Raw genomic sequence first — 56,528 nt, 5'->3', positions numbered from 1 at the left:
TGACGTTTACGTCAACGTAAGAGTTGCGGTCATTGTAGGCAGCGCCGCCAGATGGTGCTGTCACCGGTGCGCGACCCTTCGGCGGGCGCGGCGATGCCTCTCGCATGTCCAACACCACTTTCACCATCGGCGAACTGGCCAAGGAATTCGACCTCACGACGCGGGCCATCCGCTTCTACGAGGACATGGGCCTGCTCGCGCCCGAGCGCCAGGGCCGCAACCGCGTCTACACCGCGCGCGACCGGGCGCGGCTGCTGCTCACGCTGCGCGCCAAGCGCCTGGGCTTGAGCCTGACCGAGGCGCGCGACGTGCTCGACATGTACGACAGCCCGCGCGACACGGTGCCCCAACTGGAGGCCTTCCTGCGTGTGCTGGGCGCCCACCGCGAGCGGCTGGAGGCCCAGATGGCCGAGCTGCAGGCCAACCTCGCCGAAGTGCGCGCGCAGGAGACGGCCAGCCGTGCCGCGCTGACGCGTGCGCGCAAGGCCGCCACCAAGGCGACCGCGTAGGACGGCACGCCACCCGCTGACACAATGCCCGCCATGACCGACCCGATCCAAGAACTGTTCGCCCACAACCGCGCCTGGTCTGCCCAGATGGAGCGCGACCGCCCCGGCTTCTTCACCAGCCTGGTCAAGCAGCAGACGCCCAAGTTCATGTGGATCGGCTGCTCCGACAGCCGCGTGCCCGCGAACCAGATCACCGGCCTGGAGCCGGGCGAGGTGTTCGTTCACCGCAACGTGGCCAACGTGGTGGTGCACTCCGATCTCAACGCGCTGTCCACCATCCAGTTCGCGGTCGACCTGCTCAAGGTGGAGCACATCATGGTGGTGGGCCACTACGGTTGCGCCGGCGTCAAGGCGGCCATGAAGGGCACCCGCGTGGGCCTGGCCGACAACTGGATCCGCCACATCCAGGACGTGCGCGACCGCCACGCCGTCATGCTGGAAAGCCTGCCCGAGGCCGTGCGCGACGATGCGCTGTGCGAGCTCAACGTGGCCGAGCAGGTGGTCAACGTCGCGGTGAGCACCGTCATGGTCGACGCCTGGAGCCGCGGCCAGAAGGTCACCATCCACGGCTGGGCCTTCGGCGTGCACGACGGCCTGCTGCAGGACCTGGGCATCAGTGTCGACGGCGGCAAGCCGCTCGACGGCATCTACAAGGCCGCGGTGCAGCGCATCCGCGCCAAGTGGAGCGCCCCCGCCGCCGCCACGCCGCAGCCGCGCGCGCAGGTGGCCGTGCAGGGCCAGTGAGGCCGGGCGCAGGGGCAGGAAGGGCGCGGCCGCCATGTTTCCCCAGCGCCTGGATTCGCCGCTCGCCTACGGCATCGCCAAGGCGCTGATCGACGGCTTCAACCGCCACTACAGGCTGTTTCGCGCCGAGTCGGCGCGTGCCAAGCACCGCTTCGAGACCGCCGACTGGGCCGGCCAGCAGCGCGCGCAGCGCGAGCGCATCGAGTTCTATGCCCTGCGCGTGGCCGAGGCCGTGGCCCGGCTGGAGAAGGAGCTCCGCGCCGGCACGCAGCCCATGGACGTCTGGCAGCAGGTCAAGCTGCACTACATCGGCCTGCTGGTGGACCATCACCAGCCCGAGCTGGCCGAGAGCTTCTTCAACTCGGTCACCATCAAGATCCTCCACCGGGCCTACTTCCAGAACGACTTCATCTTCGTGCGGCCGGCCATCAGCACCGAGTACATCGAGCCGCAGGGCGCGCCCACCTACCGCGCCTACTACCCGCGCGACGGTTCGCTGGCCGGCAGCGTGATGCAGTTGGTGAACGGGTTCGGCCTGATCGTGCCCTTCGCCGACCTGGCCGGCGACGCGCAGCAGGTGGCTCAGGCCGTGCTGGGCGCGCTGGGGCCGGTGCGACTGCGGGCCAACTTCCAGCTGCAGGTGCTGTCGGGGCTGTTCTTCCGCAACAAGGGCGCCTACGTGGTGGGCCGCGTGCTCAACGGCTTCACCGAGTTGCCCTTCGCCCTGCCCATCCTGCACGACGCGAACGGGCGCCTGGTGATCGACGCCGCCCTGTTCGGCGAGGACGAGCTGCAGATGCTGTTCTCCTTCGCGCGGGCCTACTTCATGGTCGACATGGAAGTGCCCAGCGCCTGGGTGCGCTTCCTGCGCGCGCTCATGCCGCACAAGCCGCGCGCCGAGCTCTACAGCGCGCTGGGCCTGGCCAAGCAGGGCAAGACGCTGTTCTACCGCGACTTCCTCTCGCACCTCAACTACAGCAGCGATCGCTTCCGCATCGCGCCGGGCATCCCGGGCATGGTGATGCTGGTGTTCGACCTGCCGTCGTTTCCGTACGTCTTCAAGGTCATCAAGGACTTCTACCCGCCGCCCAAGGACACCACGCGCGAGCAGGTCAAGCGCAAGTACCAGCTCGTCAAGCAGCACGACCGCGTGGGCCGCATGGCCGACACGCTGGAGTACAGCGAGGTGGGTTTTCCGCTGGACCGCTTCGAGCCCGCGCTGGTCGAAGAGCTGCAACGCTTCGCGCCCAGCCAGGTCGAGATCGGCGACCGCGACGGCAATGGCGAGATGGAGCTGGTCATCAAGCACGTCTACATCGAGCGGCGCATGATCCCGCTGAACATCCTGCTGGCCGAATGCCTGGAGCAGATCGCGCAGCCCGAGTCGCCGGCCGCGGCCGAGCGGGCGCAGCAGCAGCTGACGCAGGCGGTGGTCGAGTACGGCCACGCCATCAAGGACATGGTGGCCGCCAACATCTTTCCGGGCGACATGCTGTGGAAGAACTTCGGCCTCACGCGCGGCGGCAAGGTGGTGTTCTACGACTACGACGAGATCGAATACCTCACCGACTGCCAGTTCCGCCGCGTGCCCCCGCCGCGCTGCGAGGAGGACGAGCTGAGCGGCGAGCCCTGGTACAGCGTGGGCCCGCGCGACGTCTTCCCCGAGACCTTCGAGCCCTTCCTGCTGGCCAACGACCATGTGCGCGCGGCCTTCATGGCGCACCATGCGGACCTGCTCGACGCCGCCTTCTGGCAACGCCACAAGGAGCGCATCCTGGCGGGCCAGATGCTGGACGTGTTTCCCTACGACGAGCGGCGGCGCTTCGTGCGCGCGGCCGCGGACCCGGACCCGGTGCTGGATGCACCGCCTTCGCTGCTTGCGACCCATGCGGCCACGTTGTCCTGATTCCGAGGTCGCGCCCGAGCGCACGCCCCCTCTCCCCAACCCGTCTCCCGCAAGGGGAGAGGGGATCGATCCTTCCGTTCCAACCTGCACAAGGAGACTCCCGCCATGTCCGACTCCATCGTCATCCTCGGCGCCGCCCGCACGCCCATGGGTGCCTTCCAGGGCGATTTCGCCTCGCTCGCCGCGCACGACCTGGGCGGCGTCGCCATCAAGGCGGCCGTCGAGCGCGCCGGCATCGCCCCCGATGCCGTGGGCGAAGTGCTGTTCGGCAACTGCCTGATGGCCGGCCAGGGCCAGGCGCCGGCCCGCCAGGCGGCCTACAAGGGCGGCCTGCCCGACAGCGCGGGCGCCGTGACGCTCAGCAAGATGTGCGGCTCGGCCATGAAGGCGGCCATGCTGGCGCATGACCTGCTCCTGGCCGGTACGCACGACGTGATGGTGGCCGGCGGCATGGAGAGCATGACCAACGCGCCCTACTTGATGCTCAAGGGCCGCGGCGGCTACCGCATGGGCCACGACCGCATCTTCGACCACATGATGCTCGACGGCCTGGAGGACGCCTACCAGCCCGGCCGCAGCATGGGCACCTTCGGCGAGGACTGCGCCGCCAAGTACCACTTCACCCGCGAGCAGCAGGACGCCTTCGCCATCGCCAGCGTGCAGCGCGCCCAGCATGCGAGCCGCGACGGCCTGTTCCAGGCCGAGATCGCCCCGGTCACCGTCAAGGGCCGCGGCGGCGAGACCGTGATCGCGCTGGACGAGGGGCCGGGCAAGGCCAAGCTGGACAAGATCCCCACGCTCAAGCCCGCCTTCAAGAAGGAGGGCGGCACCATCACCGCCGCCTCCAGCTCCTCCATCAACGACGGCGCCGCGGCGCTGGTGATGAGCACCGAAGCCCATGCGAAGAAGATCGGCGCCAAGCCCATCGCCCGCCTGGTGGCCCATGCCACGCATGCGCAGCAGCCCGAGTGGTTCTCCACCGCGCCGGTGGGCGCCGTGCAGAAGCTCTTCGCCAAGACTGGCTGGTCGGTGAAGGACGTCGACCTGTGGGAGGTCAACGAGGCCTTCGCCGTGGTGCCCATGGCGCTGATGCACGAGCTGGGCGTGTCGCACGACATCGTCAACGTGCACGGCGGCGCCTGCGCGCTGGGCCATCCCATCGGCGCCAGCGGTGCGCGCATCATGGTCACGCTCATCCATGCGCTGCAGCAGCGTGGCAAGAAGCGCGGCGTGGCGACGCTGTGCATCGGCGGCGGTGAAGGCACCGCAGTCGCCATTGAATTGATGTGACATGAAGAGCGGCCCAGTGCCGCCTTCGCCTTCTGCCTTTTCCTTTTGAACGACAACCTTGTGACTACCTCTTCCTTCAAGCTCCGTCCCCTGCTCGCCGGCCTGCTGGCTGCCTCTTTCCTCGCCGCCGCGCCGGCCCATGCCCGTGACGAGGCGCTGCTCCAGGCCGCCACGGCCGAGCAGCCGGCCGTGGTCCAGACGCTGGAGAAGCTGGTCAACATCGAGACCGGCACCGGCAATGCCGACGGCATGGCCGTGGCCGGCGCCTACCTGGAGGAGCGGCTCAAGGCCCTGGGCTTCACCGTGACGCGCAGCGCGGCGGCCGGCCCGGTGGTGGGCGACAACATCGTCGGCACGCTCAAGGGCAAGGGCGGCAAGCGCCTGCTGCTCATCTCGCACATGGACACCGTGTACCCCAAGGGCACGCTGGCCAAGTCGCCGTTCAAGATCGAGGGCGACAAGGCCTATGGCCCGGGCATCGCCGACGACAAGGGCGGCAACGCCGTCATCCTGCATGCGCTGCAGTTGCTCAAGGCGCGCGGCTTCCAGGACTTCGGCAGCATCACGGTGCTGTTCAACACCGACGAGGAGAAGGGCTCCTTTGGCTCGCGCGACGTGATCCAGCAAGAGGCGGCCAAGGCCGACTACGTGCTGTCCTTCGAGCCTTCGTCGGCCATCAAGGAAGGCTTCACGCTGGGCACTTCGGGCATCGCCTACGTGCAGGTCAACATCAAGGGCAAGGCCTCGCACGCGGGCGCGGCGCCCGAGCTGGGCGTCAACGCGCTGGTGGAGGCGTCCGACTTGGTGCTGCGCACCATGGACATCGACGACAAGGCCCGCGGCCTGCGCTTCAACTGGACCATCGCCAAGGCCGGCGCCGTGTCCAACATCATTCCCGACAGCGCCACGCTCAATGCCGACGTGCGCTACGCCCGCAACGAGGACTTCGAGGCGGCCATGAAGGAGCTGGAGGCCCGCGCCCAGAAGAAGAAGCTGCCCAATGCCGACGTGCAGGTGCTGGTCACCCGCGGCCGGCCGGCCTTCAACGCCGGGGAGGCGGGCAAGGTGCTGATCGACAAGGCCTTGGGCTACTACACCGAGGCGGGCGGCAACCTGGTGATCGAAGAACGCTCCGGCGGCGGCACCGACGCGGCCTATGCGGCGCTGGCCGGCAAGCCGGTGATCGAGAGCCTGGGCCTGCCGGGATTCAACTACCACAGCGACAAGGCCGAGTATGTGCAGATCGACGCGATCCCGCGGCGCCTGTACATGGCCAGTCGCCTCATCATGGATCTGGGTGCGGGCCGCTGAAGCGCACGCCATGATCCAGAACGCCGAACAACTTCGCGCCCTCTACGCCGCCCCCGGCGAGCGCGCGCTGCGCAAGCAGCTCGACCACCTCGACGTGCACGGCCGGCGCTTCGTCGCCTTGTCGCCCTTCTGCGTGGTGGCCAGCGGCGGCGTGCATGGCGCGCTGCTCGATGCCTCGCCGCGCGGCGGTGCGCCCGGCTTCGTCAAGGCCAGCGAGGACGGCCGCACGCTGCTGCTGCCCGATTCCGGCGGCAACAACCGGCTCGACACCTTCGAGAACCTGCTGGCCGATCCGCGCATCGCGCTGATCTTCCTGGTGCCCGGCGTGGACGAGACGCTGCGCGTCAACGGCCGCGCGCGGCTGCGCGACGAGCCCGAGTTCACCGGCCAGTTCGAGGGCGAGCGCCAACGGCCCAAACTGGTGGTCGAGGTGCAGGTGCACGAGGCCTACCTGCACTGCCCCAAGGCCTTCATGCGCTCGCAGCTGTGGGATGCATCGACCTGGGGGCCGCGTTCGGCACTGCCTACGCTCAACCAGATGATCCACGACCAGATGGGCAATGCGGCGCCGGCCGAGTCGCAGGACCAGATGCTGGCCCGCTACCGCACCCAGCTCGACGAGGAAGGGCGTCCCGGCGCCTGATCCGCCACGCGCCCGACGCCCGCACACGACAACGACAGGAGACACGACCCATGCTGCTCACCCCCGACCAGGAAGCCATCCGCGACGCCGTGCGCGAGTTCGCCCAGGCCGAGCTCTGGCCCCATGCCGCGCAGTGGGACCGCGACCACCATTTCCCCAAGGACGTTCACCAGGGCCTGGCCCAGCTGGGCGCCTACGGCATCTGCGTGCCCGAGGAGCATGGCGGCGCCGGCCTGGACTACCTCACGCTCGCGCTGGTGCTGGAGGAGATCGCCGCCGGCGACGGTGGCACCAGCACGGCCATCAGCGTCACCAACTGCCCGGTCAACGCCATCCTGATGCGCTACGGCAATGCGCAGCAGAAGAAGCAGTGGCTGGAGCCGCTGGCGCAGGGCCGCATGCTGGGCGCCTTCTGCCTGACCGAACCGCAGGCGGGCAGCGATGCCAGCAGCCTGCGCACGACGGCCAGGAAAGAGGCCGATGGCTGGGTGATCGACGGCACCAAGCAGTTCATCACCAGCGGCAGGAACGGCCAGGTGGCCATCGTCATCGCCATGACCGACAAGGCCGCCGGCAAGAAGGGCATGAGCGCCTTCCTCGTGCCCACCGATGCGCCGGGCTATACCGTGGCACGCCTGGAGGACAAGCTGGGCCAGCACAGCAGCGACACGGCGCTGATCCAGTTCGACGGCTGCCGCATCCCGGCCGAAAACCTCATCGGTGCCGAAGGCGAGGGCTACAAGATCGCCCTGGGCGCGCTGGAAGGCGGGCGCATCGGCATCGCCGCGCAGAGCGTGGGCATGGCGCGCAGCGCCTTCGACTTCGCACTGCAGTACGCCAAGGACCGCACGGCCTTCGGCGGCCCCATCTTCGACCAGCAGGCCGTGGGCTTCCGCCTGGCCGACTGCGCCACGCAACTGGAGGCCGCGCGCCAGCTCATCTGGCATGCGGCCAGCCTGCGCGATGCCGGACTGCCCTGCCTCAAGGAGGCCGCCATGGCCAAGCTCTTCGCCAGCGAGATGGCCGAGCGCGTGTGCAGCGCGGCCATCCAGACGCTGGGTGGCTACGGCTACGTGAAGGACTTTCCGCTGGAGCGCATCTACCGCGACGTGCGGGTGTGCCAGATCTACGAAGGCACCTCGGACATCCAGAAGCTGCTGATCCAGCGCGCCCTGGCCTGAGCCATCGCAGGCCGCTGCTATCCTGCCGCCGCATGACGGGCGACAGGCTTCAACGGCTGCGGCGATGGTGGGGCGATGCGCCCCATGCCGATGCGCGCGTGGACCTCACGCTGGCGCGGGCCTACATCCTCGACACCCGCGACACGCCCTTCGTCGCCGCGGCCACCGCGGCCGCCTTCTGGATCAGCTTCGCCGTGCTCACGCGGCAGGCGGGCGTGTTCGTCTGGGCCGCGATGGTCCACGGCATGCAGTGGCACATGTACCACCACCTGCACGGCGTGGACCCGGCCACCTTCCGCACCGCGGACGCCGCCCGCTGGCGCCGCCGGCTGGAGTGGCACATGCTGCTGCCGGGCCTGGTCTGGGCGGCGGCGCCCTGGCTGTTCTTTCCGCGCGGCGACCTGGCGCTCATCCTGCTGCAGTATTTCTTCATCAGTGGCGTGGCCAGCGTCTCCATCGCGGCGCTGGCGCAGTGGTGGCTGGCCACGCTGTGCTTCGGCGTGCCGCTGTACCTCAGCATCGCCGTGCGGCTGATGACGGCCGGCGAGGGCGGCCCGGCCGTGCTGATGGGCGTGCTGGCGCTGTCGCAGCTGCTGGCCACGCTGCACTACGCCCGCAAGCAGAACCTGCTGATCGTCGGCGCCATCGAGTCGGGCCTGGAGAACGCCCGCCTGGCCGAGGCGCTGCAGACCGAGCTGGACCGCGTGGCCCAGCTGGCGGCGCAGCGCGCGCGCATCTTCGCCGCGGCCAACCACGACCTGCGCCAGCCCATGCATGCGCTGGCCGTGTTCATCGACGCGCTCGAGGCCGGACGGCCTGCCACCGCCGCCAGCGTGCGCCACATGCAGGGCAGCATCGAGGCTCTGCGCGGCTCGGTCGATGCGCTGCTGGACATCGCCCAGCTGGACCGCGGTGCCGTGGCCGTGCAACGGGCGCCCGTGGACCTGGGCGAACTGTTCGACGCGCTCCACGGGCGCTTCGCGACGGCGGCGGCGGCCAAGGGGCTGCGGCTGCGCGCGCGCCCCACCGCGGCCCGCGTGGATGCGGATGCGCAGATGCTCTCGCGCCTGCTCGCCAACCTGGTGGACAACGCGCTCAAGTACACCGCCCAGGGCAGCGTGATGATGGCGGCGCGCGCCTGCGTGCGGCAGGGCGTGGCCGGCTGGCGCATCGAGGTGCGCGACAGCGGCATCGGCATCGCGCCGGAGCACCGCGAGCAGGTCTTCGAGGAGTTCTTCCAGGTCGACAACCCGGGCCGCGACCGTTCGCGCGGGCTGGGCCTGGGCCTGGCGCTGGTGGCCAGCATGGCTCGCACGCTGGGCAGCCGCATCGAGCTGCGCAGCGCGCCGGGGCAGGGCAGCACCTTCTCGCTCTGGCTGGCGGCTGCGGCGCCACAGCCCGTGGCGCGGCCTGCCGAGGCGCTGCCGCCCTGTGCCCCCGCCCGCATCCTGGTGCTGGACGACGAGGCTCCCGTGCGCGAGGGCATGCGTGCGCTGCTCGAAGGCTGGGGCCACGAGGTGGCCGTGGTGGCCTCGCCCGGCGAGGCGCTCGCGCTGCCTGGCCGCTTCGACCTGCTGCTGAGCGACCTGCGCCTGGGCGAAGGCCTGTCGGGCCTGGCGGCGGCGCGCACGCTCCATGGCCTGGGCAAGGTGCGCGAGGTGGCGGTGGTGACCGGCGAGACGGCGCAGGCCGACCGCGCGCAGGTCGAGGCGGCCGGCTTCCAGCTGCTGTACAAGCCCGTGCCCTCGGGCCCCCTGCGGGCCGCCATCGTGCGGGCCATGGGGCCCTGCCGCGAGGCAGGCATCGCCGTGGCCGGCCCTTCTGTTCCCGACATTTCCCACCATGTCCGCACCTCTGCCTGAGTCCGACCGCCCCTGCCCCTGTGGCCGCAAGGGCCGGGGCCGTCCGCTGGCCTTTGCCCACTGCTGCGGCCGCTTCCTGGTCGATCCGCAGACACCGGCCGAGGAGCGGGCCGCGCGCGTGCCCGACGCCGAGACGCTCATGCGCTCGCGCTACACCGCCTATGGCCTCGGCGACGAGGCCTGGCTGCTGGCCACCTGGCATCCGCGCACCCGGCCGGCATCGCTGCAACTGGCCGAGTCGACGCCGGTCCAATGGCTCGGGCTGGACGTGCGGGCGCACCTGCCGCTGGGCGCCGACCGGGCCGAGGTGGAGTTCGTCGCCCGCTCGCGCGACGGCACGGGCCGCGCCTCGCGCCTGCACGAGCGCAGCCGCTTCGTGCGCGAGGACGGCCGCTGGTACTACGTGGACGGCGATCTGCGCTGAACGGCCTTGGCCGGCTCGCCAGCCCCGTCGGCTTTCGGGGCGACTTTGCGCATCGTGATCGCCCGGAAGGGGCACACCACCGCGCAGTCGCTGCAGCCGGTGCAGCCCGGCGCGTCGTGCAGCACCGCCTGCTTCTTCCAGTCGCATGTTGCGAGGCTCAGCACATGCGGCGGACAGGCCGCCACGCACCAGCCGCAGCCGGTGCAGCGTGCAGCCTCCACCACCGGCTGCCAGCCTGGGCGATGACGGGCCGCGGACGCGGGCGAGGGCGGGAGAGTGGCGGGCATGGGCTTGCGGGGCCCAGTCTAAGTTCGCTCGCCGCGCGACAGCCGCCGCCTATACTGAAAAAATGAACGAACTCGTCCATTCGCGCGTGCGCCGCAATGCCGCCGCGAAGCCTGCTGCCAAGGCGGCCGCCAGCCGCACCAACGACCCGGAGCGCACCCGCGCCAACATCCTGGACGTGGCGGCCGAGGAGTTTGCCGAGAAGGGCCTGGCCGGTGCGCGAATCGACGAGATCGCCGCCCTCACGCAGACCAGCAAGCGGATGATCTATTACTACTTCGGCAGCAAGGAAGGCCTGTACCTCGCCGTGCTGGAGGAGTCATACCGCCAGGTGCGCGAGATCGAGGCCGATCTGCGCCTGGACGACCTCGAGCCCGAGGCCGCGCTGCGCCGCCTGGTCGCCTTCACCTTCGACCACCACCTGCAGCACGAGCGCTTCATCCGTCTGGTGATGAGCGAGAACATCCATCGCGGCCAGTACATCGCGGCCTCGCGCGACATCCAGGCGCTCAACGTGCCGGCCATCGCGGCCATCGAACGGCTGTATGCTCGCGGCCTGGCCAGCGGCATCTTCCGCCCGGGGCTGGACGCGGTGGACATCCACGCCTCCATCTCGGCGCTGAGCTTCTTCAACGTCTCCAACCGCCACACCTTTTCCACGCTGTTCAAGCTCGACACCGCCTCGGCCGCCTACGTGGCGCACCGGCGCGACAGCGTGATCGACATGGTGGTGCGCTTCATGCGGGCGCCCTGAGCGCCCAGCGGCCCGGCACCCTGGCGGCCTGCATCCTCCGGGTTTGCCCCGAAGCGCAAAACTAACCAGTTCGTACAAACTCCGGCCCACTTCAAGGAGCGTGTATGTGGGGGAAGTGCCTCGACCGGCTGTGCCGGTTCTTTTCGTTCGCCATGGTGGTCTGCCTGGCGCTGATGGTGGTCATGGTGTTCGGCAACGTCGTGCTGCGCTATGGCTTCAACGACGGCCTGCTGATCTCCGAGGAGCTGTCGCGCTGGCTCTTCGTGTGGATGACCTTCCTGGGCGCGCTGGTGGCGCTGCGCTCGCACCAGCACCTGGGCACGGACACGCTGGTGTCGCGCCTGCCCCGCGTGGGCAAGAAGCTGTGCCTGGGCGCTAGCCACCTGCTCATGCTGATGCTGTGCTTCTTCATGCTGCAGGGCTCGTGGGTGCAGATGCAGATCAACCGCGAGAGCACCAGCGCCGTGATGGAGGTCTCCATGGCCTGGTTCTACGGCGCGGGCGTGTTCTTCTCGGCCATCGCCATCGTCTTCATCGCCACCGAGTTCGTGGCGCTGCTGGCCGGCCGGCTGGCCGAGTCCGAGCTGATCGGCGTGACCGAATCCGAGGATGCGCCGCACGAGGCCGCCTCCCAACCCGTGCGCTGAAAGGACGGCCATGACCATCGCGATCTTCCTCGGCGCCCTGCTCGGCGCCATGGCCCTGGGCGTGCCCATCGCCTTCTCGCTGCTGGCCTGCGGCGCCGCGCTGATGTGGCACATGGACATGTTCGATCCGCAGATCCTGGCGCAGAACACGCTGGAGGGCGCCAACAGCTTCCCGCTGCTGGCTGTGCCCTTCTTCATGCTGGCCGGCGAGATCATGAACGCCGGCGGCCTGTCGCGCCGCATCGTCCACTTCGCGATGACGCTGGTGGGCCATGTGCGCGGCGGCCTGGGCTACGTGGGCATCATGGCGGCCATCATCATGGCCTCGCTGTCGGGCTCGGCCGTGGCCGATGCGGCGGCGCTCGCGGCGCTGCTGCTGCCCATGATGAGCCGCGCCGGCTACGACAAGGCGCGCTCGGCGGGCCTGCTGTCGGCGGCCTCGATCATCGCGCCCATCATCCCGCCCTCCATCGGCTTCGTGGTCTTCGGCGTGGCGGCCAACGTGTCGATCTCCAAGCTCTTCATGGCCGGCATCGCGCCGGGCGTCATGCTCGGCGCCGCGCTGTGGTTCACCTGGTGGTGGCTGGTGCGCAAGGAGAAGATCGAGCCCGCCCCGCGCGCCAGCCGCGCCGAGGTGCTCACGGCTCTCAAGGACGCCACCTTCGCGCTGGTGCTGCCGGTGATCGTGATCGTGGGCCTGAAGTTCGGCGTCTTCACGCCCACCGAGGCGGCCGTGGTGGCCGCGGTGTACGCGCTCTTCGTCTCGACCGTGGTCTACAAGGAGCTCAAGCTCTCGCAGCTCTACGGCCTGTTCGAGGCTGCGGCGCGCACCACCGCCGTCATCATGTTCCTGGTGGCCGCGGCCATGGTGTCGGCCTGGATGATCACCGTCGCCAACCTGCCGGCCGAACTGGTGGCCGTGCTGCAGCCGCTGCTGGACCGGCCCATCCTGCTGATGGTGGTCATCATGGTCATCACCATGCTGGTGGGCACGGCCATGGACATGACGCCCACCATCCTGATCCTCACGCCGGTGTTCATGCCCATCATCAAGGCCGCCGGCATCGACCCGGTGTACTTCGGCGTGCTGTTCATCATCAACAACGCCATCGGGCTGATCACGCCGCCGGTGGGCACGGTGCTCAGCACCGTGGCTGGCGTGGGCAAGGTCAGCATGGACGAGGTCACCAAGGGCGTGTGGCCCTTCATGGTGGCGCAGTTCGCCGTCATGTTCCTGATGGTGTTCTTCCCCGCGCTGGTCATCGTGCCGGCGCGCTGGTTCCACGGCTGAGCGCGCCGGCTTTTTCTTCCCCTCATTGCTACCCATCCAGGAGACCCCTCATGAAGCGACTGTTCCTCAAGACCGTGGTGGCCGCCGTGGCCCTCGCCGCCGCCGGCATGGCGCCCGCGCAGACGCGCACCATCAAGTTCGCCAACCAGAACGCCAAGGGCCATCCCATCGTGCTGGGCATGGAGAAGTTCGCCGAGCTGGTCGACAAGAAGTCCGCGGGCCGCCTCAAGGTGCAGGTCTTCCCGGGCGGCGTGCTGGGCAGCGACCAGGCCAACGTGTCGGCCCTGCAGGGCGGCACGCTGGAGATGGCCTCGATGAACTCGGGCATCTTCTCCAGCCTGGTGAAGGACTTCGCGATCTACGACTTCCCCTTCCTGTTCGGCAACGCGCGTGAGGCCGACGCGGTGGTGGACGGCCCCTTCGGCCAGAACCTGCACAAGAAGCTGGAAGACAAGGGCCTGATCGGCCTGGCCTATTACGAGCTGGGCTTTCGCCAGCTCACCAACAGCAAGCGGCCGATCCAGAAGGTGGAGGACATCGCCGGGCTCAAGCTGCGCGTGATCCCCAGCCCCATCAACGTGGACTGGGTGAAGGCCCTGGGCGCCAACCCCACGCCGCTGCCCTTCCCCGAGCTGTATGCCGCGCTGGAGCAGAAGGCGGTGGACGGCCAGGAGAACCCGGTGGCCACCATCAAGGGCGCCAAGCTCTACGAGGTGCAGAAGTACATGACGATCACCAACCACCAGTACAACCCGCAGTCGGTGGTGATCAGCAAGAAGTTCTGGGAGCAGCTGCCGCCGGCGGACCAGAAGATCCTGAAGGAAGCCGCGGTCGAGTCGGCCCAGTACGAGCGCACGCAGTCGCGCGCCATGCTGCAGAGCGGCCTGGAAGACCTCAAGAAGGGCGGCATGGAAGTCAACGAACTCTCTGCCGCCGAGGTGGCCAAGCTGCGCGAGAAGATGAAGCCCGTGATCGCCAAGAACTCGGCCAGCGTGGGCGAGGGCACGGTCGAGGCCATGATGGCCGAGCTGGCCAAGCTGCGAAAGTAACCGGCGTCCGTGGCCCCGTTCGCCATGAAGTCGGTTCACCCGATCGACCTGAGCCTGTCGAAGGGCCGTGCCTGGGCTTCGACAGGCTCAGCCCGAACGGTGGTGGGTTGACCGAGTGGCGCGGGGCCTGCGAGCCGCCTCTGTGTTTTGGCCGGCCGGCGGCGCCACGTGCGCGTTTTCTATGATCCCGCCATGGCCACCCTTTACGACCTCGCCCTCCACGCCATCCGCAAGCACTGGGCGGAAAACGACAACGCCTACCCGCAGAAGCTGCTGCTGACGCCGGCCCAGTACGACGAGCTGATCCAGGCGCGGCGCAACGGCCGCATCGCCATCAACATGGGCGACGACGGGCTGGACAAGGAACGCTTCATGGGCGTGCCGCTGGCGCAGAGCGAGTCCACCCTCGGCGTGCTCGTGACGGCCGACGGACAGGAGTGGCCGCTGGCCGGCGGTTGACGCCGGGTCTCGCATCACGCATCACGCGTCACGCGTCATGCGTCATGCGTCGCGCGTCGCGAGCGCGGCTCAGCGCACCAAGAGCCGTTCGGGCTGAGCCTGTCGAAGCCGGGGCGCACTTCCTTCTGCGCGCTGTTCGCCCTTCGACAGGCTCAGGGCGAACGGATTGGGCGGCTCGGGACGAGCGGATTGGGCGGCTCAGGGCGAACGGATTGAGCGACTCAGGACGAACGGGCTGCGCCATTCAGTGCGAACGGATTGCGCTGCCGGCCCGGCGCTGGTTCAGCCCGCCGCCGCCGTCGGCGCCTGCACCATCAGCCGCTCCAGCACCTCGATGGGGTGCCGGTGGGGCCGCGTGATGGCATAGAAGCGCTCCTGCAGCGCCTCCGAGCGGCCCACGATCACCAGCGTGCCGTTGCGCAGTTCGTCCTGCACCACCACCTCGGGCAGCACCGTCAGCCAGCCGCTGTCGCGTGCGATCAGGCGCAGCATGGCCATGTCGTCCACCTCGGCCCGCAGGCGCGGCGTCACGCCGGCCGAGGCGCACAGGCCGTCGAACTGCCCGCGCAACGCATGGCGCGGGCCGGGCAGGGCGATCTCCAGCCCGTCCAGGTCTTCCGGAATGCGCAGCGGCCGGCCCTGCCAGCGGCTGGCCGGGCCCACCAATGAAATCGACTGGCTGCCCAACAGCCGGCAGTGCAGCGGCCGGTCGGGGTCGGCGGGCACCGTCTCGGTGGCCAGCACCACGTCGAGCTGGTGCTGCACCAGGCGCTCGACCAGGCCTTCGAGCAGGCCTGACTCCAACGTCAGCACCACGGCCGGATCAGCCAGCAGCGGGCACAGCCAGTTCTCCTGGTAGTTGCGCGACAGCGTGGCCACGGCGCCCACGCGCAGCCGCGTCACGCCCGCGCTGCGGCCCTGGAGCCGGCCCAGCATCTCCTGGCCCAGGCCGAAGATGTTCTCGGCATAGGCCAGCACCAGCTGGCCGGTGTCGGTCAGCACCAGGCGCCGGCCCTCGCGGGTGAACAGCGCCTCGCCCAGCCGGTCCTCCAGCTGCCGGATCTGTGCCGACACGGCCGACTGCGAGGTGTGCAGCTCTTCGGCCGCGCGCGTCAGGTGGCCCAGCGTGGCCACGCGCCAGAAGTAGAACAGGTGGTGGAAGTTGAGCTGCTCCAGCTGCATCGTTCTAATTTTAAGATTGATTGATTCTTATCAATGTAATTTACAGAACGAAAGTCGCCAAGCATCATCGCGCCCAGTTTTTCTTCGGAGGGTTCGCGATGGACTTCGCACACATCCCGGGGCCGGCGCTGTCGTTGCTGCCGCCCCTGGCCATGGGGCTTGCCGCGGCGCTCGCCCTGTCGGGCCGGCTGGCCGTGGCGGCCAGCTGGCGCGGCTTCCAGGCGCTGTGCGGCCTGGCGCTCGTGGCCGCGGCGCTGGCACTGCTCGCGGGCCCGTTGCGGCTGCAGGGCCTGCCCGGTCTTCAGCCCACGGTGGTCGGGCTGGTGCTGGCGCTGCTGGTGCAGGGCCTGGGCACGGTGATCGCCGGCTTCTCCGCCCGTTACCTGGACGGCGAGGCCGGCCAGCGCCGCTATGCCGCCGCGCTGGGCGGTGTGCTGGCGGCGGTGCACCTGCTGCTGATGGCCGACCACTGGCTGGTGCTGATCGCCGCCTGGGCCGCCGTCGGCGTCGCCCTGCAGTCGCTGCTGTGCTTCTACCCGGACCGCCCCTTCGCGCTGCTGGCTGCGCACAAGAAGCGCATCGCCGACCGGGCCGCCGACGGGCTGCTGCTGCTGGCCGCGGGCCTGGCCTGGCGCGAGGTGGGCAGTGGGTCGCTGTCGGCCCTGTGGGCGCATGTGGCGCAGCAGGGCCTGTCCCTGTCCCTGCAGGTGGCTGCGGTGGCGCTGGTGCTGGCGGTGGTGCTGCGCACGGCGCTGCTGCCGGTGCACGGCTGGCTGATCCAGGTGATGGAGGCGCCCACGCCGGTGTCGGCCCTGCTGCATGCGGGCGTGGTCAACCTGGGCGGCTTCGTGCTGATCCGCTTCGCGCCGCTGCTGGACGCGGCGGCGCCGGCGCGCTGGCTGCTGCTGGGCTTCGGCCTGGCCACCGCGGTGCTGGCGGGCCTGGTCATGCTCACGCGCATCAGCATCAAGGTGCGGCTGGCCTGGTCCACCGTGGCGCAGATGGGCTTCATGCTGCTGGAATGCGCCGTGGGCCTGTACACGCTGGCGGCGCTGCACCTGATCGGCCACTCGCTCTACAAGGCGCATGCCTTCCTGTCGGCCTCGGGCGTGGTGCGCGACACGCGGCGGCAGGCGCTGCATGCGCCGGCCTTGCCGACTTCGCTCAGCCTGCTGCTGGCGCCGGTGCTGGCCATCGGCACGGTGCTCGTCGTGCTTGCCGCCGTGGGCGGCCCGGCCTGGCCGCTGTGGTGGAGCGCGCTGCTTGGCCTGGCCTGGGCACCGATGCTGTGGCTGCCGGCCGCGCCGGCGGCGGTCGGTGCCCGCGTGCGGGCCCTGCTCTGTGGCCTGCTGATGATCGGCGGCCTGACCCTGGCCGCGCGCCTGATGCATGCGCTGCCGCTGGGGCTGCAGGACGCGCCGCAGGCGCTGGCCGGCCCCGTGGCGCTGCTGGGCATGGCGCTGCTCTACCTGGGCCTGGCCACGCTGCAATGGCGGCCCCAGGCCCTGGCACGCGCGCGGCGCTGGAGCTATGCGGGCTTCTATGTCGACGAGGTCTACACCCGTCTCGCGCTGCGGCTGTGGCCCGCCCGCTGGACGCCCGAGGCGCGCCGCCATGCACAGGCCGGCCGGCTGTCGGCCCCTGTGGCCTGACTACGCCCGACCCCATTCCTGTACGGAGAACACCATGACGGATGTCCTGAACCCTACGCGCCCGGCCTCCGCCTCGGCGCCCATCGAGGCCGCGGCGTGGCCCCATCCCGACGGCCTGCAGGCCGACCGGATCGACGCCGCCTGCCGCCGCGCCTGCGAGGCCATCGCGCCCGCTTGGCCGCTGGACAGTGCCATCGCCGTCAACCCGCACTGGTCGCGCATCGGCATGCCGGTGCGCCGGGTGGCGGCGCGCATGGCCGTGCTGGCCGGCATCCAGGTCTTTCCGCCGCGCGAGCGGCAGGCGCAGGCCTGGGCCGAAGGCCGCATCACAGCCGCCGACCTGCAGCAGGCCCTGCAGCAGTTGCATGAAGCGGAACTCACGCCCGAGGCCTGCGTGGCCGCGCTGGCGCGGCCCCTGCCGGTGCAGCCGCTGCCACTGCTGATTGATGTGCTCGACAACGACCCGCAGCGGCACACGCGGCTGACCTGGCGGCAGGCCATCACCCACCAGGTCAGCCAGACCTGCGCCGCCTGGTTCGACCAGCACCAGGCCGACTGGCAGCCGGCGCGCAAGCAGGGCCTTTACGCCTTCTGGCGCGAGACGCTGCAGCACGACCACGGCATCGGCCTGCTCATGGGCCTGCCGCACATCGGCCGCAGCATCGACGCCCTGCCGCCCACGGCGCGCGAGGCCGAGCACTGGGTGATCGAGCGCCTGGGCCTGCCGCCGGCCGTGTGGGCCGACTACCTGGAGTCGGTGCTGCTCACGGTCAATGGCTGGGCCTCGTGGTGCGCCTACCTGGGCTGGCAGGCCCGGCTGGCGGGCCGCGAAGACCCGCACCTGCGCGAGCTGCTGGCCATCCGCCTGGCCTGGGGCGCCCTGCTGCTGGATTGCAAGGACGACCTCGCCGCGCGGCAGGCCTTCGCGACCGTGCAGCGCGAGTGGGGCCGTGCGCCGGAGGTGCTGGCGCAGGCCGAGCAGGCGCTGCGTGTGGACGAGGTCTGGCAGGTGGCCCTGGAGGCCGGTTACCAGCGTGGCCTCGCGGCGTCGCTGACCGGCCGTGCGTCGTCGCCTGCGGTGCCGACGCCCGAGGTACAGGCGGCCTTCTGCATCGACGTGCGCAGCGAGCCCCTGCGCCGCGCACTGGAGGCCGCCTGCCCCGGCATGCAGACCCTGGGCGTGGCCGGCTTCTTCGGCCTGCCGCTCGCGTACACGCCGCTGGGCACCGCCGCGCAGCGGCCGCAGCTGCCCGGGCTCCTGGCGCCCGCCGTCACGGTGGGCGATGTCCTGGTGCCGGCCGACGTCCGCGACGCTGCCGCAGCGCAACAGTTGCAGCGGCAGGCCGAACAGGCGCGCCAGCATCGCTTCGCGCTGGGCGACCAGTGGCATGCCGCCAGCCGCTGGCCGGGCGCGGCCTTCTCCTTCGTCGAGGCCGCGGGCCTGGGTTACCTGGGCCGGCTGGGCCGCTGGCTGCGCCCTGGCGTGCAGGACCGCGCGCGCGACGACCTCGACGGCCTGCCCGCGCGCTACCGGTCGGTGTGCCGGCCGCAGTTGCTCGGCCTGGATGACGAGGCGCGCGTGGCGCTGGCGGCGCGCGTGCTGCAGTCCATGGGCCTCGTGCGTGGGCTCGCACCCCTGGTGCTGCTCGTCGGCCATGGCAGCCAGTCGGCCAACAACGCGCATGCGGCTGCGCTGGACTGTGGTGCCTGCTGCGGCCAGACCGGCGAGGTCAACGCGCGCAGCCTGGCGCAGCTGCTCAACGATGCCGCGGTGCGCGCAGGCCTGACGACGCAAGGCATCGACGTGCCCACGTCCACGGTGTTCGTGGCCGCGCTGCACAACACCGCCACCGACGAGATCGAGGGCTTCGACCTCGACCGGCTTTCGCCCGATGCACGCGCCCACTGGAACCGGCTGCACGCGGTCTTCGAGGCCGCCGCCGACCAGGTGCGCCGCGAGCGCGCGCCGCACCTGGGCCTGGACCCGAAGGCGCCAGCGGATGTTCTGCATCGCCAGCTGCGCCGCCGCGCCAACGACGGAGCGCAGACGCGGCCGGAGTGGGGTCTTGCGGGCAATGCCGCCTTCGTGATCGCGCCACGCCATCGCAGCCAGGGCGTGGACCTGGGCGGGCGCGCCTTCCTGCACGACTACGACGCCACGCAGGACCCGCAAGGCGAGTGGCTGACCCAGCTGATGACCGCGCCCATGCTGGTCACGCACTGGATCAACTGGCAGTACCACGCGTCGACCTGCGACCCCGTGCGGCTGGGCAGTGGCAACAAGCTGCTGCACAACGTGGTGGGCGGCACGCTGGGCGTGTTCGAGGGCAATGGGGGCGACCTGCGCATCGGCCTGTCGCGTCAGTCGCTGCACGATGGCCAGCGCTGGGTACACGAGCCGCTGCGGCTCACGGTGGTCATCGATGCGCCGCAGGCCGCCATCGATGCAGTGATTGAGGACCATGCCGTGGTGCGCGACCTGCTGGCCAACGGCTGGCTGCACCTGTGGCGCTTCGAAGGCCCCACCCTGCAGCGCCTTGCCGAAGGCCGGTGGCAGAGGCTGGCCTGAAAACACGGACGCACAAAAGAAAAAGGGCCCGCCGTAAAGCGGGCCCCAAGACAGTCCGGGTGTGGAGGGGAAGCAAGAGTCGGAGAAGATCGGACTGCCGAGAACGAAGTATGTCGGGGTGCCCTGAGTGGCACCTGACGGTCCGCACGCAAAGGTAACGGACCGTTCCGCACCTTCCTTACTTGGGCAGCAGGACCTTGTCGACGACGTGGATCACGCCGTTGGACTGGTACACGTCAGCGATGGTCACATCGGCCGAGCCGCCCTTCTCGTCGGTGATCTTCACGGTGTTGCCGCTGCGCGTGGCCTTGAGGCTGCCGCCGGCCACGGTCTTCAGCATGGCCTGGCCCTTGCCGTCATCGATCATCTTCACGAGTGCCGCCGAGTCGACCTTGCCGGGCACGACGTGGTATGTCAGGATGGTCGTGAGCTGGCCCTTGTTCTCGGGCTTGAGCAGCGTGTCGACGGTGCCGGCGGGCAGGGCGGCAAAGGCCGCGTTGGTGGGCGCGAAGACGGTGAAGGGGCCCGGGCCCTTGAGCGTGTCGACCAGGCCGGCGGCCTTGACGGCGGCCACGAGCGTTGTGTGGTCCTTGGAGTTGACGGCGTTGTCGATGATGTCCTTGGTGGCGTACATGGGCGCGCCGCCCACCGTCACCTGCGCCGACGCGCCGATGGCGGCACCACCGAGCGCAAAGGCGGTCAGGGTGGCGGCGAGGATGCGGGTGGTCTTCTTCGAGAAAGTCATGCGAGGCTCCTTGGGAATGTTGTGCCGCCGGATATGCGGCAGGCTCTTCAGATACGGGCCTGTGCAGAGTCTGGATGGCATCGGCCCGCGGGGTGTCGGGGAATGCATCCGGCGTGCGTTCTTTTGCGTAGGAGGGCGGCTCCTTGGCGCAGGCTCGTGGGGGCTGAGCTGAGCTGAGCTGAGCTGAGCTGAGCTGAGCTGAGCTGAGCTGAGCTGAGCTGAGCTGAGCTGAGCTGAGCTGAGCTGAGCTGAGCTGAGGCGTTGGCTTGCGCTTGCGTCGGTGGGTGGGGCACGACGGCCGCGCCGCTAACCGGCGGAGGACGCCGGCATGCGTGCTCCCGGTGCACGCTCGCGCTGACCGGCTTGCCTCACCAGACGGGTGCTCGCTCTCCATCGACGCGCCTGCCGCACTGCACGGCGCCGCGAATGGCACCTCCGCACGCACACCGGCATCCTCCACCTCGACGTTGGGCGTGAACAGCCGGATCGGGTCGGGTGCCTTGGTACTTGCGCAGCGTCGCGCTGGACGGCCCGAGGACCAGGAACCTTGACTCCCCTCTCCCCTCGCGGGAGAGGGGCCGGGGGAGAGGGGGTGCCTCACCACGAGCTTGCCGGTCGTTGACGCCGTCGCCCCCTCTCCCCAACCCTCTCCCGCGAGGGGAGAGGGAGTCCATGCAGACGCGGCGTCACCACCTGCGGGTTCGCGCGCAGCGTCGAGGCAGAGGGTGCCGGTGTGCGTGCGGAGGTGCCATTCGCGGCGCCGTGCAGTGCGCAAGGCGCGTCGGTGGAGAGCGAGCACCCGTCTGGTGAGGCAAGCCGGTCAGCGCGAGCGTGCACCGGGAGCGCGCATGCCGGTGCCCTCTGCCGGTTAGTGGCGCAGCGGCCGCACGGCCAGCACTCGAAACTGCGCGGGCGGTCACTCGGAATTGCGCAGTCGTCGGGTGGTCGTACGGGCACCACTCGGAGTTGCACGGACATCGAGCGGCCGCACGAGCACCACCCAACGCCCCCTCAGGCTTCGCGCAGCAAAAACCCGCTCGAAGCAAACCCGCTCAAAGGCGTGCGACGAACCCGCTCACAGCGTCTTCTCGATCAGCGCGCCATGGAACAGCACCGGCCCCGTCGGCCCGCGGTCGCCCGGCACACCGCCCTTGGGCTCCAGGCTGATGGCCAGGGCCGGCGCCTGCTGCAGCATCTGCGGACTGGCCACGAGCCGCATGCCCGCCGGCGAGTCGATCACGCCCAGCGACTGCGGCGTGCGCCCCGGCGGCAAGGCCCACAGCTGCAGCGAGCGGTCGGGCGCCACGTTGAAGTCGCCCACCCGCTGCAACGTGAGCTGACGGTGCTTCGCATCGAAGGTGACCAGCATCGATGCGGCCGAACGGTCGTCGTTCAGCACCGCCACGTACTTCACCTGCTGCGCCTCGCGCGCCTGCTGCCAGAACTGCAGGCCGATCGCCCCGGCCAGCACCGTGGCCGCCAGGCCAGCGGCCGAGGCGCCGCGCCATATCGCCAGACTGCCCCACCAGCCCGTCGTCGTTCGCGCTGGCGACGTGGGTGCCGGCGGCGCCGCCTTCTGCTGGGCCAGGCGGGCCTCCTGCAGGTCGGCGTCCACCAGGTTGCGGATGCGTGTCCACACCGCGGCCGGAGGGTTCACCGCAGGCGCGAGTTCGACGAAGCCCGTCAGCCGCTCGCGCCAGAGCAGGGCACTGGCGCGCACGGCGGGCTGTTCGCGCGCGATGGCCTCGAAGCGCCGGCGGGCGCCGCCGCGCAGGGTGCCCAGGGCATGGGCGGCCGACAGCAGGGCCAGCAGGCGGGCATTGGCGGCGATGTTCATGCGAGTCTCCTCGGGCCGGTGGCGGCGGAAGGACGGGGCCGCGTCATGCCGCCTGCTCCATGCAGCCGCGCAGCTTGTCCAGCCCGCGCCGGATCCAGGTCTTGATGGTGCCCAGCGGCTGCGCCAGGCGCGTGGCCAGCTCGCTGTGGCTCAGGTCGCGCAGGTAGGCCAGCGACAGCGCCTCGCGCTGCGCGTTGGGCAGCTGCTGCAGGCACTGGTGCAGCAGCCAGGCCTGCTCGCTGGCATCGGCCAGCTCCTGCGGGCCGGGCTCGGACGCGGGCAGGGTGTCGGCCAGCGTCTCGCTGAACTCCTGCGTCACGTCGGCGCCCTGGCTGGTCTGGCGGCGCAGCAGGTCGAGGGCGCGGCTGCGCACGATCAGCGACATCCAGGCCATCGGCGGACTCAGCGTCGCGCGGTAGTCGGGCGCCGACCGCCAGATGGTGAGGAAGGCCTCCTGCAGCACGTCTTCGGCCCATTCGTGCTGCCGCACCACGCGCATCGCGAGGCCGAAGAGCCGGGACGAAGTGCGTTCGTACAGCGCCTGGAGGGCGGAGGCGTCGCGGCGGGCGACACGATCGAGCAGACCCAGCAGCTCGTCGTCGGGCGTCGTGGCGGAAGGCATCGGGACATTGTGCGGGAGCGGCGGCCATCTGGTGGGTACGCGCGTTCCCGGTCGCCGGATGCGCGCGGTCGGCGGCGATGAATTCACAAGTCCTTCAACTTTCGCCGGGTATGCATCCGGTCCATGACCGGGGCCGTAAGTCGAACGGGGCAGGCAGCAAGGACAGGTCGCGGAGGGCGACCGCCGACTGCCGCCCCGTCAACCTCAAACCCGTTGTTGCCCATCGAAAGGAGCATTCCATGCGCATGACCGCCCCCCTGGCCACCGTGGCCGCCGCTGTCCTGTTGTCCGCCTGTGCCACCGCGCCCATGCCGGCCCCGTACTCGCAGGCCGGCCTGCCCGCCCCCGTCCAGGTGCCCGCCGGCCAGCGCGTCGCGCTCGAGACCGTGGGCGCCGGCACCATCACCTACGAATGCCGCGCCAAGGCCGACATGGCGGGCCAGTACGAGTGGTTCTTCGTCGGCCCCGATGCGCGCCTGATGGACCGCAGCGGCAAGGCCATCGGCCGCTACTACGGCCCGCCGGCCACCTGGGAGAGCATGGACGGCTCCAAGGTCACGGCCACCCAGGTCGCGGTCGCACCGGGCGGTACCGGCAACATCCCGCTGCAGCTGGTCAAGGCCAACCCGGCCATGGGCATGGGCGCCATGCAGGGCGTGAGCTACATCCAGCGCGTGGCCACCAAGGGCGGCGTCGCCCCCATGCTGCCCTGCGGCCAGGCCAGCCTGGGCCAGAAGCAGGTCGTCAACTACCAGGCGGACTACATCTTCTACAGGCCGGCGATGTAAGGCGGCAGGGTCTTGCTCCCTCTCCCCGCGCGGGAGAGGACCGGGGGAGAGGGGGTCGCCGCACTCCAAAGGTGCAACGGGTGCCGGCGGCGGCCGCCCCTCTTCCCAACCCCTTTTCCGCGAGGGGAGAGGGGCCAAGACGGGGCGTGGGTGGGACCAAGCCCGTCGCTCGCGAAGGACGTGGGCATCCGTCCGACAAGGCACCGCGGCTTTGCCGTCCGGGCGCCGCCAGGCCGGCGGGGTACAACATACGTTGCCCATCAAGCCCGCCGGCCCCATGTCCCAACTCCCTGCTCCGTCGTCCCGATTCGGTCCCCTGGATGTGCATCTGCTGCGCGAGGGAAGCCATGCCCGCCTGTATGAACGGCTGGGTGCGCATCCCGACGACGATGGCACCTTCCACTTCGCCGTCTGGGCCCCCAATGCCAGCCGCGTCGCGGTGATCGGCGACTGGAACGGCTGGAACGACGAGGCCGACGCCCTGCAGCCCCGGCCCGATGGCAGCGGCGTGTGGGAGGGCGAGGGCATCCCGGCGCAGCCCGGGCAGGCCTACAAGTACCGCATCTGGGGCCCGGATGGCCGCTACGTGGGCGAGAAGGCCGACCCCTTCGCCTTCAGCGCCGAACTGCCGCCCGCCACTGGGTCGCGCATCTGGGCCGGCACGCACGAATGGGGCGACTCGGCATGGATGGCCAGCCGCGCCGCGCGCAACGCCCTCGATGCCCCCATGAGCACCTACGAGCTGCACATGGGCTCCTGGCGCCGCCGCGACGGGCAATTCATGGGTTACCGCGAACTGGCCCACGCCCTGGCCGAATACATCGGCTGGATGGGCTTCACGCATGTGGAGCTGATGCCGGTCACGGAGCATCCCTTCTATGGCTCCTGGGGCTACCAGACCACGGGCTACTTCGCGCCGACGTCGCGCTACGGCTCGCCGGAAGACTTCATGTACTTCGTCGACCACTTGCACCAGCAGGGCATCGGCGTCATCCTGGACTGGGTGCCCTCGCACTTTCCCACCGACGCGCACGGCCTGGCCGAGTTCGACGGCACGCACCTGTACGAGCATGCGGATGCGCGGCAGGGCTTCCATCCCGAATGGAACTCGGCCATCTTCAACTACGGCCGCAACGAGGTGCGGGCCTTCCTGATCTCGTCGGCGCTGTTCTGGCTCGACCGCTTCCACATCGACGGCATCCGCGTCGATGCCGTGGCCTCGATGCTCTACCTGGACTACGCGCGCCAGCCCGGCGAGTGGGTGCCCAACGTGCACGGCGGCCGCGAGAACCTGGAGGCCGTCTCCTTCCTGCAGGACCTCAACCGCGCCGTCTACCGCGAGCATCCCGACACCTTCACGGTGGCCGAGGAATCGACCGCCTGGCCGCGCGTGTCCCGCCCCATCGAGATGGGCGGCCTGGGCTTCGGCATGAAGTGGAACATGGGCTGGATGCACGACACGCTCGACTATGTGCATGACGATCCGGTCTACCGCCGCTACCACCACCACCGGCTGACCTTCTCGCTGGTCTATGCCTTCACTGAGAACTTCGTGCTGCCGCTCTCGCACGACGAAGTGGTCTACGGCAAGGGCTCGCTGATCGGCAAGATGCCCGGCGACGAATGGCAGCAGTTCGCCAACCTGCGCGCGCTGTTCGGCTACATGTGGGCCCATCCGGGCAAGAAGCTGCTCTTCATGGGCGGCGAGTTCGGCCAGCGCCGCGAATGGACGCACGAAGGCGAGCTGGAATGGTGGGTCAGCGACCAGTGGGGCCACCGCGGCCTGCAGCAGTTCGTGCGCCAGCTCAACCGGCTGCTGCGCGAGGAGCCGGCGCTGCACCAGATCGACTTCGACGCGGCCGGCTTCCAGTGGCTGGAGGCCGACGATGCCGAGCGCAGCCTCTACATCTTCCTGCGCAAGCCCAAGGACGGCGGCGCACCCGTGCTGGTGGTGTGCAACATGACGCCGGTGCCGCGCCCGGGCCTGCGTGTGGGCGTTCCCGTGGCCGGCACCTGGACCGAGCTGCTCAACAGCGACGCACAGGAATTCGACGGCAGCGGCTGGGGCAACCTGGGCGGCGTCGACACCGTGCCGGTGCCGGCGCATCGCCAGGCGCAGTCGCTGGTGTTGGCGGTGCCGCCGCTGTCCACGCTCTACCTGCGCGCACCGCTTTCGCCCGACACCGAATCCGAGAAAGGTCTCCTCCGATGAGCGCTCCGGCCTCCCTGCTCAGTGCCCAGCCGCTGGTGCGCCCCATCGGCCTGGCCGATGGCCGGCAGCGTGCCGTCATCGATGCCGTGCTGCCCTGCGTGGACAACGGCCGCTTCGCCGCCAAGTGCGTGGCCGGCGAGCCCTTCGCGGTCGAGGCCCACTGCTTCGCCGAGGGCCACGACATGCTGCGCGTCATGCTGCACTGGCAGCGCGAGGGCGAGGCCACCTGGACCGAGGTGGAGATGGCGCTGAAGTGGAACGACGAATGGCATGCCCAGTTCGTGCCGCCGGTGCCCGGGCGCTACCGCTACACCGTCGAGGCCTGGGTGGACGCCTTCGAATCCTGGCACCACGAGCTGGAGCGTCGCGTGGATGCGGCCGACATCCGGATCGCCGCCCGTGTGGGCGCGGCCGAGATCCTGGCCGCCGCCGGCCGGGCGCGCGACGCCGGCCAGGCGCAGGACGCGACCCGCCTGCAGGGCTGGGCCATCGCGCTGGAGGCCCGCGCCGCCGATGCCGGCGAGGACGCCGCCCTGCTCAAGGCCCAGGCGCTGGACGAGGGCCTGTCGGCCATCGTGCGCCGCTATCCCGACCGGCGGCATGCCACGGCGCTCAAGCCCGGCTTTCCGCTGGTGGTCGACCGGCCACTGGCGCGCTACTCGACCTGGTACGAACTCTTTCCGCGCTCCGCCTCGCCCGAGCCGGGCCGGCACGGCACCTTCGCCGATGTGCAGGCCCTGCTGCCGGGCATCGCGAAGATGGGCTTCGACGTGCTGTACTTCCCGCCCATCCATCCGGTGGGCCGGATGCAGCGCAAGGGCCGCAACAACGCGCTGGTGACGGAAGAGGGCGACGTCGGCAGCCCCTGGGCCATCGGCGCGGAGGAGGGCGGGCACGACGCGATCCTGCCCGCGCTGGGCACGCACGAGGACTTCCGCGCGCTGGTCAAGGCCGCGCGTGGGCATGGCCTGGAGATCGCGCTGGACATCGCCTTCCAGTGCGCGCCCGACCATCCCTGGGTCAAGGAACATCCGGCCTGGTTCAAGTGGCGGCCCGACGGCACCGTGCAGTACGCCGAGAACCCGCCCAAGAAGTACCAGGACATCTATCCCTTCAACTTCGAGAGCGAGGACTGGGAAGGCATGTGGCTCGCCCTCAAGGGCGTGCTCGACCACTGGATCGCCCAAGGCGTGACCGTGTTCCGTGTCGACAACCCCCACACCAAGGCCTTCCCTTTCTGGGAATGGGCCATCGGCGAGGTCAAGCGCAGCCATCCGCAGGTCATCTTCCTGGCCGAGGCCTTCACCCGGCCCAAGGTGATGCACCGGCTGGCCAAGCTGGGGTTCTCGCAGTCGTACACCTACTTCACCTGGCGCAACACCAAGGAAGAGCTGGTGGCGTACTTCACCGAGCTGTCCAGCCGGCCCGGGCTGGACTACTTCCGCCCCAACGTGTGGCCCAACACGCCCGACATCCTGCATGCGCAGCTGCAGACGGGCTCCGACGCCATGTTCCGCCTGCGGCTGGTGCTGGCCGCCATGCTCAGCGCCAGCTACGGCATCTATGGCCCGGCCTATGAGCTCAAGGAGCACCTGCCGCGGCACGAGGGCAGCGAGGAATACCTCGACTCCGAGAAATACCAGCTGCGCCACTGGGACCGCGGCCGCGCCGACAGCCTGGCGCCCTACATCGCGCACCTCAACGCCATCCGCCGCGCCCATCCGGCACTGCAACGCAACGAGGGCCTCGTCTTCCTGCCCATCGACAACGACCAGCTCATCGCCTGGGTCAAGCAGTCGCCCGACGGGCAGGACGTGATCGTCACCGTGGTCAACCTCGACCCGCACCATGCCCAGTGGGGCTGGCTGCAGTTCGACCCAGCGGCGATGGGCTTCAGCGTGGAACCCGGCCAGTCCTTCCAGATGCACGACCTGCTCGGCGGCGAGCGCTTCATGTGCCAGGGGGCGCGCCACTTCATCCGGCTCGACCCGGCCGTCAGCGTGGCCCATGTCATGCATCTGCTGCGCAAGACGCGCAGCGAGCGCGACTTCGACTACTACCAATAACAGCAACAAGTCACTTCTGAGGAGGCGCGCCGCATGACGCAGACCGCACCCCGCCTGGCCCTGGAGAACGTCGAGATCGACAGCTCCGAGGATCCCACCTGGTACCGCGACGCGGTCATCTACCAGCTCAACGTCAAGGCCTTCAACGACACCAACGGGGACGGCATCGGCGACTTCAAGGGCGTGACCGAACGCCTGGACTATGTGAAGGAGCTCGGCGTCAACACCATCTGGCTGATGCCCTTCTACCCCTCGCCGCTGCGCGACGACGGCTACGACATCAGCGAGTACTGCGCGGTCAACCCGCAGTTCGGCACGCTGGAGGACTTCAAGGAGATGCTGGACGCGGCCCATGCCCGTGGCCTACGCGTGATCACCGAACTGGTGATCAACCACACCTCCAGCGACCATCCCTGGTTCCAGCGGGCGCGCCAGGCCCCGGCCGGCTCGCCCGAGCGCAACTTCTATGTCTGGAGCGACACCGACCAGATCTACCAGGGCACGCGGATCATCTTCACCGACACGGAGACCAGCAACTGGGCCTGGGATCCGGTGGCCAAGCAGTACTACTGGCACCGCTTCTTCAGCCACCAGCCCGACCTCAACTTCGACAACCCCGACGTGCTGGAGGCGGTGTTCGGCATCATGCGCTTCTGGCTGGACATGGGCGTGGACGGCTTCCGCCTGGACGCCATTCCGTACCTGATCGAGCGCGACGGCACCAGCAACGAGAATCTGCCCGAGACGCACGACGTCATCAAGAAGCTGCGCGCCGCCATCGACGCCAACTACACCAACCGCTTCCTGCTGGCCGAGGCCAACATGTGGCCCGAGGACGTGCGCGAGTACTTCGGCACCGGTGACGAGTGCCACATGTGCTATCACTTCCCGCTGATGCCGCGCATGTACATGGCCATCGCGCAGGAAGACCGCGACCCCATCGTCGAGATCCTGCAGCAGACGCCGGACATCCCTGAGGGCTGCCAGTGGGCGATCTTTTTGCGCAACCACGACGAGTTGACGCTGGAGATGGTCACCAACCGCGAACGCGACTACATGTACAGCACGTACGCGGCGGACAAGCAGGCGCGCATCAACCTCGGCATCCGCCGCCGGCTGGCGCCGCTGATGGGCAACGACAAGGACCGCATCAAGCTCATGAACGGCATGCTGCTGTCCATGCCCGGCTCGCCCATCATCTACTACGGCGACGAGATCGGCATGGGCGACAACGTGTTCGTCGGCGACCGCAACGGCGTGCGCACGCCGATGCAGTGGAGCAATGAGCGCAATGCCGGTTTCTCGCGCGCCGACCCGCAGCGGCTGTACCTGCAGCCCATCATGGACCCGATCTACGGCTACGAGGCCGTCAACGTCGAGTCGCAGCTGCGCGACCAGAGCTCGCTGCTGCACTGGACGCGCCGCATGCTGGCCGTGCGCAAGACCAGCCGCGCCTTCGGCCGCGGCCGCAAGACCTTCCTCAAGCCCGGTAACCGCAAGGTGCTGGCCTACCTGAGCGAGTACGAGGGCGAGGTCATCCTCACCGTCTTCAACCTCTCGCGCGCCGCCCAGCCGGTGGAGTTGGACCTGGGCGCCTTCAAGGGCCGCGTGCCGGTGGAGATGCTGGGCCGCACCACCTTCCCGCCCATCGGCGAGCTGCCGTACATGCTGACGATGCCATCGTACGGCTTCTTCTGGTTCCGCCTGGCCACCGACGTGGACGTGCCCAGCTGGCACCAGGAAGGCCTGCAGCTGCGCGACCGGCCGGTGCTGGTGCTCTTCGACGGCTGGTCCAGCCTGTTCCGCGAGCGCGTCATGCCCTGGCGCATCGGCATGGCCGACCGGCTGCGCGAGCAGTTCGAGGTCGACGTCATGCCGCGCCACCTGGAGGTGCAGCGCTGGTATGCCGCCAAGGGCGAGCCGATCCAGCGCGTGGGCATCGCCGACCATGCGGCCTGGGACCGCGGCGAGCGCGCCTATGTGCTGCCGCTGCTGGACGTGCAGGCGGGCAGCGGCAGCGGCCGCTACTTCATGCCGCTGGGCATCGCCTGGGAAGACCTGGACGAAGAGACCATCAAGCAGTACGCGCCCGCCGTGGTCGCCAAGGTGCGCCAGCAGGCCCAGGTGGGCGTGATGGGCGACGCCATGTTCGACCCCGCCTTCGCCCATGCGGTGGCGGTGGCCATGGCGCAGGGGCTGGTGCTGCCGGCCACCGGCGGCGAGATCCGCTTCACCGGCAGCCGCGACCTGGCCGGCGTGGACGCCGCGGCCATCGAGGCCCTGGCCGTGAGCCGGCCCAGCGTGGCCAGCAGCAACACCGCCCTCACCTTCGGCGACCAGCTCTTTTTCAAGTGCTACCGCCGCGTGCAGCCCGGCATCAACCCCGAGCTGGAGATCGGCCGCTTCCTCACGGAGACGGTGCGCTTTGCCAACTGCGTGCCGGTGGCCGGTGCCATCGAATACCACGGCAACGACGGCACCGTCATGACCCTGGGCCTGCTGCAGGCCTTCGTGCCCAACCAGGGCGATGCCTGGGAGTACACGCTGGCCTACCTGGAGCGTGCCCTGGCCGAGCACCAGGCCGCCCCCGAGGCGGCGCAGGTGGACCACGGCGCCTTCCTCACGCTGATGCGCCTGCTGGGCCAGCGCACGGCCGAGATGCACCTGGCCTTCGCGTCGGCGCCGGCGGACGACCCGGCCTTCGCGCCCGAGCCGCTCACGTCGGAAGACCGCGAGGCCCTGCGCCTGCGCGCCCACGACGATGCGCGCGCCACGATGAGCCTGCTGGCCGAGCGCCTGCCCACGCTGGGCGAGGGCGCGCAGGGTGACGCCCGGCAGCTCATCGAGCGACAGGCGCAGCTGCTGGAGCGCATCGCCGCCTTCGATGGCGTGGGCACCGGCGGCATCAAGACGCGCCTGCATGGCGACTACCACCTGGGCCAGGTGCTGGTCTCGCGCAACGACTTCATCCTCATCGACTTCGAGGGCGAGCCCGCGCGCAGCATCGACGAGCGCCGCGCCAAGGGCCCGGCCCTGCGCGACGTGGCCGGCATGCTGCGCTCCTTCAACTACGCGCGCTGGTCGGCCCTCAAGCGGGTGGCGCAGAACGTGGACGAGCTGGCCCGCCTGAACGCCGTGGCCGCCGACTGGGAGGCCGCCGTGCGCGCCGCCTACCTGGGCGGCTACCGCGACACGCTGGCCCATGCCGGCGCCGCGGCACCGGACGAGGCGCTGATGTCGCTCTTCGAGATCGACAAGGCCCTGTACGAGCTGCGCTACGAACTCAACAACCGCATCGACTGGGCCCAGGTGCCGCTGCAGGGGCTGCTGGCCCTGGCACGCGCGCCGGGGGTGTCCGAGGCATCACGAGGAGGTGAGCATCCATGAACGACTTCAGCATGCAGCTGTTGCCCCTGCGGGCCTTCCTGTACCAGATCGCGGCCTTCCTGCCGCGGCTGCTGTTCGCGGCGCTGGTGCTGGTGGGCGGCTGGCTCGTCGCCAAGGTGGTGCGCTTTGCGGTCACCAAGGCGCTGCGGGCCGTCAACTTCCCGGTGCTGACCGAAAGGGCGGGGCTGGACGGCTTTCTGCGCCAGGGCGGGGTGCGGGTGGACACCACGGGGCTCGTGGGCCTGCTGGCCTACTGGGCCGTCATCCTGGCAGCGCTGATCATCGCCTTCAACGGCCTGGGGCTGACCTACATCACCGATCTGCTGGGCCGGGTGATCTGGTTCGTGCCCAACGTGTTCGTCGCGCTGCTGGTGCTGGCCTTCGGCGCCTACTTCGCCCGTTTCGTGGGCGATGCCGTGCGCACCTACGGCCGCAACGTGGGCATGCCCGACGCGACCTTCTTCTCGCGCATCGCGCAGTACGCCATCCTGGTGTTCGTCATCCTGATCGCGCTGGACCACCTGCGCATCGGCGGCGACATCGTGCGCGAGAGCTTCCTGGTGATCCTGGCCGGCTTCGTCTTTGCGCTGGCGCTGGCCTTCGGGCTGGCCGGCAAGGACTGGGCGTCGCGCCACATCCAGCAATGGCTGCCGCCGGAGACCGAGGGCGTGCCCCGCACGGGCGGCACCGCGGGGCCTGCCGTGGCCTCGCCAGCGTCCGCGGCGGCCCAGGCGGCTGCGGCCGACGCCGCAGCGCCCAGCACGGTGCTCGACCCGCTGCCCGAGGTGCCGGCCACGGCCACGCCGCCCGCGCCTCAGGTCGATGGCGAGACGCTGCCGCGCCCGGCCTCGGCCCGCGGCGCGGACGATCCGCTGATCCCGCGCCGCCCGGTCGATCCGCCGCCCCCTCTTTGACATGGAAAGCTGAAAGCGAACGATGAGACGTGAGCACAAGATGCCCTTCGGCGCCACGGTGCTGGAGGGCGGGGGCGTTCGTTTTCGCCTGTGGGCGCCCGGCGTGGCCGAGGTGATGGTCGAACGCCGCGCCCGTGGCACCGGCTGGGCCACGCACCCCATGACGGCGGTCGGCGACGAGGGCTGGTTCGGCTGCGACGTGGCCACGGCCGCGGCGGGCGACGACTACCGCTTCGTGCTGCCCGACGGCCTGAAAGTGCCCGACCCGGCCTCGCGCCACAACCCCGACGACGTGCACGGACCGAGCCGTGTGGTGGCCCCGGCCGCCTACGAATGGCATGACGACGACTGGCAGGGCCGGCCCTGGCGGGAGGCCGTCATTTATGAACTGCACATCGGCGGCTTCACGCCCGAGGGCACCTTCGACGCCGCCCGCAAGAAGCTGCCCGAACTGGCGGCCCTGGGCGTCACGGCCATCGAGATGATGCCGGTGGCCGACTTCCCCGGCACCCGCGGCTGGGGCTACGACGGCGTGCTGCAGTTCGCGCCCGAGGCCAGCTACGGCCGGCCCGAGGCGCTCAAGGCCTTCGTGGATGCGGCCCATGGCCTGGGGCTGATGGTGCTGCTGGACGTGGTCTACAACCACTTCGGCCCCGAAGGCAATTACCTGCACGCCTACTGCCCGCAGTTCTTCAATCCCGCGCACCAGACGCCCTGGGGCGCCGCCATCAACTACGACGGCGACCATGCGCGGCCGGTGCGCGACTTCTTCGTGCACAACGCGCTCTACTGGATCGAGGAATTCCGCTTCGACGGCCTGCGCATGGACGCGGTGCATGCCATCCGCGATGACTCCGAGCTGCACATCGTGCGCGAGATCACCGAGGCGCTGCGCCAGGGCCCTGGCCGCGAGCGCGCCATCCATGTCGTGCTGGAGAACGAGCACAACCACGCGCACCTGCTCACCCGCGACGCCGAGGGCCGCCCGCACGACGCCACGGCGCAATGGAACGACGACTTCCACCATGCCGCGCATGTGCAGGCCACGGGCGAGATCGACGGCTACTACCTCGACTACGCGAGCGAACCCAAGGCGCTGGTCGGCCGGGCGCTGGCGGGCGGCTTCATCTACACCGGCCAGCCTTCGGTGACGCGCGACGGCGATCCGCGCGGCGAGCCCACCGACGCGCTGCCGCCAACGGCCTTCGTCTCCTTCCTGCAGAACCACGACCAGATCGGCAACCGCGCCTTCGGCGAGCGCATCGAGGCGCTGGCCCCGGCCCACCGGCTGCGGGCGCTGCGCGCGGCGCTGCTGCTGTCGCCCCATGTGCCGCTGATGTTCATGGGCGAGGAATGGGCGGCCACCGCCCCCTTCCTGTACTTCTGCGACTTCGGGCCCGAGCTGGCCCAGGCCGTGACCGACGGGCGCCGGCGCGAGTTCGGCCGCTTCGAGGGCTTCACCAGTGCCGAGGCGCGCGCCCGCATCCCCGACCCGAACGCCGAAAGCACCTTCACCGCCAGCCGGCTTGATTGGGCCGAGCGCGAGCAGCCCGGCCATCGCGAGCGCGTGCACGAGGTGCGCACGCTGCTGGCGGTGCGCAAGCGCCGCGTGATGCCGCACCTGCCGGCCAGACCGGGCAGCGGCCGCTGGCAACTGTCCGGCGACCTGCTTTTCCTGCAGTGGGAAATGACGCCGTCGCAGCCGGACGGTCTATGCTGGCTGCAGATGGTCATCAACCTGGGCGATACCGAGCAACTGGGCGCCGCACCCACCGGCCGCGTGTTCCACAGCTGGGGCTGCCACCTGGCCGCCGGGCCGAGCCCGCGCCTGCCCCTGCTGGCGCTGTCGCCGGGCGGCGGATGTGCGGCCCTGCTGCAGTTGCCGGTCTTCGACGAGGACGACGACACCCTCTCCGTGTTCGAGGCGCCCTGACGAGGTGTGACCGCCGCCGCCGTGCCTGCCCCGCCACTCTCCGGTACATCCCCCGGTGCTGCGGGGAGTGCCCGGCCCCTGGCTGCGCGATGCGCCGGTGCCGCCCGTGCCCAGTCAATCCACCCATCCACGGCGGATTGGTCCACACTGGGTGAGCCTTTTCCTTTTCCTCCTGCGACTGTCCCTCCATGTCCGAAGCCCTCTATCGCGCCTGCGCCCGTTGCGGCCTGTCCCCCCGTTACCACGATGTCTGGGGCCGCGAGGTGGCGGTGGAGCCGCGGCACCTGGCCAGCCTGTTGCACGAGCTGGGCCTGGGGCGCCATGACCCGCAGGACGAGGCCGCGTGGCAGGCCGAGATTGATCGCATGGACGAGGCCGAATGGCGCACGGCCTTGCCGCCGGTGCTGCTGGCCCAGGCCGACAGCCTGCGCGTGCCCCTCAGCCTGCGCTGGCCCGAGGGCGAGTCCGCACCGCCCTGGACCCTGCAGCTGGAGCAGGGCGGCGCCCATGAGGGCCTGATCGACTTCGGCCAGGGCGAGGGCGCGCGCCGGCAGGTCGACGGGCGCATGCTCGTCGAGCGCCATGCCGTGCTGGAGCTGCCCGACGCCCTGCCCATGGGCTACCACCGCCTGCGCGTCGGCACGGCCGAGCTGCTGGTGATCGCCGCGCCGGCCTCCTGCCAGCCGCCACCCGGCGATGCCGAGGGCGTGCGGCACTGGGGTGTGGCCGCGCAGCTCTATGGCCTGCGCTCGGACACGCAATGGGGCATGGGCGACTTCGCCGACCTGGGCCGCCTGGTCGAACAGGCGGCCGGCCTGGGTGCGCAGGCCGTGGGCCTCAATCCCTTGCATGCGCTGTTCCCGGACGATCCCGGCCAGTGCAGCCCGTACAGCCCGTCCTCGCGGCTCTTCCTCAATCCGCTGTACATCGCCGTCGAAGCCCTGCCCGAATATGCCGACTGCCTGGAGGCGCGACGCCTGGTGGAGTCCGACGAATTCCAGGCCCGGCTGGGCCACCTGCGCGCCCAGTCGCTGGTGGACCACGAAGGCGTGGCCGCCGCCAAGCTGGAGGTGCTGGCGCTGCTGCACGCGCATGTGCAGGCCCGGCGCCAGGTGCCCGAGCCCGGCCTGGTCGCGCGCCAGCGCGATGAGGCCTTCCGGGCCTTCTGCCAGCAGCGTGGCGAGGCGCTGCAGCGCCATGCCACCTTCGAGGCCCTGCGCCGTCACCTGCGTGCCCGCGATCCCGACTGCTGGGGCCCGCCCTGCTGGCCCGCGGCCTACCGCGATCCGGGCTCGGCCGAGGTGAAGGCCTTCGCGCAGCAGCATGCGGCGCAGGTCGAGTTCCAGGCCTGGCTGCAGTGGCTGGCCGCCAGCCAGCTCGAGGCCGCCGCGCGCCAGTGCCGCAGCCGCGGCATGGCCATCGGCCTGTACCTGGACCTGGCCGTCTCGGTGGACCGCCATGGCGCCGACGCCTGGGCCGGCGGCGACGTCTTCGCGCCCGGCGCCAGCGTGGGTGCGCCGCCCGATGCCCTCAACCAGCTGGGCCAGGACTGGGGCCTGCCGCCCATGCGGCCCGCAGCCCTGCGCGCCAGCGGCTATGGCCTGTTCATCGAGGCCCTGCGCGCCAGCATGCGCAACGCCGGCGCGGTGCGCATCGACCATGTGATGGGGCTGACCCGCCTGTTCTGGATCCCACCCGGCGAGAAGGCCGCCAGCGGCGCCTACGTGGCCTATCCGGCCGAGGAGATGATGGCCATCGTCGCCCTCGAAAGCCGACGCCAGCGCTGCGTCGTCATCGGCGAGGACCTGGGCACGGTCACCGACGCCACGCGGGCGCTCATGCAGCGCTACGGCCTGCTGTCGTACCGGCTGATGGTGTTCGAGCGCGAGGGCGCGGCCTTCAAGCGCCCCGCGGCCTACCCGGCCCAGGCGCTGGCGGCGGTGAGCACGCACGATCTGGCCACGCTGGAAGGCTGGTGGTCGGGGGCCGACCTGGGCGAGCGCATCCGCCTGCAGCTCTACCCCAGCGACGAGATGGCGCGCCAGCAGCTGGCGGAGCGCGCGGCCGACCGCGTGCAGCTGGCCTTCGCGCTGGAGGATGCCGGCCGGCTCGATGCCGAGGCGGGCGCGCGCCTGCTGGGCAGCGGCGACTTCGGCACCGAGGCCGCGGCCGCCGTGCACGGCTGGCTGGCCCAGGCGCCGTCGCGGCTGCTGATGGTGCAGGCCGAGGACCTGCTGGGCGAGCGCGGCCAGGCCAACCTGCCGGGCACGGTGCACGAGCATCCCAACTGGCGCCGCCGGCTGGCCCTGCCGGTGGAGCAATGGGCGCAGGCGCCGCGCGTGGCCGCCATCGCCGCGGCCGTGGCCGCCGAACGGCCGGCCGTGGGCGGTGCGGCCGCGGCGGAAGGCCCGGTGCGCCATCCGCTGCGCCTGCCGCGGGCGACCTACCGGCTGCAGTTCCATGCCGGCTTTACCTTCGACGATGCCATCGCCATCCTGCCCTACCTGCAGCGGCTGGGCATCAGCCATGTCTACTGCTCGCCGCTGCAGCGCGCGCGGCCGGGCAGCACCCACGGCTACGACGTGGTGGCGCATGACCAGATCAACCCCGAGCTGGGCGGCGAGGCCGGCTTCATGCGCTTCTGCGCCGCGCTGCAGCGCCACGGCATGGGTCAGATCCTCGACCTGGTGCCCAACCACATGGGCGTGCTCGGCGGCGACAACCCCTGGTGGGAGGACGTGCTGGAAAACGGCCCCGCCTCGCTCTACGCCAACCACTTCGACATCGAATGGCAGCCCGCCGACCCGGAGCTGGCCGGCAAGGTGCTGCTGGCCGTGCTGGGCGGCGCCTACGGCCAGGTGCTGGACGACGGCGAGCTGAAGCTGGGCCTGGACGCCGCGGGCGGCCGGCTGGCCATCCACTACCACGACCATTGCTTCCCGGTCGCGCCCGAAAGCTATGCGCCCGTGCTGCGCTCGGCCGAGCCGCTGATGGCCGGCCCCGAGGACGCGGCCGCCCTGGCCGGCGTGGCGCAGGCCTTCGAGTCGCTGCCCGCCGGCGCGGACGACGCCGCGCGGCGCGCCCGCGACAAGACCGCCGCGCAGGCCCGCCTGGCCGCGCTGATCGGCGAATCGGCCGCCTTCGGCAGCGCCGTGCAGGCGGCCGTGGCGCGCTGGAACCATCCGCGCCACCGCGAGGCGCTGCACCAGCTGCTGGAGGCGCAGCACTACCGCCTGGCCTTCTGGCGTGTGGCCTCGGACGAGATCAACTACCGCCGCTTCTTCGACGTCAACGAGCTGGCGGCGCTGCGCATGGAGCGGCCCGAGGTCTTCGAGGCCACGCATGCCCTGCCGCTGGACCTGGCTGCGCGCGGCCTGGTGGACGGCCTGCGCATCGACCATCCCGATGGCCTGCACGACCCGGCCGCGTACTTCGACCGGCTGCAGCAGGGCTTCGCGCGGCGCACCGGCCGGCGCCTGGCGGCCGATGACGGCAGCGGGCGGCCCGAGCGGCCGCTCTACGTGGTCGCCGAGAAGATCGCCGCCGGCCACGAGGAGGTGCCCGAGGCCTGGGCCATCCATGGCACCACCGGCTACCGCTTCGCCAACGTGGCCGCAGGCGTGCTGGTGCAGACCGAGTCCGACGCCGCCTTCGACCGCATCTGGCGCGGCTTCACGGGCGAGGACGCACCCTTCCACGAGGTCGAGTACCTGGGCAAGCGGGCCGTCACCCGCAATGCGCTGGCCTCGGACCTGACCATGATCGCCACGGCCGCGCTGCGCATCGCCCGCGCCGACCGCCGCACGCGCGACTACACCCTCAACAACCTGCGCCGCGCGCTGGCCGAGGTGGCCACCTGCATGCGCGTCTACCGCAGCTACGTGACCGACCGCGGCCTTTCCGCGCAGGACCAGCGCTACATCGACGATGCCATCGCCGCCGCGCGCGAGCGGGGCGAGCTGGCCGACGACAGCATCTACGACTTCGTCGGCCAGGCGCTGCGCGGCGAGCTGCATGCGGGCGACCCGGTGCTGCATCCACAGGTGCTGCGGCTGGCGGCGCGCTTCCAGCAGTTCAGCGCGCCGGTGGCCGCCAAGGGCGTGGAGGACACGGCCTTCTACCGCTGGTACCCGCTCGCCTCGCTCAACGAGGTGGGGGGCGATCCGGCCACCTTCGGCTTCACGCTGGAGCAGTTCCACGAGGCCAGCGCCGACCGCGCCCGCCGCTGGCCGCACACGCTGCTGGCCACTTCCACCCACGACAACAAGCGCGCCGAGGACGTGCGCATGCGCCTGCATGTGCTCTCGGAGATGCCGGCCACCTGGCGCCTGGCGCTGCGCCGCTGGCATGCGCTGGCCGAGCCGGAGGCGCAGGTCGCGCTGCTCGACCATGGCGTGACACCGTCGCGCGCCGACGAATACCTGCTCTACCAGACCATGCTGGGCATCTGGCCCGCCGGCGGCGCCGACGAAGAGGCCCGCGAGGAGCTGGCCGAGCGGCTGGTGCGCTACATGCACAAGGCCGCGCGCGAGGGCAAGCGCCACACCAGCTGGGTGATGCCCGACGAGGCCTACGAAGGCGCGCTGGCGCAGTTCGTGCGCGGCGTGGTGGACAGCGAGGAGTTCCGCGCCGACTTCGAGCCGCTGGCCGCGCGGCTGGCCTGGTGGGGCGGACTCAATTCGCTGGTGTTCACGGCGCTCAAGTTCTGCTCGGCCGGCGTGCCCGACACCTACCAGGGCACCGAGTGCCTGGACTTCAGCCTGGTCGATCCCGACAACCGCCGCCCGGTCGACTACGCGGCGCGCAGCGAGCTGCTGGCCGGCCTGGAGGCCCTGGCCGCCCGCCCGGAGCGCATGGCCGAGGGCCTGGCCCAGCGCATGACACCCGCGCGCCTGGGCGAGGCCAAGCTGTGGACGGCCTGGCGCCTGCTGCAGATGCGCCGCGAGCATGCCGCCCTGGTGCGCGACGGCGACCACCAGCCCCTGTACGCCAATGGGCCGGCCGACGAGGCCGTGGTCGCCTTCACCCGGCAGGCCGGGGACGATGCGCTGGTCTTCGTCGCGGGCCGCTTCTTTGCCGAACAGGACGACGACCGCCGCGACGCGCCGCCGCCTGAGGGCTGGGACGCGCAGGCCTGGGCGGCGACCACGCTGGCGCTGCCGCAGCGCCCGGGCGGCTGGCGCGACGTGCTCAGCGGACGCCATGTCGAGGGCGGCTGGGTGGCGGTCGACGCGCTGCTGCAGACGTTGCCCTGCGCGGTGCTGGTGCCCGCGGAACACGCGGTGTAGGCGGCGTCCTTCATGGTGGCCGGCCGATGCCTGCTGCCTTTGGCGGCGTCGCGCCTCATCATGGTCCTCCACATCCAGGTCCGACGGAGACAGCCATGACTACCCTGCAAAGTGCCGTGTTCCCCGGCAGCGTGCTCCAGCACCCCGAGCGCATCCATCTCGACTGCCGGGACGACGTGAGCTATTGGATGGGCGAATTCGGCGTCACCGAATCGCTGCTGCGCCTGGCCGTGGAGCGCGTGGGCGATTCGCCCGGCGCCGTGCGCCGCCTCATGCGCGACGGCTGGGGCGCCCGCCCGCCCGCCGCCGCCCCGTGGCCGACGCTCACTGCCTGAAATCACCTACGCGGCCGGCCGGCCGCCTTCGCAGCATCGCTCCATGGCCACCGGACACTGGAGAGCACCGATGCCCCAACTGGATTTCGAGGAGGGCCTGGCCCCTCCGCTGATGCCCGCGCCGGGCACCCCGCCGGGCGAAACCTGGCTCTGGCATGTGCCGGGCCGCGGCTACGACAGCGCCCATGAGCGCGCCGCCCGCACCGACTTCGCCCAACGGCTGGCGGCCCTGAAGGGTTACCGCTTTGCCGGGGACTTCGATCCGCAGCGCCCCGCAGGCGCACCGCAGTACGTGGTGCCCAACGACACCCTCACCACCGCCGACGCCCAGGCCGCTGGCATCCACGGCCCGCACGACCTGTTCGGCGGCGTCGTTCCCCATTCCTTCGTCGCCACCAAGGCCATCACCCATCCGCTGGTCGATGCGGATGCGGCGCGGCCCGAAGGCTGGTCGGCCGACTTTGCCGCGCAGGCGGCCGATGCGGTGCTGCACGGCTACACCGCCTTCAGTCGGGTCGAGGCGCAGCGGGCTGGCCGGATGATGCTGGCCCGTGGTCCCGTCCGGGTGAAGGCCGTGCGCGGCACCGCCGGCCGGGGCCAGAGCGTGGCCCACGACACCGAATCGCTGGACCGCCAGCTGGAGGCGCTGGGCGAGCCCGCCATCGCCGCCGACGGCGTGGTGCTGGAAGAGAACCTGCGCCATCCCGACACCGTGAGCGTGGGCCAGGTGCTCGTCGGCAGCCTGGTGCTGAGCTACTACGGCCATCAGCGGCTGACCTACGACAACCAGGGCGAGGCCGTCTACGGCGGCTCGCAGCTCACGCTGGTGCGCGGCGGACTGGATGTGCTGATGGCCGAGCCCTTCCTGCCCGACGCGCTGCGCCTGGCCGTGGCCCAGGCGCGCAGCTACCACGCGGCCGTGGAGCGCAGCTACGCCGGCTTCTTCGCCTCGCGCATCAACTACGACGTGGCGCAGGGCATGGACGTGCACGGCCAGTGGCGCTCGGGCGTGCTGGAGCAGTCCTGGCGCCTGGGCGGCGCCACCAGCGCCGAGATCGCCGCGCTGGAGCGCTTCCATGCCGACCCCACCCTGCAGCAGCTGCGCGCTGCCAGCGGCGAGTGCTATGGCGAGGAGCAAGCGCCCGAGGGCGCGCAGATCTACTACCGCGATGTGGACCCGAGCGTGGGCCTCATCACCCGCTATGCGCTGATCCTTCCTGATGCAGACCCAGCTTGAGACCCTGCAGATCGCCGTCGACGACCAGAAGATCGACGGCACCCTGGTGGCGGCCGCCAAGGTGCCCGGCGTGCTGCTGGTGCACGGCTGGGACGGCAGCCAGGAACAGTACCTGGCCCGGGCCCGCGAGATCGCCGCACTCGGCTGCGTCTGCCTCACCTTCGACCTGCGCGGCCACGCCCGCCACGCCGCGCAGCGGCTGGACGTGACGCGCGAGGACAACCTGCGCGACGTGCTGGCGGCCTATGACACGCTGGCCGGCCATCCCGCCGTCGATCCCACCGCCATCGCCATCGTCGGCAGCAGCTACGGCGGCTACCTGGCGGCGCTGGTCACGGGCCTGCGGCCCGTGCGCTGGCTGGCCATGCGCGCGCCTGCGCTCTACCGCGACGAGGACTGGGAGGTGCCCAAGGGCCAGCTCAGCCGCAGCGACCTGGCGGCCTATCGCCTGACCTCCATCGCGCCCGAGGCCAACCGCGCGCTGGGGGCCTGCGAGGCCTTCCGCGGCGACGTGCTGGTGGTCGAGTCCGAGCACGACAGCACCGTGCCACATCCGGTCATCGCCAACTACCTGGGTTCCTTCCGCGCCGTGCGCTCGGTCACCTACCGGGTGCTCTCGGGCGCGGACCATGCGCTGTCGAAGGAAGCCTGGCGCAAGGCCTACGGCGCGTTGCTGGTGACGTGGATGACCGAGATGATGCGGGGGCTGCACGTGGCGCCGGACATGGCGGCCTCGCGTGCGCCGGTCAGCCCGCCCTGAGGCAGGCGGCTGAGGGTGGCGGCTGCTGCTGCCGGGCGCTTAGTAGTGATAGCGCAACTGCGCGATCAGAAGGGCGTCGCCCTCCACCTTGTAGACGATGCGGTGTTCGTCCGTGAGCCGGCGGGACCAGTAGCCTGCCAGTGCATGCTTGAGCGGCTCCGGCTTGCCGATGCCGGCGAAGGGGGCGCGCTGGATTTCCCTGATGAGCTTGTTGATGCGCTCCAGCATGCGACGGTCCTGTTGCTGCCAGAAGAGGTAGTCCTCCCAGGCCGCCTCGGCGAAGACCAGTTTCATTCGGCCAGTTGGCGGGGCATGCCGCCGCCGCTTTCCAGCTGTTCGATGGCACCGAGCAGGCGCCGCGCGTTGGCGGGGCTGCGCAGCAGGTGCGCGGTTTCTTCCAGCGCGGTGAAATCTTCGAGCGACAGCATCACCACCGACTGCTCGCCGTTGCGCGTGATGATGAGCGGCTCGTGGTCGTTGCACACCCGATCCATGGTGCTGGCCAGGTTGGCGCGGGCGGCGGAATAGGAAATGGCATCCATGCGGGACTCCTGTGCTTGTACGTGAAATTGTACAGATGCAGTGCGCCGTCGGCGTTGGTGCTGGAAAACCCCGCTCTGCCGGATCACCGTCGTGTCTAGTCCTTCATCCAGGCGCGAAGCGTCAGCCCGCTGACGACTGCCGCCTGAATCCTTTTGCCTTTGCCGCGCCTCTTGTCCCGTGTCATCCACTTCCTGACACTGACGAGGACACCATGCGCTTTCTTTCCACCAACCTGGGCGCCCGCGAGCGCCTGTTGCGCCTGCTGGGCGCCGCCCTCCTGGCCGTGGCGGCCTGGTGGCTGCGTGCCGACGGCTGGCTGCCGATGCTGGCTGCGGGCGGGGCGGTCGTGCTGGCGGGCACGGCGCTGGCCGGCTTCTGTCCCGCCTGCGCGCTCTTCGGCCTGCGCCAGCCCCGGGGACGTCGATGATCCGCGAGCGTCTGCCCCTGGTCGAAGCGGCCCGCGCCGGCAACGCTGCCGCCCTGGCGCGCCTGCTGCACGACTGCCAGCCCGACCTGCGGCGCTTTGCCCGCCGCACCTGCGCGACCACCGAAGACGCCGAGGACGCGGTGCAACAGGCGCTTTGGCAGCTTTATCGGCATATCGGCGCCCTGCGCACGGTGGCGACCTTTGCGCGATGGCTGTTCCGGATCGTCGAGCGGGAGTGCTTCCGCCTGTTCCGGCGCGGCGGCGGCGCCGACGCTGGCGTGCCGGCCGCCGAACCCGACATGCTGGCGGCACCGGCCGTTCCGCACGATCTGCGCCTGGACCTGGCGCGTGCGGTCGAACGCCTGCCCGCCCTGTACCGCGAGGTGCTGGTGCTGCGCGACATCCAGGAGCTGACCGCCCCCGAGGTGGCGGCCGAACTCGGCCTGAGCCTCGCGGCGGTCAAGAGCCGCCTGCACCGGGCGCGCGCCATGGTGCGCGAGCAGCTGCTGCAAAGCGGCTACTGGCTCAAGGACGGGGAGGTGGGCCATGGCTGAGCCGCAGGCACCACGCGGCTACCAGTCGCCCGAGGACCTGCAGCGCATCCCGGCGCTCGCGGCCCTGGCGCCGCCCGAAGCGCGGGCCTTTCTCGCCTTCGACCACGCGGCTCGCCGGGCCGACGGCCACATCCCGGCCAGGACGCGCGAGTGGATCGCGCTGGCCGTGGCCCTGACGACGCAGTGCGCCTACTGCCTGGATGTCCACACCCGCGGCGCGCGGCAACTGGGCACCACGCCCGAAGAGCTGGCCGAGATCGCGCTGATCGCCGCCGCGGTGCGCGCGGGCGCCACGCTCGGCCACGGCCTGCTGGCGCTGCGGCTGTTCGAGGGCGCCGCCGCCGGCCCCGGCCCCGGCCGCTGAGGGCCCTGGCGCTCGGGACGGCTGGCGCTCAGGCGCGGGGGGCGATGCCCTCGCGCGCCAGCAGGTCCAGGCCGTGGGCGAAGCCGCTCACGTTGCCGCCCAGCGCCGCGGTGGCGTTGCGCGCGGCCTCCAGCACCTGGCGGCAGGCGGTGCGCATGGTGTCGCCCTGTTCGAGCCGCTGGCGCGGGCCGGAGATGGCCAGCACGCCCTGCAGCGCGCCGCCCACGCCGAACACCGGGGCGGCGGCGGAGGCCGTCTCGGGGTCACGCTCGCCCCAGGAGGTGGCCCAGAACCGGGCGCGGATGGCGTCGGCTTCCGGCAGCTCGGGCAGGTCGGGCTCGCTTTGCAGGCCGAAGGCCATCAGCACCTTGCCCGAGGCGCCCTGGCCGATGGCATAGCCCTGGCCGACCTGCACCGAGGCACGCACCGAACGCGCGGGCTCCACGCGGAACAGCGCCACCCGCTGCAGACCGTGCCGCACGTAGAACGAGGCCGTCTCGCCGCTGGCGGCACTCAGCTGCTCCAGCAGCGGCTCGATCACATGCCCCACCTGGAAGGAGCGCTGGTACACCGCCGCCAGCCGCAGCGGCTGCGGCCCGATGGCGTACTGCCCGTCGGCCAGACGGCGCACGAAGCCGCCGTGCTCCAGCGCGCCCAGCAGCCGCAGCACCGTGCTCTTGTACAGGCCCGTGCGGCGCGACAGCTCCGACAGCGTGAGCCGCGCGCTGTCGGCGTCGAAGGCGGCCAGCAGCGCGAAGGCGCGGTCGAGCACGGCCACGCCGCTGGAGTCGGAGGCAGCGGCGTCGGCGGGATCGGCAGGCGAGGGGGCGGCGTCGGTCATGGCGGCGGCGGGGGACGGGAGGGGGCGGCGGTTCGCGGGAGCGGCCGCAGTGTGACATGGCCGCACGGCGCGCCCGATGCGCCGGGCATGCCAGGGTTAACCCGGTACGCCTGGGCGCTGTGGTCGGTCTACAGTTCTATCCAACAGATTGTTGTTCTGCCTAATAGAACGGCATGAAGCAAAGGAGACCCCTGTGAAGACCTTCCACCGTCTGGCGCTGTGCGCCACGCTCGCCCTGCACGGCGCCCTGGCCGCCGCGCAGGCCGGCTTTCCCACCCAGCCCATCAAGATCGTGGTGCCCTTTCCGCCGGCCGGGGGCACCGACGTGCTCACGCGGCTCGTGGTCAACGAGATCACGGCCAAGGACACGCGCTGGAACTTCGTCATCGACAACAAGCCGGGCGCCGGCGGCAACATCGGCCTCGATGCCGTGGCCAAGGCCCGCAAGGACGGCTACACCTTCGGCGCCGGCCAGACGGCCAACCTGGCCATCAACCCTGCGCTCTACAGCCGCATGCCCTTCGACGCGGCCAAGGACTTCGCGCCCGTGGTGCTGCTCGCGTCGCAGCCCGTGGTGCTGGTGGTGCGCGCCGACTCCGCCATCCACACGCTGGCCGACCTGAAGACCCAGTCCAAGTCGCGCCAGCTGACCATGGCCTCGGCCGGCACCGGCACGGTGGGCCATGTGGCCGGCGAGATGTTCGCGCGCCGCGCCGGCATCCAGGTGATGCACGTGCCCTACAAGGGCGCCGGCCCGGCCATCACCGACATGCTGGGCGGGCAGACCGACATCTACTTCGCCACGCCGCCCAGCGTCATCTCGATGGTCAAGGCCGGCAAGCTGCGCGCCGTGGCTGTGACCTCGGGCAAGCGCATCGAGGTGCTGCCGGACGTGCCGACGGTGGCCGAATCCGGCTACCCCGGCTTCGTCGCCGAGGACTGGAAGGCGCTGGTGGCGCCGGCCGGCACGCCGGCCGAGGCGGTGGATGCGCTCAATGCCGTGGCCAATGCCGCGCTCAAGCGTCCCGACGTGGTGGCCCGCCTGCGCGACGAGGGCAGCGAGGCCCGCGGCGGCACCGCCGCCGAACTGGGCGCCTTCATGAAGACCGAGCAGGCGCGCTGGGGCACGGCCGTGCGCGAGTCCGGCGCGCGGGTGGATTGAGAAGGTGCCGGCCTCGCTGCGCGGCATCCGCGTCCTCGATCTCACCAATGTGCTGGCCGGGCCCTTTGCCTGCCACCAGCTCGCCCACATGGGCGCCGACGTCATCAAGGTGGAAAGCCGCCAGGGCGGCGACCTGGCCCGCCAGCTCGGTGCCGACCCGGAACTGAATCGCCGCCACATGGGCGTCTCCTTCCTGGCGCAGAACCCGGGCAAGCGTTCCATCACCGTCGACTTCAAGAAGCCCGCCGGCAAGGAAGTGCTGCGCCGCCTGGTGCGCAGCGCCGACGTGCTGGTGGAGAACTTCCGCCCCGGCGTGATGCAGCGCCTGGGCCTGGGCTACGAGTCGCTGCTGGCCGAGAACCCGCGCCTCGTCTACTGCGCCATCTCCGGCTTCGGCCAGGACGGCCCGCTGCGCGACCTGCCGGCCTACGACCAGATCATCCAGGGCATGTCGGGCACCATGAGCATCACCGGCGCACCCGACAACGCGCCCTACCGCGTCGGCTACCCCATGGCCGACACCATCGGCGGCATGACGGCCGCCTTCGCCATCGCGGCAGCCCTGGCCGACCGCCAGCGCAAAGGCGGTACCTTCATCGACGTCTCCATGCTCGAGGCGGTGATGGCGACCATGGGCTGGGTGGTCTCCAACCACCTGATCGCCGGCCAGGCGCCCAAGCCCATGGGCAACGACAACTTCACCGCCAGCCCCTCGGGCACCTTCCGCACGGCCGACGGGCTGCTCAACATCGCGGCCAACAAGCAGGAGCAGTTCGAGGCCCTGTGCCGCGTGGTGGAGCGGCCCGACCTGCCGCAGGACCCGCGCTTTCGCGAGCGCCAGGGCCGGCTGCAGCACCGCGCCGAACTCAAGGCCCAGCTCGAAGCGGCGCTGGCCGCCCGCACCACCGAGGACTGGTGGCCGCGGCTCAACCAGGCCGGCGTGCCGGCCGGGCCGGTCTACACCGTGGGCGAGGTGCTGGCGCATCCGCAGGTGGCCGACCGCGGCATGATCGGCCAGTTCGACGACGTGCCGGGCGTGGGCCGCGACATCCGCGTGGTGCGCACCGGCTTCAAGATCGACGGCCAGGCGCCGCGCGTCGACACGCCGCCGCCCACGCTGGGCCAGCATTCCGGCGAGATCCTGGCCGGCCTCGGCTACTCGGCCGAGGAGATCGCACAACTGCAACAGGACGAGGCCGTATGACCGATCCCGCACACCTGCCGGCTGGCGCTGCTGCCCCCGGCGCCAAAGCCGCCCCGGACGCCCGCCGCACCACCGAGGACTGGTGGCGCACGTCGATCATCGACATGTCGCCCGGCGTGATCCGCTACCGCGGCTACCCAATCCAGGACCTGATCCGCGAGCGCGTGAGCCTGGCCCAGATGATCTGGCTGATGACCCGCGGCGACCTGCCCACGCCCGGCCAGGCCGCGCTGCTGGAGGCCGCGCTGATGGCCGCCGTGGACCACGGCCCCCAGGCGCCCAGCATCGCCATCGCGCGCATGGCCGCCACCTGCGGCGTGGGCCTGAACAGCGCCATGGCCTCGGCCGTGAACGTGCTGGGCGACGTGCACGGCGGCGCGGGCGAGCAGGCGGTGGCGCTGTACGAGGACATCGCCGCCCGCATGGACGCCGGCACCGACGAGGACCGCGCCGTGCAGGAGGGCCTGGACGCCTTCATCGCCGCGCGCGGCAAGGTGGTGGCGGGCTTCGGCCACCGCTTCCATCCGGTGGACCCGCGCTCGGCGCCCCTGCTGGCGCTGGTGGACGAGGCCGCGGCGGCCGGCGAGGTGAGCGGGCGCTTCGCCCGCATCGGCCGCGCGGTGGAGGCGCGCCTGACGGCCGCCAAGGGCAAGCCCATCCCCATGAACATCGACGGCGCCACGGCCGTCATCTATGCCGAGCTGGGCTTTCCGGCGCCGCTGGCACGCGGGCTGTTCTGCCTGTCGCGCTCGGTGGGCGTGCTGGCGCATGCGTGGGAGCAGACCGCGCAGGACGTGCGCATCAAGGGGCCGATCCCGCGGCAGTACATCCCCACCTACGACGGGCCGCCGCAGCGCGAGGTGCCGGCGCAGCGCTGAGGCTGGCGCGCCGTCGTCTGCGGGCGCGGCGGCGGGCCAGGCTTCGACAAGCTCAGCCCGAACGGACTTTGATTGACTGCCTCAGCCCGAACGGACTTTGATCAACTGCCCGGCATTGGGGCAAGGGGCGTGCATGCGGGGCGCAGAGGGGCATGGCGGCTATGCTCGTCGGCTTTCCGTCGTCATCCTTTCCCCAGCCCGCCTTCCCGCATGTCCTCTGCAGCCTCCCCGTTCCCCTTCGACGCCGTGCTCTTCGACTGCGACGGCGTCCTGGTCGATTCCGAGCCCATCACCCACCGCGTGCTGGTGGCCATGCTCCATGAGCTGGGCTGGGCCATCACCGAGGAAGAGGCGCTGCAGGTCTTCATCGGCAAGGCGGTCAAGGACGAGGCCGAGCGCATCTTCCAGGAGACGGGCGTGCGCATCGACCGCGCCTGGCTCGACCGCTTCTGGGCCCGCCGCAACGAGGCGCTGGAGCGCGAACTGGTCGCCATTCCCGGCGCGGTGGAAGCGGTGCGTGACCTGCACCACCGGCTCGACGGCCGCATCGCCTGCGCCTCGGGTGCCGACCGGCGCAAGGTGGAGCTGCAGCTGGCCAAGGTGGGCCTGCTGGACTTGTTCGAAGGCCGCATCTTCAGCGGCCACGAGACGCCGCGCAGCAAGCCGCATCCCGACGTGTACCTGGCCGCCGCCGCCGCCCTGGGTGTGCCGGCCGCGCGCTGCGCCGTGGTGGAAGACACCGTCACCGGTGCCACGGCCGGCGTGGCCGCGGGCGCGACCGTCTTCGGCTACAGCCCGGGCGGCCCCGGCCACAGCGGCAGCCAGGCGCTGCTGTCGGTGGGCGCGGCGACCACCTTCGAGGACATGGCGGCGCTCCCTGCGCTGCTGGCTGCCTGGCCAGGCCGCTGAGTCATGCTCGCCCCTTCGGCGCCCCGATGGCCTGACGCCCCTCTCCCCTCGCGGGAGAGGGGTTGGGGGAGAGGGGGCGCGCCGCACCACGGCCCCGTGCATGGCGACGCGTCTCCCCTCTCCCCGGCCCTCTCCCGCAAGGGGAGAGGTAGCGACGCAAGGGCGTGTCCCTTCGTTTTCGCCCGCCCGGCCGTGACGCCATGACCGGCCACCGCGCCCATCGCGTCATCCACCTGCAACCCGACGCGCCGGAGAAGCCCGCTCACGGCGCACCCTGCAACGGCTGCGGCGTGTGCTGCGCGCATGCGCCCTGTCCGCTGGGCATGGTGGTCAGCCGGCGCACGCACGGCGCCTGCGCCGCGCTGGTCTGGCAGGCCGGGGCGCAGGTCTACCGCTGCGGCCTGATCGTCCAGCCCGAGCGCTGGCTGCCCCGCCCGCTGCGCCGGGCTGCGCCGTGGCTGGCGCGCCTGGCCCGGCGCTACATCGCGGCGGGGCAGGGCTGCGATGCCCATCTGGACACCGAAAAGGCATGAGCACGGCCCCAGCGCCCCAGTCCTGGCATGCGCGTTGCTGCCCCGATGACATGCCGCCCCCTTCCCGCGTCAGCGTCGCGCGGCCCGGCTATGGCAGCATCGCCGGCATGTCCCACGCGCCCCGTCACGGCCATCGCACCTGGCCCGCCACGCTGTCCCTGGCCGCGGCCATGGCGCTGTACGTGGGCGGGCTGCAGTGGTGGGACCAGCTTACGCCGGGCGCGCGGGCCGTGGCGCAGGGCGCGCCGCTCACCGTCGGCCCGGCCCGCTTCGTGCCGGCGCCCGGCTGGCAGATGGACGTGGCCCGCTCGCGGCCCGGCCAGTCGCTGGTGCTGGTCAAGAGCGGCCACAGCTTCTCGGTGCAGACCGCCGCCTGGCATGGCGACGCCGACGGCCTGCTGCGGCGCGAACAGCGGCTGCTGGAGCGCGGCTACCGCCTGCGCGTGGAAGGCGAACCCTCGGGCTTCTTCACCGACTGGGGCCTGCAGGGCACCACCTTCGCCTACTACGGCGCGCGCCTGAGCGGCCGGCTGTGGCTGGTGATGGACGGCGCCCGCGCCACCATGGTCACGGTCGATTTCTACGGCCCCAACCAGGACACCGACGCCGCCGCACAGGCGCTGACCGAGGCGCAGGACATGCTGGCCTCCATGGACCTGGGCGCCGCATGACCCCCATTGCGGTGCCGCCGGCACCTTCCGCCGCATCGCCCGCCGAGTCGTCGGCCCTGGCGCGCCTGCATGCCTTCGAGGCCGAGGAGCCCTTCTTCCAGCCGCGGCGCGCCGCCTTCTGGCTGATGGTGGCGCTGCTGCTGCTCGGGCTCTGGTCCATGGGCCAGCTCTACCTGTCGGGCCTGCGCGTGGTGCCGGTCGCGGCGCTGCTGGCCACGCTGGCCTGGGCGCTGTATGCGCGCCTGTTCATGGCGGCCTTCGGCGCCATGGACCTGCTGGCGCAGCACCGGCCCGCGGCCTACGGCCTGGCCTTTGCCTGGGGCGGCCTGGCCGCGCCCACGCTGGCGGCGCCTGCCAATCGCGCCATCCAGAGCCTGGCGGCCAAGCAGGTCTCGCCCGAATTCGCCGCCACCTGGGGCCCGGCCCTGGCCGGCCCCATCACCGAGGAATTCCTCAAGCTCGCGGGCGTGCTGCTGCTGGTGCAGATGGCGCGCCGGCAGTTCCGCACCGAGCTGTCGGTGCTCATCGTCGGTGCGATGGCGGGCCTGGGCTTCCAGGTGGTGGAGAACCTGGCGTACACCGTGCGCGCGGCCATCAACTTCCCGCTGGAGAACCAGGTCTACCCGGTGCTGTGGAACCTGCTGAGCCGCGGCGTGCTGTCGGGCCCGTGGACCCATGCCGCCTTCAGCGCCGTGGCCGCCTACGGCGTGGCCTGGTACCTGCGCCACCCGGCGCGCAGCCGCTGGGTGCGCACGGGCATGGCCGGGGCCTTCTTTGCGCTGGCCTGGGCCATGCACTTCCTCTGGAACTCGCCCTGGCTGGAAAGCTGGTTTCCCAACAGCAACCTGGGCGTGAGCCTGCTGATGGTGACCAAGGGCCTGCCGCTGCTGCTGGCCGCCGTGCTGATCTGGCGCGCCGCCACCCGCGAGACCGGCGCCTACCTGCATGCCCAGGCCGAGGCCCTGGTGCCCGAGCGCGACCTGCTGGCCGACGACGAGCGCGAGCGTCTGGGCGACCCGCTGGAGCGGATGCGCGCCCGCCGCGCCCTCGGCCGCCAATACGGCCGCCGCGCCCTGCGGCTCAAGCGCCGGCTGCAGCGCGAGCAGCTGCGGCTGGTGCTCAAGGCGTCGATCTACGGGCGGGGGCGCCGCACACTGAAGAACGAGCGGCGGATTCGGCGCCTGCGCGAGACGCTCGGCGTGCTGATGGAGCCGCGGGTGGGGCGACTGCCGTGATGAAGCAGCATCCGGGCCTGCGCCGTCGGTGAGGGCAGGCCGGCGCGGCCTCAGGGCCTTGCCCGCGCCTTCCGGCTCAGGACCGCCGCCAGCCCCAGTCCCGCACCGATCGCCAGCAGCGCCACCGGAAAGGCCGCCTTCACGGCCTCCGGGCCGGTGCCGCGCGACGACAGCGCAAAGAACAGCCCACCGATGATGGCGGTCGACACCGCCGCGCTGATCTGCAGCGTGGCATTGACCAGGCCCGCCGCCAGGCCGGCCCAGCGTGCATCCACCTGGTCCACGTTCAGCCGCACCAGCGCGGGCAGCGCCATGCCCTGGCCGAGCCCGATGAGGAACAGCGGTGCCGGCAGCCAGCCCGGCGCATCGACCCAGGTCAGGCCCGCGACGGACAGCACGCCCACCACCTCCAGCCCCAGGGCGAATGCCGCCGTATCGGCCCCCAGCCGTCGTGCCACGGCCGCACTGCTGAAGGGGCCGAGCAAAAAGCCGATGCCCAGCGGCAGCACCGCCAGCCCCGCGGTCAACGGGTCATGGCCCAGCCCGGCCTGTTCGTAGACGGCGAACACCAGGAAGAAGGGCGCGAGGGTGTAGAAGAAGAACGAGGCGGCCAGGCTGCGCCGCAGGCCAGTCGACGCCAGCGCCGAGGGCGGCACCAGCGGCGCGCCGCCGCCACGCTCCTGCCGCTGCTCGCAACGCCAGAACGCGAGCAGCAGCGGCGGCGCCAGCGCGAGCACGCCGACACACCAGGCGGGCCAGCCTCGCTCGCGCCCTTCGATGAGCGGCACCACCAGCGCCAGCAAGCCGGCGGCCATCAGCAGCGCACCCACCACGTCCAGCCGCGCCGCCTGTTGGGCGCGGCTGTCGCGCACCCAGGCGATGGCCGCGGGAATGGCCAGCGCGATGACCGGCAGGTTGATCAGGAAGACCGCGCGCCATCCCAGCCCGAACAGGTCGGCCGACACCAGCACGCCGCCCAGCAACTGGCCGGCCACCGAGGCCGCGCCGAAGGTGGCGCCGTACATGCCCAGGGCACGCGCCTTCTCCCCGGCCGGGAAGATGGCATGGATGGACGCCAGCGACTGTGGCGCCATGACCGCCGCGCTGATGCCCTGCAGGAGCCGGCCCGCGACCAGCACGCCCGGCGATGGCGCAAAGCCGCACAGCGCCGACGCGGCGCCGAAGCCCAGCATGCCCGCGATGAACATGCGCTTGCGCCCATACAGGTCGCCGAGCCGCCCGCCGAGGATCAGCGTCACGGCATAGGCCGCCGCATACACCGACACGACGAGCTGGGCCAGCGAGGGCGTCGCCTGCAGGTCGGCCTGGATGGCGGGCAGCGCCACGTTGACGATGAAGAAGTCCAGCGGCGGCAGCAGCGTGCCGGCCAGCAGCACGCACAAGGCCAGCCAGCGGCGGGTATCGGCGCTGCCGCCGCGCTCGGCCTGCGAAAGGTTCATGGACGCCTTCATGAGGGTCGGGCCCCGGTGCATGTCATGGCCCGGTCCTCAGCCTTTGGGCGTGAAGTCGGTGGCGATGGAGACGTCGCGCCATACGGCGATGTCCGCGCGAAAGGCCTCCAGCTTGCGCTCGGCCGTCCTGTGCGCCGCCGGCCCCAGGGGCAGGTGCAGCGGTGGGTTGTCGGCATCGACGGCCTGCAGCACCACGGCGATGGCCTTGGCCGGATCGCCGGCCTGCCGGCCGTCGTTGCGTTCGCGGTAGTCGCGCCGGGCGTGGGCGGTCTGGGCGTAGGCGTCGATCCGTCGCGCCGCCGTGGCCATCGAGCGGCCCAGGAACTCGGTGCGGAAGGGCCCGGGCTCCACGATGAGCACCTTCACGCCCAGGGGCGCGAGCTCTTCGGCCAGCGCTTCGGAGAGCCCTTCCACTGCGAACTTGGTCGCGTTGTAGAAGCCCGAGCCGGCCGAGCCCGCAATGCCGGCGCCGGACGAGAGGTTGACGATGCGTGGCCCCGGGCGCTGCCGCAGGGCCGGCAACGCGGCGCGGGTGGTCTCGATCAGGCCGAACACGTTGATCTCGAAGACGGGGCGGTATTCGTGCGGCTCGCCTTCCTCGATGGCGCCGATGAAGCCGACGCCCGCGTTGTTGACCAGAACGTCCAGGCCGCCGAAGGTGCGCTCGGCCAGCGCGACCGCCCTCGTGGCGTCGCCGGGGCGGGTGACGTCGAGCGCGACCACCTGCACCGTCTCCGGGTAGCGCTGACGCAGGTCGTCCAGCGTGACGACGGACCGTGCCGTGGCCACCAGCCGGTCGCCGCGTGCGGCCACCGCTTCGGCCAGTGCGCGGCCCAGGCCGGCCGAACAGCCCGTGATCAACCAGGTCTTCTTCTGCATGCTTCTTCCTTTCGATGCGGTGCGCCGGACGAAGCGCCGGCATGGAAGGAATCTAGCGATCTGAATCTGTTCGACAACTGACAGTGCTGTACGCTGCCCGTTCATTTCTGAAAGGGGTCGTGGCATGGAGTGGAGCGATGTCCGCATCTTCCTGGCCGTCGTGCGGGCGGGCACCCTGGGCGGCGCCGCGCGCGCCTTGCAGCTGAGCCATCCGACCATCGGCCGCCGTCTTCGGGCGCTGGAGCAGGCCGTGGGCCACACGCTGTTCCAGCGCACCGCGGACGGCTTGGTGCCCACCGACGAGGGCGCCGGCATCGTGGCGCTGGCCGAGCAGATGGAGGAGGGCGCGCTCGCGATGCAGCGGCGCCTGGCGGGCGGGGAAGAAAAGCTGCAGGGCAGCCTGCGGATCTCGTCGGCCGACTGGTTCGGCGCCTATGTCCTGCCGCCGATCATTGCGGACTACGCCAGGACGTACCCGCACGTCGACCTCGAAGTGCTGACCGGCACGCGCCTGTTCAACCTGGCCCAGCGGGAGGCCGACATCGCGTTCCGGATCGTCCCCTTCAACGCGCCCGACGTGGTGCAGCGCAAGCTGGTGCGCCTGCCGTATGGCGTCTATGTCGCGACAGCCTCACCCGACCCGGTGTTCGGCGACGGTGCCGGCTTTCGGCTCATCACGCACGACACCTCCACCGGCCAGTTCCCGGACATCGCGTGGCTGAAGACGCGCTTTCCCAACGCCAGGCCGCTGCTGGCCTCCAACAACCGCAACGTGCAGGCACGCATGTGCAGCCAGGGCATCGGCATCGCCGTGCTGCCGCAGGTGGTGGGCAACCAGGTGGGCGGCCTGCGCCGGCTGCAGCTGCCGGAGGAGCCGCCCGCGCGGGAGATCTGGATGGGCTACCACCGCGACCTGCGGCGGCTGAATCGGCTGCGGGCGTTCATTGCGATGGTGAACGAGCATGTGGCGGGGTTGCAGGGGTGAGGTGCCGCGCAGTCGCTGAGCGGCTCCGGCGGCGTGACGTCGCGCCTTGTCCCCATCGAGGCGGGGCAGATCAGGCCGACGCCGTCTTCAGGCGTCGTCCTCGGCCGGGGCCTCGCCCTCGGCCGGCTTGAGCACATCGAGCACCGTGTCGCACATGGCGTACATCTGGTCCACGAAGGCCGGGCCCAGGGCCGCTTCGAGTTCCTGGTAGACCGCCTCCATGTCCTCGCTCACGTCCGCGAACATCTGGTTGGCGCGGGGCGAGAGCGAGACATGCTGCCGGCGCTGATCGTCCGGGTGCCGCTCGCGCTGCACCAGCCCCATGCTGTCCATGCGCGCGAGCACGCCGCTCAGGCTGGGGCTGGAGATGTGGCAGATGGCACAGAGCTCCCGCGGCTCCAGCGTGCCGCGGACGTAGAGCGCGCGAAGGATGCGGAACTGCTGCTCCGTCAGCCCCGTCTTCTTGAGCACATGGCGAAAGCGGCCAATGATGGCCGCACGCACCTGCAGCAGCAGCAAGGGAAGGTTCCGCCGGGGTTGCGCACGGGCTGGATTGGAGGGTGGGGGTCGACGCTGGCTGCTGCGCGCGGCGGGCTTGTTCGTCAAGATGCGGCTTCGGTCGGGCGGCCACCCGATGGGGCGGCCTGCGGGTCGCCCGGATGGTAATGGAGCCCCTCTTGCCAGCGCTCCTCAGAGCGGCGCGATGCGCGCGTGCAGCAAGGCGCTGCGGCCTTCGTCCAGCGCGCGGATGCAGCGGGCGATGGCCGCCTCTGCATCGGCCGGGTCGACCAGCCGCTCGCCATGGGCACCGGCGGCCTCGGCCACGCCGGCGAAGTCCATGCCGGTGGGCAGCACCGACGCATAGTCGTTGGTGGCAAAGGCACGGCCCTTGGGGTACATGCGCAGCGTGGCTTCTTTCACCGCCGACCAGCCGCCGTTGTCGAGCACCACCGTGAAGATCGGCACGCCGTACTCCCGCGCCACGGCGAGGGTGGAGGTGGCATTGCTGAAGTAGAAGGTGCCGTCGCCCACGAAATGCACGACGCGGGTGTCGGGCCGTGCGAGCTTCACGCCCAGCGCGGTGCCGGCCGAAAAGCCCAGGCCGCCGCCCGGCAGGCCCAGCAGCGTGCCCGGCTCGTTGCGCGGCACCTGATCGAACACCGTGAGCGTGTTGCGGATGCCTTCGTTGAGCACGGTGTCGCAGCCGTCCAGCGCCCGGTGGATGGCGGCGCACAGGTAGGCCGGGTTGATGGCGCCGGGCTCGCCGGGCGCCTGCGCGGCGTCGTCGATCCTGCGCTGGCGCGCGGCATGTTCGCGTTCGAGCGTCTTCAGCCGCTCGGCCGCTCGCGCCTCGAAAGCTGGTGTCGCCAGCGCCTTCACCGCCTCGATGAGCTGGCCGAGCAGGACTTCGCTGTCGCCCTCGATGCGTGCCTGCGTGGCGAAGCCCCACATCGGCATGTCGCGCTTGATGGCGTCGAGGTCCATCTGCGCCCACCAGGCGTTCGGGTTGACGCGCGTGGTTTTGGGTACCCAGGGCACGTCGACGTCCAGCATCAGGCCGACGTCGGCCTTCTCGGCGAAGGCGCCGGGCAGGTAGCCGGCGAAGCAGGGGCTGTCGCGGCGGATGTTCAGGTGCACGCTGTTGAATTCGCACACGCGCATGCCGATGAGCAGGGCCAGCTCTTCCACCAGCTGGGGCGTGCGCAGGTTGCGCCCGGCATAGGCGGTGACGAGCAGCGGGTCTTCGCTGGCCACGAGCTTTTCCGCGATCTGCTGGATCGGCGCAGGATGCGTGCCGCCCGCCTTGACGGGCCGATGGCTGGCCGCCGGAAAGGGATGCAGCTCCTGCGGCGGGCAGGGCGCTGCCAGCATCTCGCGCGGCAGCATCAGGTACACGGGGCCCGGCGGATCGCTCTGCATCACCGAGTGGGCGCGGGCGATGACCTCGGCCGCCATCGACGGCCAGGGCAGCGTGTATTCCCATTTGAC

49 protein-coding genes (1 of these 49 only partly in view) are annotated in these 56,528 nt (G+C 71.0%); 37 read left to right on the top strand and 12 right to left on the bottom strand.

Annotated features, from left to right (window positions below; genetic code table 11):
* Positions 1-104 precede the first annotated feature (104 nt).
* From L0984_RS28735 to L0984_RS28695, 9 genes are all read left to right on the top strand, one after another.
* Entirely contained in the window at positions 105-509 is a 405-nt protein-coding gene (locus L0984_RS28735) for a MerR family transcriptional regulator (protein ID WP_234197837.1), read from the top strand.
* A 33-nt stretch (positions 510-542) separates the two neighbouring features.
* Entirely contained in the window at positions 543-1,253 is a 711-nt protein-coding gene (can, locus tag L0984_RS28730) for a carbonate dehydratase (protein WP_234197836.1), read from the top strand.
* A gap of 34 nt (positions 1,254-1,287) precedes the next feature.
* Complete coding sequence (gene aceK / locus L0984_RS28725; RefSeq protein WP_234197835.1) at positions 1,288-3,159, top strand: bifunctional isocitrate dehydrogenase kinase/phosphatase; 1,872 nt, start codon at positions 1,288-1,290, stop codon at positions 3,157-3,159.
* Between the two features lie 105 nt (positions 3,160-3,264).
* Positions 3,265-4,449: an acetyl-CoA C-acyltransferase gene (locus L0984_RS28720; RefSeq protein WP_234197834.1), complete on the top strand. Its 1,185-nt coding sequence runs from the start codon at positions 3,265-3,267 to the stop codon at positions 4,447-4,449.
* A gap of 60 nt (positions 4,450-4,509) precedes the next feature.
* Positions 4,510-5,760, top strand: a complete 1,251-nt coding sequence (locus L0984_RS28715) for a glutamate carboxypeptidase (protein ID WP_234197833.1) — start codon at positions 4,510-4,512, stop codon at positions 5,758-5,760.
* A gap of 10 nt (positions 5,761-5,770) precedes the next feature.
* Positions 5,771-6,403 (top strand): pyridoxamine 5'-phosphate oxidase family protein, encoded by a 633-nt coding sequence (locus tag L0984_RS28710; protein ID WP_234197832.1) that lies wholly within the window; start codon positions 5,771-5,773, stop codon positions 6,401-6,403.
* Between the two features lie 50 nt (positions 6,404-6,453).
* Entirely contained in the window at positions 6,454-7,584 is a 1,131-nt protein-coding gene (locus L0984_RS28705; protein ID WP_234197831.1) for an acyl-CoA dehydrogenase family protein, read from the top strand.
* Positions 7,585-7,616: 32 nt separating this feature from the next.
* Positions 7,617-9,446: a hybrid sensor histidine kinase/response regulator gene (locus L0984_RS28700; RefSeq protein ID WP_234197830.1), complete on the top strand. Its 1,830-nt coding sequence runs from the start codon at positions 7,617-7,619 to the stop codon at positions 9,444-9,446.
* Positions 9,427-9,870: a YchJ family protein gene (locus L0984_RS28695; RefSeq protein WP_234197829.1), complete on the top strand. Its 444-nt coding sequence runs from the start codon at positions 9,427-9,429 to the stop codon at positions 9,868-9,870. Before L0984_RS28700 ends, L0984_RS28695 begins: the two co-directional genes overlap by 20 nt.
* On the opposite strand, the gene L0984_RS28690 is transcribed toward L0984_RS28695, so the two are convergent.
* Positions 9,846-10,157, bottom strand: a complete 312-nt coding sequence (locus L0984_RS28690; protein WP_234197828.1) for an ATP-binding protein — start codon at positions 10,155-10,157, stop codon at positions 9,846-9,848. The genes L0984_RS28695 and L0984_RS28690 overlap by 25 nt on opposite strands.
* 62 nt (positions 10,158-10,219) lie before the next feature.
* On the opposite strand from L0984_RS28690, the gene L0984_RS28685 reads away from it, so the two are divergent.
* The 5 genes from L0984_RS28685 (at position 10,220) to L0984_RS28665 (ending at position 14,355) form a co-directional block, all read left to right on the top strand.
* Positions 10,220-10,909, top strand: a complete 690-nt coding sequence (locus tag L0984_RS28685; RefSeq protein WP_234197827.1) for a TetR/AcrR family transcriptional regulator — start codon at positions 10,220-10,222, stop codon at positions 10,907-10,909.
* A 152-nt stretch (positions 10,910-11,061) separates the two neighbouring features.
* Complete coding sequence (locus L0984_RS28680) at positions 11,062-11,556, top strand: TRAP transporter small permease (RefSeq protein ID WP_234197826.1); 495 nt, start codon at positions 11,062-11,064, stop codon at positions 11,554-11,556.
* Between the two features lie 10 nt (positions 11,557-11,566).
* Complete coding sequence (locus tag L0984_RS28675; protein ID WP_234197825.1) at positions 11,567-12,847, top strand: TRAP transporter large permease subunit; 1,281 nt, start codon at positions 11,567-11,569, stop codon at positions 12,845-12,847.
* Between the two features lie 50 nt (positions 12,848-12,897).
* Positions 12,898-13,896: a TRAP transporter substrate-binding protein gene (locus L0984_RS28670; RefSeq protein ID WP_234197824.1), complete on the top strand. Its 999-nt coding sequence runs from the start codon at positions 12,898-12,900 to the stop codon at positions 13,894-13,896.
* A 192-nt stretch (positions 13,897-14,088) separates the two neighbouring features.
* Complete coding sequence (locus L0984_RS28665) at positions 14,089-14,355, top strand: hypothetical protein (protein WP_234197823.1); 267 nt, start codon at positions 14,089-14,091, stop codon at positions 14,353-14,355.
* Positions 14,356-14,637: 282 nt separating this feature from the next.
* On the opposite strand, the gene L0984_RS28660 is transcribed toward L0984_RS28665, so the two are convergent.
* Positions 14,638-15,537, bottom strand: coding sequence for a LysR family transcriptional regulator (locus tag L0984_RS28660; protein WP_234197822.1), 900 nt, complete (start codon positions 15,535-15,537; stop codon positions 14,638-14,640).
* A gap of 98 nt (positions 15,538-15,635) precedes the next feature.
* On the opposite strand from L0984_RS28660, the gene L0984_RS28655 reads away from it, so the two are divergent.
* Both L0984_RS28655 and L0984_RS28650 read left to right on the top strand, forming a co-directional pair.
* Positions 15,636-17,189 carry an NADH-quinone oxidoreductase subunit L gene (locus L0984_RS28655; protein ID WP_234197821.1) on the top strand — a complete coding sequence of 518 codons (1,554 nt, stop codon included), beginning with the start codon at positions 15,636-15,638 and terminating at the stop codon, positions 17,187-17,189.
* Positions 17,190-17,223: 34 nt separating this feature from the next.
* Positions 17,224-19,758 carry a YbcC family protein gene (locus L0984_RS28650; protein WP_234197820.1) on the top strand — a complete coding sequence of 845 codons (2,535 nt, stop codon included), beginning with the start codon at positions 17,224-17,226 and terminating at the stop codon, positions 19,756-19,758.
* 178 nt (positions 19,759-19,936) lie between these two features.
* Here the strand turns inward: L0984_RS28650 and L0984_RS28645 are convergent, their stop codons facing one another.
* From L0984_RS28645 to L0984_RS28635, 3 genes are all read right to left on the bottom strand, one after another.
* Positions 19,937-20,503, bottom strand: coding sequence for a fasciclin domain-containing protein (locus L0984_RS28645; RefSeq protein ID WP_234197819.1), 567 nt, complete (start codon positions 20,501-20,503; stop codon positions 19,937-19,939).
* 1,075 nt (positions 20,504-21,578) lie between these two features.
* On the bottom strand, positions 21,579-22,340 hold the full coding sequence (locus L0984_RS28640; protein ID WP_234197818.1) for an anti-sigma factor: 762 nt from the start codon (positions 22,338-22,340) through the stop codon (positions 21,579-21,581).
* 43 nt (positions 22,341-22,383) lie between these two features.
* A complete protein-coding gene (locus L0984_RS28635) occupies positions 22,384-22,962 on the bottom strand; it encodes an RNA polymerase sigma factor (protein ID WP_234197817.1) in 579 nt (192 codons plus the stop codon).
* 239 nt (positions 22,963-23,201) lie between these two features.
* Here L0984_RS28635 and L0984_RS28630 point away from each other — a divergent pair, with 239 nt between their 5' ends.
* The 10 genes from L0984_RS28630 to L0984_RS28585 all read left to right on the top strand — a co-directional run bounded on the left by L0984_RS28630 (position 23,202) and on the right by L0984_RS28585 (position 41,882).
* The gene (locus L0984_RS28630; protein ID WP_234197816.1) at positions 23,202-23,750 is read left to right on the top strand and encodes a DUF3455 domain-containing protein; all 549 of its coding nucleotides are present in this window, start codon (positions 23,202-23,204) and stop codon (positions 23,748-23,750) included.
* Between the two features lie 277 nt (positions 23,751-24,027).
* Complete coding sequence (gene glgB / locus L0984_RS28625; protein ID WP_234197815.1) at positions 24,028-25,962, top strand: 1,4-alpha-glucan branching protein GlgB; 1,935 nt, start codon at positions 24,028-24,030, stop codon at positions 25,960-25,962.
* A complete protein-coding gene (locus L0984_RS28620) occupies positions 25,959-28,028 on the top strand; it encodes an alpha-1,4-glucan--maltose-1-phosphate maltosyltransferase (protein WP_234197814.1) in 2,070 nt (689 codons plus the stop codon). Before glgB ends, L0984_RS28620 begins: the two co-directional genes overlap by 4 nt.
* A 33-nt stretch (positions 28,029-28,061) precedes the next feature.
* The gene (gene treS, locus L0984_RS28615) at positions 28,062-31,415 is read left to right on the top strand and encodes a maltose alpha-D-glucosyltransferase (RefSeq protein WP_234197813.1); all 3,354 of its coding nucleotides are present in this window, start codon (positions 28,062-28,064) and stop codon (positions 31,413-31,415) included.
* A complete protein-coding gene (locus L0984_RS28610; RefSeq protein WP_370646227.1) occupies positions 31,412-32,329 on the top strand; it encodes a mechanosensitive ion channel family protein in 918 nt (305 codons plus the stop codon). The genes treS and L0984_RS28610 overlap by 4 nt, the downstream gene beginning before the upstream one ends.
* Before the next feature lie 22 nt (positions 32,330-32,351).
* Positions 32,352-34,262: a malto-oligosyltrehalose trehalohydrolase gene (gene treZ, locus L0984_RS28605; protein ID WP_234197812.1), complete on the top strand. Its 1,911-nt coding sequence runs from the start codon at positions 32,352-32,354 to the stop codon at positions 34,260-34,262.
* 188 nt (positions 34,263-34,450) lie between these two features.
* Entirely contained in the window at positions 34,451-39,550 is a 5,100-nt protein-coding gene (gene treY, locus L0984_RS28600) for a malto-oligosyltrehalose synthase (protein WP_234197811.1), read from the top strand.
* 95 nt (positions 39,551-39,645) lie between these two features.
* Positions 39,646-39,885, top strand: a complete 240-nt coding sequence (locus tag L0984_RS28595) for a DUF3606 domain-containing protein (protein ID WP_234197810.1) — start codon at positions 39,646-39,648, stop codon at positions 39,883-39,885.
* 70 nt (positions 39,886-39,955) lie between these two features.
* Complete coding sequence (locus L0984_RS28590; protein ID WP_234197809.1) at positions 39,956-41,122, top strand: DUF3182 family protein; 1,167 nt, start codon at positions 39,956-39,958, stop codon at positions 41,120-41,122.
* Complete coding sequence (locus tag L0984_RS28585; RefSeq protein WP_234197808.1) at positions 41,106-41,882, top strand: alpha/beta hydrolase family protein; 777 nt, start codon at positions 41,106-41,108, stop codon at positions 41,880-41,882. The genes L0984_RS28590 and L0984_RS28585 overlap by 17 nt, the downstream gene beginning before the upstream one ends.
* A gap of 39 nt (positions 41,883-41,921) precedes the next feature.
* Here the strand turns inward: L0984_RS28585 and L0984_RS28580 are convergent, their stop codons facing one another.
* Positions 41,922-42,176: a Txe/YoeB family addiction module toxin gene (locus L0984_RS28580; protein ID WP_234197807.1), complete on the bottom strand. Its 255-nt coding sequence runs from the start codon at positions 42,174-42,176 to the stop codon at positions 41,922-41,924.
* Positions 42,173-42,424 carry a type II toxin-antitoxin system Phd/YefM family antitoxin gene (locus L0984_RS28575; RefSeq protein WP_234197806.1) on the bottom strand — a complete coding sequence of 84 codons (252 nt, stop codon included), beginning with the start codon at positions 42,422-42,424 and terminating at the stop codon, positions 42,173-42,175. The genes L0984_RS28580 and L0984_RS28575 overlap by 4 nt, the downstream gene beginning before the upstream one ends.
* Before the next feature lie 212 nt (positions 42,425-42,636).
* Here L0984_RS28575 and L0984_RS28570 point away from each other — a divergent pair, with 212 nt between their 5' ends.
* Genes L0984_RS28570 through L0984_RS28560 form a run of 3 tightly spaced genes read left to right on the top strand, consistent with a single transcriptional unit; the run spans position 42,637 to position 43,770 of the window.
* Positions 42,637-42,852 (top strand): YgaP-like transmembrane domain, encoded by a 216-nt coding sequence (locus L0984_RS28570; RefSeq protein ID WP_234197805.1) that lies wholly within the window; start codon positions 42,637-42,639, stop codon positions 42,850-42,852.
* Complete coding sequence (locus L0984_RS28565; protein WP_234197804.1) at positions 42,849-43,406, top strand: RNA polymerase sigma factor; 558 nt, start codon at positions 42,849-42,851, stop codon at positions 43,404-43,406. Before L0984_RS28570 ends, L0984_RS28565 begins: the two co-directional genes overlap by 4 nt.
* Positions 43,399-43,770, top strand: coding sequence for a carboxymuconolactone decarboxylase family protein (locus L0984_RS28560; RefSeq protein WP_234197803.1), 372 nt, complete (start codon positions 43,399-43,401; stop codon positions 43,768-43,770). The genes L0984_RS28565 and L0984_RS28560 overlap by 8 nt, the downstream gene beginning before the upstream one ends.
* A gap of 28 nt (positions 43,771-43,798) precedes the next feature.
* Here the strand turns inward: L0984_RS28560 and L0984_RS28555 are convergent, their stop codons facing one another.
* On the bottom strand, positions 43,799-44,611 hold the full coding sequence (locus L0984_RS28555) for an IclR family transcriptional regulator (protein ID WP_234197802.1): 813 nt from the start codon (positions 44,609-44,611) through the stop codon (positions 43,799-43,801).
* A gap of 193 nt (positions 44,612-44,804) precedes the next feature.
* On the opposite strand from L0984_RS28555, the gene L0984_RS28550 reads away from it, so the two are divergent.
* The 7 genes from L0984_RS28550 to L0984_RS28520 all read left to right on the top strand — a co-directional run bounded on the left by L0984_RS28550 (position 44,805) and on the right by L0984_RS28520 (position 51,203).
* The gene (locus L0984_RS28550) at positions 44,805-45,773 is read left to right on the top strand and encodes a Bug family tripartite tricarboxylate transporter substrate binding protein (RefSeq protein WP_234197801.1); all 969 of its coding nucleotides are present in this window, start codon (positions 44,805-44,807) and stop codon (positions 45,771-45,773) included.
* A gap of 4 nt (positions 45,774-45,777) precedes the next feature.
* Positions 45,778-46,977: a CaiB/BaiF CoA transferase family protein gene (locus tag L0984_RS28545; protein ID WP_234197800.1), complete on the top strand. Its 1,200-nt coding sequence runs from the start codon at positions 45,778-45,780 to the stop codon at positions 46,975-46,977.
* Positions 46,974-47,855: a citryl-CoA lyase gene (locus tag L0984_RS28540; RefSeq protein WP_370646226.1), complete on the top strand. Its 882-nt coding sequence runs from the start codon at positions 46,974-46,976 to the stop codon at positions 47,853-47,855. The genes L0984_RS28545 and L0984_RS28540 overlap by 4 nt, the downstream gene beginning before the upstream one ends.
* A gap of 210 nt (positions 47,856-48,065) precedes the next feature.
* Positions 48,066-48,764 carry an HAD family hydrolase gene (locus L0984_RS28535; protein WP_234197799.1) on the top strand — a complete coding sequence of 233 codons (699 nt, stop codon included), beginning with the start codon at positions 48,066-48,068 and terminating at the stop codon, positions 48,762-48,764.
* 200 nt (positions 48,765-48,964) lie between these two features.
* Positions 48,965-49,297 (top strand): hypothetical protein, encoded by a 333-nt coding sequence (locus L0984_RS28530; RefSeq protein ID WP_234197798.1) that lies wholly within the window; start codon positions 48,965-48,967, stop codon positions 49,295-49,297.
* 50 nt (positions 49,298-49,347) lie between these two features.
* A complete protein-coding gene (locus tag L0984_RS28525) occupies positions 49,348-49,968 on the top strand; it encodes a hypothetical protein (RefSeq protein ID WP_234197797.1) in 621 nt (206 codons plus the stop codon).
* Positions 49,965-51,203: a PrsW family intramembrane metalloprotease gene (locus L0984_RS28520; protein WP_234197795.1), complete on the top strand. Its 1,239-nt coding sequence runs from the start codon at positions 49,965-49,967 to the stop codon at positions 51,201-51,203. The genes L0984_RS28525 and L0984_RS28520 overlap by 4 nt, the downstream gene beginning before the upstream one ends.
* A gap of 50 nt (positions 51,204-51,253) precedes the next feature.
* On the opposite strand, the gene L0984_RS28515 is transcribed toward L0984_RS28520, so the two are convergent.
* Together L0984_RS28515 and L0984_RS28510 are read right to left on the bottom strand one after the other, a co-directional pair.
* Positions 51,254-52,663, bottom strand: coding sequence for an MFS transporter (locus tag L0984_RS28515; RefSeq protein ID WP_234197794.1), 1,410 nt, complete (start codon positions 52,661-52,663; stop codon positions 51,254-51,256).
* A 48-nt stretch (positions 52,664-52,711) separates the two neighbouring features.
* A complete protein-coding gene (locus tag L0984_RS28510; protein ID WP_234197793.1) occupies positions 52,712-53,554 on the bottom strand; it encodes an oxidoreductase in 843 nt (280 codons plus the stop codon).
* A 124-nt stretch (positions 53,555-53,678) separates the two neighbouring features.
* Here L0984_RS28510 and L0984_RS28505 point away from each other — a divergent pair, with 124 nt between their 5' ends.
* Positions 53,679-54,539, top strand: a complete 861-nt coding sequence (locus L0984_RS28505; RefSeq protein ID WP_234197792.1) for a LysR family transcriptional regulator — start codon at positions 53,679-53,681, stop codon at positions 54,537-54,539.
* Between the two features lie 87 nt (positions 54,540-54,626).
* Here L0984_RS28505 and L0984_RS28500 read toward each other — a convergent pair whose 3' ends face one another.
* A complete protein-coding gene (locus tag L0984_RS28500) occupies positions 54,627-55,058 on the bottom strand; it encodes a MarR family transcriptional regulator (protein WP_234197791.1) in 432 nt (143 codons plus the stop codon).
* A 171-nt stretch (positions 55,059-55,229) separates the two neighbouring features.
* Positions 55,230-56,528 carry the 3' portion of a thiamine pyrophosphate-requiring protein gene (locus tag L0984_RS28495; RefSeq protein WP_234197790.1) on the bottom strand. Its footprint extends 447 nt past the window's final position, so the window shows 1,299 of its 1,746 coding nt (coding positions 448-1,746); the start codon falls outside the window, past its right edge; it ends in the stop codon at positions 55,230-55,232.

The sequence above is a fragment of the Pseudacidovorax sp. NFM-22 genome (assembly GCF_021401245.1).
In the GTDB taxonomy this organism is placed as follows: Bacteria; Pseudomonadota; Gammaproteobacteria; order Burkholderiales; family Burkholderiaceae_C; genus Xenophilus.
This window is presented reverse-complemented; position numbering and strand designations above follow the sequence as displayed.

Excerpts from the sequence above, each read along its gene's own strand:
- L0984_RS28525 (WP_234197797.1), top strand. The coding sequence starts at position 49,348 with ATGCCGCCCCCTTCCCGCGTCAGCGTCGCGCGGCCCGGCTATGGCAGC.
- L0984_RS28700 (WP_234197830.1), top strand. The coding sequence starts at position 7,617 with ATGACGGGCGACAGGCTTCAACGGCTGCGGCGATGGTGGGGCGATGCG.
- L0984_RS28655 (WP_234197821.1), top strand. The coding sequence starts at position 15,636 with ATGGACTTCGCACACATCCCGGGGCCGGCGCTGTCGTTGCTGCCGCCC.
- L0984_RS28690 (WP_234197828.1), bottom strand. The coding sequence starts at position 10,157 with ATGCCCGCCACTCTCCCGCCCTCGCCCGCGTCCGCGGCCCGTCATCGC.
- L0984_RS28675 (WP_234197825.1), top strand. The coding sequence starts at position 11,567 with ATGACCATCGCGATCTTCCTCGGCGCCCTGCTCGGCGCCATGGCCCTG.
- treY (WP_234197811.1), top strand. The coding sequence starts at position 34,451 with ATGTCCGAAGCCCTCTATCGCGCCTGCGCCCGTTGCGGCCTGTCCCCC.
- L0984_RS28560 (WP_234197803.1), top strand. The coding sequence starts at position 43,399 with ATGGCTGAGCCGCAGGCACCACGCGGCTACCAGTCGCCCGAGGACCTG.
- L0984_RS28565 (WP_234197804.1), top strand. The coding sequence starts at position 42,849 with ATGATCCGCGAGCGTCTGCCCCTGGTCGAAGCGGCCCGCGCCGGCAAC.
- can (WP_234197836.1), top strand. The coding sequence starts at position 543 with ATGACCGACCCGATCCAAGAACTGTTCGCCCACAACCGCGCCTGGTCT.
- L0984_RS28735 (WP_234197837.1), top strand. The coding sequence starts at position 105 with ATGTCCAACACCACTTTCACCATCGGCGAACTGGCCAAGGAATTCGAC.
- treS (WP_234197813.1), top strand. The coding sequence starts at position 28,062 with ATGACGCAGACCGCACCCCGCCTGGCCCTGGAGAACGTCGAGATCGAC.
- L0984_RS28705 (WP_234197831.1), top strand. The coding sequence starts at position 6,454 with ATGCTGCTCACCCCCGACCAGGAAGCCATCCGCGACGCCGTGCGCGAG.
- L0984_RS28555 (WP_234197802.1), bottom strand. The coding sequence starts at position 44,611 with ATGACCGACGCCGCCCCCTCGCCTGCCGATCCCGCCGACGCCGCTGCC.
- aceK (WP_234197835.1), top strand. The coding sequence starts at position 1,288 with ATGTTTCCCCAGCGCCTGGATTCGCCGCTCGCCTACGGCATCGCCAAG.
- L0984_RS28620 (WP_234197814.1), top strand. The coding sequence starts at position 25,959 with ATGAGCGCTCCGGCCTCCCTGCTCAGTGCCCAGCCGCTGGTGCGCCCC.
- L0984_RS28660 (WP_234197822.1), bottom strand. The coding sequence starts at position 15,537 with ATGCAGCTGGAGCAGCTCAACTTCCACCACCTGTTCTACTTCTGGCGC.
- L0984_RS28595 (WP_234197810.1), top strand. The coding sequence starts at position 39,646 with ATGACTACCCTGCAAAGTGCCGTGTTCCCCGGCAGCGTGCTCCAGCAC.
- L0984_RS28665 (WP_234197823.1), top strand. The coding sequence starts at position 14,089 with ATGGCCACCCTTTACGACCTCGCCCTCCACGCCATCCGCAAGCACTGG.
- L0984_RS28610 (WP_370646227.1), top strand. The coding sequence starts at position 31,412 with ATGAACGACTTCAGCATGCAGCTGTTGCCCCTGCGGGCCTTCCTGTAC.
- L0984_RS28515 (WP_234197794.1), bottom strand. The coding sequence starts at position 52,663 with ATGAACCTTTCGCAGGCCGAGCGCGGCGGCAGCGCCGATACCCGCCGC.
- L0984_RS28680 (WP_234197826.1), top strand. The coding sequence starts at position 11,062 with ATGGTGGTCTGCCTGGCGCTGATGGTGGTCATGGTGTTCGGCAACGTC.
- L0984_RS28670 (WP_234197824.1), top strand. The coding sequence starts at position 12,898 with ATGAAGCGACTGTTCCTCAAGACCGTGGTGGCCGCCGTGGCCCTCGCC.
- L0984_RS28640 (WP_234197818.1), bottom strand. The coding sequence starts at position 22,340 with ATGAACATCGCCGCCAATGCCCGCCTGCTGGCCCTGCTGTCGGCCGCC.
- L0984_RS28645 (WP_234197819.1), bottom strand. The coding sequence starts at position 20,503 with ATGACTTTCTCGAAGAAGACCACCCGCATCCTCGCCGCCACCCTGACC.
- L0984_RS28630 (WP_234197816.1), top strand. The coding sequence starts at position 23,202 with ATGCGCATGACCGCCCCCCTGGCCACCGTGGCCGCCGCTGTCCTGTTG.
- L0984_RS28720 (WP_234197834.1), top strand. The coding sequence starts at position 3,265 with ATGTCCGACTCCATCGTCATCCTCGGCGCCGCCCGCACGCCCATGGGT.
- treZ (WP_234197812.1), top strand. The coding sequence starts at position 32,352 with ATGAGACGTGAGCACAAGATGCCCTTCGGCGCCACGGTGCTGGAGGGC.
- glgB (WP_234197815.1), top strand. The coding sequence starts at position 24,028 with ATGTCCCAACTCCCTGCTCCGTCGTCCCGATTCGGTCCCCTGGATGTG.
- L0984_RS28540 (WP_370646226.1), top strand. The coding sequence starts at position 46,974 with ATGACCGATCCCGCACACCTGCCGGCTGGCGCTGCTGCCCCCGGCGCC.
- L0984_RS28710 (WP_234197832.1), top strand. The coding sequence starts at position 5,771 with ATGATCCAGAACGCCGAACAACTTCGCGCCCTCTACGCCGCCCCCGGC.
- L0984_RS28685 (WP_234197827.1), top strand. The coding sequence starts at position 10,220 with ATGAACGAACTCGTCCATTCGCGCGTGCGCCGCAATGCCGCCGCGAAG.
- L0984_RS28590 (WP_234197809.1), top strand. The coding sequence starts at position 39,956 with ATGCCCCAACTGGATTTCGAGGAGGGCCTGGCCCCTCCGCTGATGCCC.
- L0984_RS28650 (WP_234197820.1), top strand. The coding sequence starts at position 17,224 with ATGACGGATGTCCTGAACCCTACGCGCCCGGCCTCCGCCTCGGCGCCC.
- L0984_RS28580 (WP_234197807.1), bottom strand. The coding sequence starts at position 42,176 with ATGAAACTGGTCTTCGCCGAGGCGGCCTGGGAGGACTACCTCTTCTGG.
- L0984_RS28505 (WP_234197792.1), top strand. The coding sequence starts at position 53,679 with ATGGAGTGGAGCGATGTCCGCATCTTCCTGGCCGTCGTGCGGGCGGGC.
- L0984_RS28585 (WP_234197808.1), top strand. The coding sequence starts at position 41,106 with ATGCAGACCCAGCTTGAGACCCTGCAGATCGCCGTCGACGACCAGAAG.
- L0984_RS28535 (WP_234197799.1), top strand. The coding sequence starts at position 48,066 with ATGTCCTCTGCAGCCTCCCCGTTCCCCTTCGACGCCGTGCTCTTCGAC.
- L0984_RS28530 (WP_234197798.1), top strand. The coding sequence starts at position 48,965 with ATGACCGGCCACCGCGCCCATCGCGTCATCCACCTGCAACCCGACGCG.
- L0984_RS28570 (WP_234197805.1), top strand. The coding sequence starts at position 42,637 with ATGCGCTTTCTTTCCACCAACCTGGGCGCCCGCGAGCGCCTGTTGCGC.
- L0984_RS28695 (WP_234197829.1), top strand. The coding sequence starts at position 9,427 with ATGTCCGCACCTCTGCCTGAGTCCGACCGCCCCTGCCCCTGTGGCCGC.
- L0984_RS28520 (WP_234197795.1), top strand. The coding sequence starts at position 49,965 with ATGACCCCCATTGCGGTGCCGCCGGCACCTTCCGCCGCATCGCCCGCC.
- L0984_RS28575 (WP_234197806.1), bottom strand. The coding sequence starts at position 42,424 with ATGGATGCCATTTCCTATTCCGCCGCCCGCGCCAACCTGGCCAGCACC.
- L0984_RS28510 (WP_234197793.1), bottom strand. The coding sequence starts at position 53,554 with ATGCAGAAGAAGACCTGGTTGATCACGGGCTGTTCGGCCGGCCTGGGC.
- L0984_RS28635 (WP_234197817.1), bottom strand. The coding sequence starts at position 22,962 with ATGCCTTCCGCCACGACGCCCGACGACGAGCTGCTGGGTCTGCTCGAT.